Origin of the sequence: Agrococcus pavilionensis RW1, assembly GCF_000400485.1 — a bacterium.
Lineage (GTDB): Bacteria > Actinomycetota > Actinomycetes > Actinomycetales > Microbacteriaceae > Agrococcus > Agrococcus pavilionensis.
On record NZ_ASHR01000024.1, the window covers coordinates 1 to 56,270 of the forward strand.

The window sequence follows — 56,270 nt, forward strand, 5'->3', positions numbered from 1 at the left end:
GCGACGATCTCCGATCGCCGCGTGTGCGCGTTTCCCGCAGCAGGCTCGATGCCGCCCTCGTGAGCGGCTTCAGTAGGCAAGTCATGGCGCGGTCGGCGTCCGCGGCGATTCTGGCGCGCAGACGACTCCGTCGCAGAGGCGGGCGCTGCTACCTCTTGACTCCTCCGTCAGGTTGCGAGCTCCCTGCCGCGGTCGCGGCACGTCGCCGCGACCGGCGTGACCATGACGCAGCGCGGGCGGGCCGTACGGCTCCGTTCGCGTCTCGGCTGCAGACACCGTCGTGGGCATAGTCACCGGCGTACGAGCAGGTCGCTCGCTGCGGGCCGGGCGAGCCGCGCTGGGCCGGCTCGAACCGCTCGCGCCGCCTGAGGACCGAGCTCGGCGCCAAACTCAGAGATTGATCGGCTGACCGAGGACTCCGTGCGCCGCCTCGAGGACGGCCTCGCTCATCGACGGGTGGACATGCACGTTCCGCGCGATCTCCGCAGCCGAGATCTCGTACTGCGCGGCCAGCGTCAGCTCGGGCAACAGCTCCGAGACTTCCGCACCGACAAGATGGGCGCCGAGCAGCTCACCGTGCTGCGGTTCGGCGATCAGCTTGACGAACCCCTCTGGAGCGCCGAGCGCGTGGGCGCGGCCGCTGGCGGCAAGGGGGAAGCGCGAGACAACGATGGCTCCCACCTCGGTTCGGGCCTGCTCCTCCGTGAGCCCGAAGCTCGCCACCTGTGGGGTGCTGAATACTGCGCGCGGCAGTATTCGGTAGTCGGTGATAGGTGTCGTGGGGGCGGACGCGATGGACTCGGCTGCCACCATGCCTTGGGCTTCTGCGACGTGGGCGAGCTGCAGCTTGGCGGTGACGTCGCCGATCGCCCAGACGTTTGACGCGCTCGTTCGCATGGAGTCGTCGATCTCGATCGCGCCGCGCGGCGTGCATTGCACGCCCACGGCGTCGAGACCAAGCGCCGCACTGTTCGGCCGGAAGCCGATCGCCACCAGGACGGTGTCGGCTGCGATGGTCCGGGACAGGCCGTCGTGGTCGACGACGACCGAAGTTCCATCCCGGCCATCCGCGATCTCTTGCACAGTCGCGCCGGTCACGATCGTCACTCCTCGGGCCGACAGGGCCTTCTCGAGCGCGATCGCGACTTCCGCATCCTCATTCGGCAACAGCCGAGGTTGCGCCTCGACAAGGGTGACGGACGTGCCGAACGAGGAGAGGAGGGTCGCGAACTCCACTCCGATGGCACCTCCGCCCACGATGACGATCGATGGCGGCGGAGCGTCGCGCATGATGAGCGCCTCGTAGGTGACGACGCGGTCGGACCGATTGATGCCGGTCAGCATCGCCGGCGTCGCGCCGGTCGCGACGATCGCGTCGCCGAAGCGCAGCGCGCGACGGCCGCCATCGTTGAGCACCACGTCGATCGTCCGTGCGTCGCGAAAGCGGCCCTTGCCGTGCAGTTCCACGATGCCGTGCTTCCGCATCAAGTAGTGGACGCCCTTCACCCGGCCATCCGCGACCTCTCGGCTGCGAGCGAAAGCCACCCCATAGTCAACGGTCATCTCACCGCGCAGGCCGAAGCGATCGCGGTGCACGGTGACGAGATCGGCGATCTCGGCATGGCGGAGCAGCGCCTTCGTCGGGATGCACCCGATGTTGAGACATACCCCTCCCCACATGGAAGGCTCCACGATGGCGACCGAGCGTCCGAGCTGCGCCGCTCGGATCGCCGCTGTGTATCCTCCTGGACCAGCCCCGAGCACCACGACGTCGAAGCGCTCCACGTCAGAGTCCCAGCGCCGAATCCGACGGCACGGCCCAACCGCCGCGGCCGGGCTGCATGACATGACCCGACAGCGGCAGGATGCGCTCGTGCACCGCGTCGAGGATGTCGTCCGCCGTGACGAAGTACTCCCACTCGAGCTCGGCCGGCGGTGCGATCCAGTTGCGAGCACCCAGCACCGTGACGGGGCCGTCCAGGTCGTCGAAGGCCTCGGCTGTGACCGTCGTGGCGACCGTATGCAGCCAGGAACCTCGTAGATTCGCGTCCGAGGCGCACAGCAGCCTGCCCGTCTTTCGGACGGACTCGAGCAGCATGTCGTACTCGAACGGGACCAACGATCGTGCGTCGATGAGCTCCGCCTCGATGCCGTATTGCTCGTGCAGGCGCTTTGCGGCTTCGAGCGCGCGATAGAGCGTTGCGCCAACGGTGAGGATGGTCAGGTCGTCACCGCGACGGACGAGATTCGGGACGCCGATGGGCGTCGGCAGCGCATCAACGGGAACGCCCTCGGGATGCACGACTTCAGGCTGGTCGTAGAGCCGCTGGCTCTCGAAGAAGAGCACTGGATCGTTCCCCCGCAGCGCGGAGATCAGCAAGCCCTTCGCGTCCCTGGCAGTCGCCGGGAAGAGCACCTTCAGTCCGGGCACGGTCGTCGCCATCGACGACCAGTCTTGGGAGTGCTGCGCACCGTACTTCGCGCCAACCGAGATGCGCACGACCATCGGCAGTTGCACGAGTCCCCCCGACATCGGTTGCCACTTCGCCATCTGGTTGAAGAGCTCGTCTCCCGCGCGACCGATGAAGTCGGCATACATCAACTCGACGAGTGGTCGCCCTCCGGCCAGCGCGAACCCGACGCCCGCTCCGATGATGGCGGCTTCCGAGATCGGACTGTTGAACAGGCGGTGGCGGGGCAGGAACTCGGTCAGCCCGCGGTAGACCCCGAAGGAGCCGCCCCAATCCCGGTTCTCCTCGCCCCAGAGCGCGATGCGATCGTCCGCCGCGGTGGTGTGGACGATCGCCTCGAAGATGGCGTCGCGGAAGGTGACCGCCTTGGATCCCGGCATCGGCGCACCGTCCGCCACGCCGATGCGAGACTTCTTGCGGATCGCCTGCAGGTGCGGAAGGTCGGCCTCCGCAACCGAGGTCTCCCCTGCGGATGCCTCCGCAGGATCGGCGGACGTGCTGTTGAACGTCAGTCCTGCCATGACCTCGGGTTCATCTCGCAGTCGCATACGAGGCGAGACGCGGTCGTCGATGGCGACCTCGAGCGCAGCTCGCACCGTCTGCTCGGCCCAGGCCTTCAGCGCGCTCTGCCGATCGCCGTCCACGACGCCCTCGTCGACGAGCCTGCCGAAGTATCGCTCGATGGGGTCTGCGGCTGCCCAGCGGTCGAGCTCTTCCTTGGTGCGGTACGAGCTCGCGTCGCTGGGTGAGTGTCCCGAGAGCCGGTATGTCTGGCAGTCGATCAGTACGGGTCCTGTGCCGGCCTCGATATGCTCGCGAGCCTGACGCATGGCGTCGATCACGGCAAACGGGTCGTTGCCGTCGATGGATTGCGCGTGCATCCGCTCGGGATTGACGCCGGCGCCGATCCTCGCGACGCGCTCGAATCCCATCGTCTCGCCGATGGGTTGGCCGCCCATCCCGTAGAAGTTGTTGACGATGAAGAAGATCACCGGCAACCCGCCGCTGTGCGCTTCGTCCATCAGCCCCCGCAACTGCCCCATGGAAGCGAAGTTGAACGACTCCCAGACCGGTCCGGTTCCCGTGGATGCATCCCCGATGCTGGCAACCACGAGCCCGTCCTCGTTGCGGAGGCGGTTGTAGAGGGCGGCTCCCGTTGCGAGCGGTGCCGATCCACCGACGATTGCATTGTTCGGGTAGATGCCGAGCGGCGGGAAGAATGCGTGCATGCTGCCGCCCAGACCTCGGTTGAAGCCGGTTCGGCGCCCGAAGGTTTCGGCCGCCATGCCGTACATGAGGTAGTTGATCGCGAGCTGCTGCGGATCATCGTCCTCTAGGAGATCGCGGACCACTCGCCATGTCTCGCCACCGGCCCAACGGGTGAGGTCCTCGCGGAGCGCGTTGGGCTCCGCCTTCGCGATCGCGGAGAGTCCCTTGGCGACCACCTCACCGTGGCTGCGGTGGCTGCCGAACACCTTGTCGCGGGGGTCGAGCGTGAAGGCCTGCCCGACCGCTTGCGCCTCCTGTCCGATCGAGAGGTGCGCCGGACCGAGGTGGTTGTAGGCCACGCCCAGGTACGCGCCCTCGCGCTTGATCGAGTTCAGCATGAGCTCGAACTCACGCACCAGCAGCATGTCTCGACCGATCCGCTCGAGCGCGGCATCGCCATACCGCCGCCGCTCCTCTGCGAGAGGCGCTTCGTATGCGTTGACCGGTATCGATCCCAGCTTGAGCTCCCCGGACCGCCGGATGTCGTCGGGATCGATTGGCAGTTCCTTGACCATGGTGTCCTCGTCTCGGGTCGGCTCAGAAGGCGTCGAGCACGTCGACGTGCTCGATCGCGGTTGCGATGTCGGCGAGCGCGCGAGCGGCGGCGCCGCCGTCGAGCGCACGATGATCGAAGGTGAGAGACAGCGGCAGCAGCATGCGACCGTCGCCGTCCCGATGTGCGGCCCCGATCCCGAGGATGCCGTTCTGCGGCGCATTCAGGACGGGCGTGAACCAGTGCACGCCGAGCCCTCCGAGGTTCGAAACGGTGAAGGTGCCCTCGGCCATCTCGTCGGGCTGCAACCGGCCTCCGCGTGCTCGCTCGATCGCCGCGTGCACCTGGCTCGCTAGCTCACCGAGCTTGAGTCGATGCGCGTCGCGGATCACCGGCACGAAGAGGCCCCGCTCCGTGTCGACCGCGAAGCCGAGGTTCACCCGGTCGAATTGCCGAATGCCATCCCAGTCGAACCGCGAGTTCAGCACGGGGTGCCCGACGACGGCGCGCGCGGTGGCGTAGAGCAGGAGATCGTTGAGGGTCACCCGCGGAGCGGATGCGGCCCCAGGACTCGTTCGAATCCGATCCAGCCACTGCAACATCGAGTCAGCGTTCGCGTAGCGGGTCAGCGTGACCTGCGCCGCCTCCGAAAGCGATGCGTGCATGCGCTGGGCTGTGACCTTGCGAACGCCTCTCACCGGGACGACGGCACTCGGCTGGATGACCACACTCTGCACCGGTGGAGCGTCGGTCGCGGTCGTCGCGTCGACCGCTGCCCGCTCGACGTCTCCGGCAAGGATTCTCCCGAGCGGTCCGCTGCCGTCGACCTCTGTCAGGTCGACGCCGAGCGCACTCGCGACGCGCCTCGCGCGGGGTGATGCGGCGATCCGCGCGGGCCGCGCGGCGTCCGGTGCCGGTACGGGCGGCTCCGGTGAAGGCTCCGCCGGTTCCTCGCCGCCCATGGTCGACTCAGGGGGGAGCGACCGCCCATGGGCTCGAGCTTCCGCGGACAGTTCGTGCGTGTGGGTCTCGGCGGGGTGAGTCGCCTCCCCCGGTTCCCCGATAAGCCCCACAACCGAGAACTCCGCGACGTCATCGCCGGGCTTCGCGCGCTGCTCGAGGACGGTGCCGTCCACAGGCGCCACAACCTCGAGCGTCGACTTCGCCGTCTCGATCGTCAGCACGGGCTCGCCCTCGCGGGTCGAGCCGCCCACATCGACGTGCCACTCGACGAGCACCGCGTCTTCGCCCGCGTTCCCCGTAGTAGGTATGCGTATCTCCGTGGCCATGTGGCTCCCCCGCCCAGCTCTCTTTGCGCTACGCTCATTTGAGCACCGTGAGCACCAATGAGCGCCCCGGGAGCATACACATCGGCGCAAAGCCGGTAAAGGCGAGGAGAGCTGATGGCAGACCGGGCTCGGTCGTTGCGACTCCAGGGCACGTTGGTGGAGGCCGCCCGAGTAGCGCGCCGGTTCTACCTACACGACAAGACCAAGAGCGAGATCGCGGACGAGCTCGGCCTCTCGCGCTTCAAGGTCGCGCGCCTGCTCGACCTCGCTCGGGCGGAAGGACTCGTACACATCTCCATCCAGCTCCCGACCGCAGATGACCTCGAGCTCGCGGATCGGCTCGCGGCACGCTGGAACCTGCGACGAGCGGTCGTCGTCCGCAGCGACGATCTCGATGCGGAATCGATTGCGGCGGCGATCGGACAGTCGGCCGCGGAGCACCTCGCGGCGATCCTCGGACCGGAGGACCTGCTCGGCATCGCATGGGGTGCGAGCTTGACCGCGATGACGGCCGCGTTCCGCGCGGAAGCCACCGGCGCAGACGTCGTGCAGATCGTCGGGGGTACCCGGTCGGCGGACCGCATGCTCAGCGGCGCCGAGATCGTGCGCCGAGTGGCCCTGCGGACAGGCGGCCGAGCGTATCCGCTCCACGCCCCATTCGTCGTCGGCAGCGCCGAGATGGCCAGCGACCTGCGCAACGACGCTTCACTCGCCGAGGTGGTGAGCAGATTCCCCCGGGTGACGATCGCGATGTTCGGCATCGGTGCCTGGGACCCGGCTAACTCCGCCCTCTTCAACGAGCTGCCCCACCACGATCGGGCGGCCCTGCGTGAGGCCGGCGTCGCCGCCGACGTCTGCGGGATCCCGGTCGACGCGCATGGCGAAGTCATCCGCCCCGAGATCGCGCAACGCGTCGTCGGCATGTCGCTCGATGAGTTGCGCGGCGTCCCCGAGACGGTCGCGGTCGCCGCGGGGTCCGGCAAGGTCGGGGCAATCCGCGCCGCGTTGCGAACGAACGCAATCTCCACGTTGATCACTGATTCCGAGACGGCTGATCAGCTGCTCAAATGAGCACCATGTTGCGCTTTGAGCGCTTCGCCGTGCATCATCTGAGCCACGCGGGCTTGCGCCCGACCGACCGGCACCGATGGAGGTGACCAGTGACCGTGCACCTCGGCATCGACCTGGGCACGTCCAGCGTGAAGTGCGTCCTTCTGAGTGAGTCGGGCGAGGTCACCGCCGCCTCGCAGGTCGCCTACGGGATCGACCGGCCGCATCCCGGCTGGGCAGAGCAGGACCCGGAGCTGTGGTGGAGCGCAACCGTCGATGCCGTGCGCGAAGTGCTCGTACGGGGTGGCGCGCTCCCCTCGAGCATCGGCCTGAGCGGCCAGATGCACGGGATCGTGCTCCTGGACGAGCGCGGCCTCCCGGTCCGGCCAGCCATCATCTGGCCGGACGCGCGCACGCGTGCCGAGGCCGAGCTCTGGCGAACCGCAGTGGGCGACGCGCAAGTCACCTCGCGGTGCGGGATGCCGATTGCCTCGGGCCTGGCTGGTCTGAGTCTCACATGGCTCTCGAAGCATGAGCCCGCCGCCCTCGCCGCCGCCTCAAGCGTCCTGCAGCCGAAGGACTGGATCCGCTTCCGATTGACCGGCGCCCTCGCCCTCGAGCCGACCGATGCGTGCGCCACCCTGCTCTTCTCGATTGTGGACGAGCAGCCGGTGCCCGAACTGCTCGCGCTAGCCGGCGTGAGCCGCGAGCAGCTGCCTCCGATGATGGCGACGCAAAGCGTCGCGGGCGAGGTAACCCGACGCGCGGCTGACGCCACTGGCCTGCGCCCAGGGACGCCAGTCGCCGCCGGCGGCGGCGATCAGGCGATGGCCGCGATAGCGCTCGGACTCGACCGCCCCGAGCGAGCGGCGATATCCATCAGCTCGAGCGGCACGGCAGTCGTGCCGTTGGAGTTAGGAACGCGCAGCATCGCCACGCTCAGCCGCACACATCACGTGATCGCCGGAGCTCATCCCGGGAGCCGCATGGCGATGGGCGTGGTGCTCGCTGCGGGCCTCGCGACGAGGTGGCTAGCTGAAGACCTGTTACAGGGCCTGGCGTCTGAGGGCGAGCTGCTCGAGGCCGCAGACGCGATCCTGCCGGGCTCAGAAGGCTTGACCGCGAACCCTCACCTGGGAGGTCTCCGGACCCCGGTGGTGGACGGCCGCCCGCAGGGCGCATTCCTAGGGCTGGGTTTCCATCACCGACCTGCGCACCTGATGCGGGCCGTCGTCGATGGCGTGGCACTCTCTCTGGCTCAATCGGTGCTGGCCACGCCAGCGCGTTCGCCCGTGAAGGAGATCGTCCTCTCAGGCGGCGGTAGCAGATTCGCCGTCTGGCATCGCGCGATCGCCGACGCATCGGGGCTGCCCGTCGTGCTCTCTGCCGACGTTGATCACTCACCGCTCGGGGCGGCGCTCGTCGGTGCCATCGCTGCAGGGCAACCCGTCGATTTCGACAGTGGCGCACGGATCCGAGGTCGAGTCGAGCCTGATCCCGTCCGCGCGGCTGCCTACCGCAGGGTTGCGGCGACCGCCGCCGGTTGCGGTGCTCAACCCATGGTGTCGCTCGACACCCCGCCAATCTCGGAGGTGACGTCCGCGTGACGACCATTGACCCGTCGACCGCGGACGTAGTGCTTCGCGTCACCGGCGTCACCAAGCACTACGGCCACGTCCAGGCGCTGCGAGGCGTCGACATGGAGGTGCGACGCGGCGAAGTGGTCGGCCTCGTCGGCGACAACGGAGCCGGCAAGTCGACGCTGATCGGAGTGCTCTCGGGAGCGACGACCCCCACGGAAGGCGCGGTGGAGTTTGAAGGCGAGCCCGTCTCGCTCTCCAGCCCGTCGCACGCGCGAGATCTCGGCATCGAGACCGTGTACCAGGATCTAGCGCTCGCCCTCGACCTGCCCATCTGGGCGAACCTGCACCTCGGCCGAGAGCAGCGCAGGCCGGGGCTGCTCGGCGCACTGGGATTCCTCGACAAGAAAGCGATGATCGCGAGCGCCGAAGAAGAGTTGCGGACGACGCGGATACGGATCGGTTCCGTCGACGCCCGGACGAGCGCTCTCTCGGGTGGGCAACGTCAGGCGATCGCCGTTGCTCGCGCCACCGCGCGCGGATCGAAGCTCGTCCTGATGGACGAGCCGACCGCCGCACTGGGCGTTGAGCAGCAGCACCGCGTGGGCGAGCTCGTGCGGCACGTCGCGGATCGTGACGTGCCGGTCATCCTCATCAGCCACAACCTCCCGCAGGTGAGAGAACTGTGCGATCGCGTGCTCGTCATGTACCGCGGCCGCATCGTCGCGGAACTCGATCCAGCGATCGAGGGTGTCGAGTCGATGATCCGGTGGATCACCGGCGCAGCACTGGAGAGCGAGCGATGAGCGCAAAGCGCCTATTGATGGGACGTAAGCAGCCCGTCGAGACCACCATGATGACGACGTTGGACGACGCGGAGCTCGATCGAACCCGACGTCCCAGGACTCCGCTGCAAGGCTTCGGAGCGTTTCTCGGAAAAGGTGACGGCGACGTAGCCCGAGTACTCGTCCTGCTCCTCATCGTGGTCGTCATCGGCCTGGTCGCCCCGAACTTCATCTCCAAAGCGAGTTGGATGGCGCTGTCGCAGACCGCCACCGTGGTCGCGCTCCTGGCCATCGGGCAGACCTTCGTGATCATCACCGGAGGCATCGACCTCTCGGTCGGGGCGGTGATGGCGTGCTCCGCGGTCATCGGCGCGGTGGTCATGCGGGAGCTGGCTGCTGGAGGCGCTGACCCATCGATCGCGATCCTCGTCGGCCTCGTGACGTCGCTGGGGATCGGCTCGCTCGCAGGTCTCATCAACGGGCTCATCATCACCAAGCTGCGGATCACTCCCTTCATCGTGACGCTGGGCATGCTGAGCGTCGCGACAGGAAGCATGAACTTGATCTCCGGCGGCGCAGAAATCGTCGGGCTGCCCCCGCAGCTCGGCTCGATCGGCAATACCCCGCTGGGCGGATGGTTCACCGTCCCCGTGCTCGTCACGATCCTGGTTGCGGTCGTCGCAGGAGTCGCGCTCTCTCAGACCCGCTTCGGCCTACGAACGTTCGCCGTAGGCAGCAACCAAGGCGCCGCTCGGCGCGTAGGCATCGGGGTCGACTGGCACATCGTCCGCGTGTACGTGTTTGCGGGGTTCCTCGCGGCGGTGGCTGGGTTCCTACTCACCTCCAGATTCGTGAGCGCGAGCACCATGGCAGGGACCGGCATGGAGCTGTCCTCGATCGCTGCGGCGGTCATCGGCGGCGCCAGCCTGATGGGTGGGCGCGGCTCGATCCTCGGCACGATGGTCGGCGCGCTCATCATGGCCGCCTTGCAGATCGGACTCATCATTGCGGGCGTCGCCTCGTTCTGGCAGACGATCGCCATCGGCATCATCACCGTCGCGGCCGTCTACGGCGACCAAATCCGGATCAAGTACTCGGGCGAGCGCTCCTAGCGATCACCCGCATCGGCCACGGAGCGACGGCGCTCCAAGGGAAGGGAACAACCATGCTGAAGAAGCACAATTCGAGGACGGCGATCGGCCTGGCATCGTCGGCCTTCGTCCTCCTTGCAACCGTCGCCTGCTCGGGCGCGACTGCAACCGAACCCTCCGAGGGCGCGGACGCGCCAGCAACAGGCGAGGACTTCACAATTGCTCTCGTGCCGGGCATGACCACACATCCGGCGTACCAGACGATGTATTGCGGGGCACTGCAGGCGGCGGAGGAGCTCGGTGTCACGGTCGATTTCCAAGGCGCGAACGCATGGGATCCCGCGCAGCAGCTGCCCGTGGTGCAGTCGCTGCTTGCCACCTCGCCGGATGCGCTGCTGCTCGTGCCGTCGGATTCGTCAGCGCTGCGCCCCGCAGTCGATCAGTTCCTCTCGGCCGATATCCCGGTCATCACCGTCGACACGGGGCTCGAGGACACGAGTGGTCTCACGGCCGAGATCATGTCGGACAACGAGCAGGGCGGAGGCGCGGCTGCCCAGGCGCTCGGAGAGGCGATCGGCGGCGAGGGCACGGTCGCCATCATCTCGGGCGTCCCTGGCGCGACGACCGACATCGCACGCGTGGACGGCTTCCGCGCGGTGATGGAGGAGCAGTTCCCGAACGTGACCCTGCTCGAGCCGGAGTACTCCCGCTCGGTCGTCGCTACCGCTGAGAGCCAGGTCCAGTCGCTCATGCTCGCCCACGACGACTTGGCCGGCGTCTTCGGAGTGAACGGCAACTCAGCGACGGGCGCGGCCAACGCCGTCGCGAACGCCGGCGCCGACATCGTCGTGGCGGGCTACGACGCGGAGCCGGGCACCGTCGAGCAGCTGCGCTCGGGAAACATCAACATCCTCGTGGTCCAGGACTTCATCCAGGAGGGACAGCTCGCGGTGCAGTACGCATACGCTGCGCTGACCGGAGATGAGTCCGCTATCGAGACACCGCGGGTGCTCGAGAACATCATCGCCACGACGGAGAACGCCGACGACCCGGAGGTCTCGAAGTACTTCTACATCCCGGAGTGCCAGGCGTAGAGACTGGGAGCCCGTGGGGCCGGCCCAGCTGCAGCTGTGCCGGCCCCATCACTTCTTCCGCGCCGGCTACGCTCCAGCGTTGGGTCAGAGCGCAAGCGGCTCGCCGCAGTCGCGGCAGGTCGGTGCGACCGGCACCACCATGAAGCAGTGCGGGCAGGTGGTCTCGCGCATGCCGCTCGGCGCGGATGCTGCCTTCGGCGCGGCCGCGCGCGTGCGAGCCGGACGCTCGGCGCGCGCAGGGCGAGCGGTGCTCGCCGGCAGTGGAGCGAGCAGCGTCGGGGCGCCGCCGTCGTCCGGCATGGTCGCGCCGAAGGCGCGGTAGCACTCGAGCCGATCGGCAGCGGCGACGCGTTCGCGCGTGGGCGCATCGGTCCCGGCCGGCACTCCGGCGTAGTCCTCCGCGACGCGGCGCTCGGCCGTGACGCACAGCGACGTGAGCCGGGGCTCTCCGCGCCGCTCCGCATCCGTCGCCACCGCGCCGAGCACGCGCGGGATCCACTCCTCCGGCGGCTGGTTCGTCGTGATGCCGGTGCGGGCCTGCACACGACCGCTCAGCGCCTCGAACGACAGCCACGCCCCGTACTCGCCGGCGGTCTCGATAAGCGCGTCGCGCGCGGCGGGCCACCACTGGCGGATCGCGTCGGCTTGCGAGACGTACTTCCCGTTGGCGAGCTCTGGCATCCCTCAACCGTATCGACGGCGGCTGGGCAGGCGCGCCGCGGCGGAAGCTACCTACCGATGACCGGCGGGGCGACGCGCGGCGCCTCCGCTCGGCGGCGCGCGACGGCGATCATCCACTCGACGACGAGCGCGAGCCAGCCGCCGAGCCAGGCGATCGCGGCGAGCGCGGCGACGCCGTTCGAGATGTCGTTCACGGGCGAGCCGCTCCCCGTCTGGCCGACGACGAGGCCGAGCGTCGATGCGACCGACTCGCTCGTGTCGCCGCCGTCGACCACCGTGAAGCCGACCACCATGACGCCCACCGAGGTGAGCCACGCCCAGATGATCGCGCGCGTACGGTGGCCGGGTGCGCGCAGCGCCCCTAGCCGTCGCAGCATGCTGACCGCGGCGATGATGACGGCCGCGTAGCCGAGCAGCCAGATCGGGAACGAGAAGACCATCCCGACGAGCAGCCAACCGCCGGTCGGAGCCTTGAGCGCGATCGCGACCAGCGGCGCGATGATCGCGACCCAGCCGGCGACGATGAGCGGGACGTCCGAACGGGGTGCAGGGCTGCCGGATGCATGCATGGGGAAAGCGTGCCGCATCCGTGCCGGTCGTGGCGCTTCCGGCACCGACGTGCGCGGGCATCGCTCTAGAGTGCGAAGGGAGAGGCGGCCTCAAGGGCGGTCGGAACGATCGAGGAGGGTCTGCGTGGCACGAGCCGGCATTCGCGAGCAGTGGCGCGACCTGAACGCCGCTCGCCCCGGACCCGGGCCGCTCGCAGTCTGGGCGCTCGCTCTCGGCCTCGGCGCGGCGCTCGGCCTCATCACGGGCGTCGGCAACGGCGCGCTCATCCGCGCCGACGCGCCCGCCCGGTCCGATGTCGCCGCGAGCGCCGCGGCGGTCGCGTGGGCGGAGCGGACCTTCCCGACGTTCGAGCCGGTCACCGTGCACGGACGAGGGGATGCGGCCGTCGAGCTGCCCGCGCACGCCGGGATCATCTCGGCGACCTATCGTGGCGACGACGACTTCAACGTCGTCGTGGTGGATCGCTTCGACCGGATGACCGACGTCGACTACGCGGTGAGCACCGTCGGCGCCTACAGCGGCCACACCGCGTTCGGCTACGACTCGAGCGACGCAGTCGCCCTGCGCGTGACCGCCGACGACGGCGCCTCGTGGAACCTCACCATCTCGCCGATCGCCTCCGCGCCCGGGTTCACGAGCGCAGGCACGGGCGACGCCGTCTTCCTCCACGAGGGCGAGCCCGCGACGATGACCGCGATGCACGGCGGCGATGAACCCATCCTCATCACGGAGCTGACGGGAGACGCGGATGCGACGTCGACGTCGCTGCTCTTCAACGAGTCGGCGGTCTCTGGGGAGCCGGCGCGACTCGGCTCCGGACCATCCCTCGTCGTCGTCGAGGCGGTGGGCGACTGGAGCCTGACGATCGACTGAGCAGTAGGACTCGTGCCGCGCTCACGCGGCGTCCAGGGTTCCGCGGGACGCTGGAGCGCGGACAGCACGTGCACCGCGACCGGAGGCGACCATGAACGACGCAGCGCGACCCGACGCATCCGCCGACGCCCACGGCAACCTCTCGACCTACCTGAACGAGCACCTGCTCGCCTCGGAGGGCGGCGTGAAGGCGTTCCGCGCGGCGGCGAAGACCTTCGAGGGCACGCCGCACGAGCAGGTGCTCGTCGCGCTCGCCGAGGAGGTCGACCGCGACCGGCGGGATCTCGCGAAGATCATCCAGCAGCTCGACTACCGGCCGAAGGGCTGGAAGCGCGCGCTCACGCTGCTGCTGCGCGCGGGCGGGAGCGTCAACCCGGTCAACCTGCTGCGCATGCGGCGCAGCTCGATGACGCAGCTCGAGCTCGACTTCCTCACCGGCGCGGTGCGCGGCAAGCTCTCGATGTGGCAGGCGCTCATCGAGCTGTCGGCCTCGGACTCGCGGTTCGATCGGGCGCTGCTCGACGACCTCGTGCGGCGGGCCGAGCATCAGATCGCCGAGGTGCAGCGGATCAGCCACGAGACGGTGCGGGAGCGGTTCGCGTAGCGCCGGGCTGAGCGCAGCGCCCCGGCGACAGGCCGCGTCGCGTGCGCCGAGCGGTTGGCGCACGTCCATACGATGGCGGGATCGGGCAGCCCCGAGCCTCCCAGCGGCTCGACGGCGCCCTCGAACGGAGACCTCCATGCCGCCAGCACCTCGAGTCGTGCGCTCGCGGTCGGCTCGGGCGCACGTCGGCGCGTTTGCGGCGCTCATCGGGGCGGTGCTCCTGGGCGGGTGCAGCGCGGCTGGCGCGATCACCGGGGAACCGCCGGTTCGAGAGAGCGCGCGGCCCGCTCCCTCGATCGCGCCGGCCCCTGCGGCGTCCCCGACGCCGACGACGCCGGACGCGCAGGGCGAGCTGCGGGCGATCGCCGCGACGCTCGAGGTGATCGACGAACGAGTCGCGATCCCGCCGTACCGGCGCGCCGACTTCGGTGACGGATGGGTCGACGTCGATCGCAACGGATGCTCGACTCGGCAGGACATCCTGCAGCGCGACCTCGAGGGCGAGGCGCTCGCAGCCGACGAGTGCACGGTGCTGACCGGCACGCTCCGCGTCGAGCCGTACACGGGCGCCACGCTCGAGTTCGCGCACGATCGCATCGGCGGCGACAGCCAAGCCGTGCAGATCGACCACATCATCAGCCTCTCGGCCGCGCACCGCGGGGGCGCGTGGGCGTGGAGCTACGAGGAGCGCGTCGTATTCGCGAACGATCCGGCGACGCTGCTCGCGGTCGACGGCCCGACGAACTCGGCCAAGGGCGATCGTGGACCGGGCGACTGGATGCCGGAGGATCCGGGCTTCTGGTGCGAGTACGCGGGTCGCTACACGCAGATCGCGCACGACTACGCGCTGGCGGTCGCGAGCGAGGACAAGCGGATGCTCGTCGACGTGCTGGAGGCGTGCGGCTGAGGCTTGGTCTCGATACGCGCGCTTCGCGGGCTACTCGACCAGCGGTCGGGCCGGGTGGCGGGCTGAGGCGGCATGCGGGTTGCGGGCGTAAGGTGCCCGCGCAAGGCTTGCTGCGTGCCCGGCCGGGCCGACGCATCCGCCCGCCACGATCTCGGGAGGCCGCATGACCAGCGCTGTCGTCGTGGGCGCGGGGCCGAACGGCCTCACCGCCGCCGCCGTGCTCGCGCGCGCGGGACTCGAGGTGACCGTGCTCGAGCGCGCCGAGAGGATCGGCGGCGCCAGCGCGTCGATGCCGGCGTTCGGCGACCAGGCGATCATCGATCCCGGCGCATCGGGGCACCCGTTCGGCGTCACGAGCCCGGCCTTCCGCTCGCTCGGGCTCGAGCAGCACGGGCTCGAGTGGGTGCACGCCGACTACCCGATGGCGCATCCGCTGCCGGGGGGCCGCGCGGCGATCCTGCACCGCGACGCGGAGCAGACCGCGCGCGAGCTCGGCGTCGACGCGAAGGCGTGGCTGCGGATGCACGCCCCGGCGACCGAGGACCCGAACGCGACCGCCGAGGCCATCCTCGGGCCGCTGCTGCGGTGGCCGAAGGACCCGGTGCTGCTCGCGCGCTTCGGGCTGCGCGGCGCGTGGCCGGCGACGCTGCTCGCCCGCACGGTCTTCCGCTCCGGCGCGGCGCAAGCGCTGTTCGCCGGCTCGGTGACGCACGCGACGCTGCCGCTCGGGCATCCGCTCACGAGCGCGTTCGGGGTCGCGTTCGGCGGCGTCGGGCACTCGGCGGGATGGCCGTTCGCGAAGGGCGGGTCGCAGTCGATCGCGGATGCCCTGGGTCGCGTCGTCGAGGCGCACGGCGGCCGGATCGAGACCGGCGTCGACGTGACCGACCTGCGCGAGCTGCCGCCGGCCGACCTCGTGCTGCTCGACCTCACGCCGCGGCAGCTGCTGCGCGTCGCGCACGGCCGGATCGAGGGGCTCTACGCGAAGCGGATGGAGCGCTGGAAGTACGGCCCCGCGGTCTCGAAGCTCGACGTGCTGCTCGACGGACCGGTGCCGTGGGAGGACGAGCGGGTCGGTCGCGCCGGCACCGTGCACCTGAGCGGCACGCTCGCCGAGATCGCGCACGCCGAGCGCGAGGTCGCGCGCGGCCGCATGCCCGAGCGCCCGTTCGTGCTCGCGACGCAGCCGAGCGTCGCCGACCCCGAGCGCGCGCCCGCCGGGCGGCACACGCTGTGGGCCTACGCGCACGTGCCGCACGGGTGGCCGGGTGACGCATCCGACGCCATCGAGGCGCAGATCGAGCGCTTCGCCCCCGGCTTCCGCGACCGGATCCTTGAGCGGCGGCCGATGACGCCCGCGGCGCTCGAGCTGTGGAACCCGAACCTCGTCGGCGGTTCGATCGGCGGTGGCACGCTCGCCGGCACGCAGCAGCTCGCGCGGCCGGTGCTCGCGAACCCCCACCGGGTGCCGATGCCGGGCCGGATCTTCCTGTGCTCGTCGTCGGTGCCGCCGGGCGGCGGCGTGCATGGCATGAGCGGCTGGCACGCGGCGCACGCGGCACTCAAGGAGATGGGCGTGCACGCGAGCTGAGCGACGGGGCGGATGCGTCCCCCACCGTCACTAGATTGACGAGCGTGAACCCGTCCCCCTCTCCCAGCTGGCAGTTCGACCTCTTCGGCTGGCTCGCCGGCGCTGCAGGCTCAGTGTTCGTGGCGCTGCTCATCGGTCTCGGTCTGTCGTTCCTCGGGATGCTCGCCACCTACTGGCTCATCCGCCTCGCCGTGCGCCACGGCACGATGGACACCGCACGCTGGTAGGCCGCGACGATGGCGCATCGCAGCGCCGAGGTCACGCCCGTCGTGGCGAGCGCATCGGCACCCGCACCGCGTGCCCGACCGAGAGCGCGCCGCGATCACGGCGTGCCGGTGCCGCCTCGGAGCACGATGGAGTGGTGACTGGGCTGACTCCCGCGTCGCCAGCGAGACTCTGAGCGGCGGCCACTTGTAGCGGCGCCTCCCGCTCACGACAGTGGTCTCGATACGCCCGGCTGCGCCGGGCTACTCGACCAGCGGAGGGGGTGAACCATGGCGTGGCTCAGCTGGCTCGACGCCCCGCACGCCGAGCTCGCTCGGCAGGTGCTGCAGCGCGGCACCGCCGCGATCTTCGCGATCGCGTTCCTCTCGACGCTGCTCCAGTTCCCCGCGCTGCTCGGGGAGCGCGGCCTCCAGCCCGCCCCGCGCTACATCGCCGCCGGCGGACTCGAGGGCGTCCCCAGCATCTTCCGGTGGCACTACTCCGACCGGATGCTGCGCATCCTCTGCCTCGTCTGCATCGCGATCGCGCTCGCCCTCGTGACCGGCTTCCTGCAGTCGGGGCCGCCGTGGGCGCCGATGCTCGCGTTCCTCGCGCTCTGGATCGTCTACCTCTCGATCCTGCCGATCGGGCAGACGTTCTACGGCTTCGGCTGGGAGCTGCTGCTGTGCGAAGCGGGGTTCCTCGTCGCGTTCCTCGGCTCCGACGACCACGCTCCCCCGGCGCTCGCGCTCCTGCTCATCGTGTGGCTCGTGTTCCGGCTCGAGTTCGGCGCGGGCATGATCAAGCTGCGCGGCGGCAGCGAGTGGCGCGACCTCACCGCGCTCATGTACCACCACGAGACGCAGCCGATGCCGGGCCCGCTCAGCCGCATCGCGCACCTCGCCCCCGCCTGGTGGCACAAGCTCGAGGTGCTCGGCAACCACGTCGCGCAGCTGATCGCGCCGTGGGTGCTCGCGGTCGCGTTCGTCGGCGCCACGGCAGCCGGCGCGATCGGTCGCGAGGGACCGGCGGCGGGCATCTCGCTCGCGTTCGCGGCCGTCGCGACCGCCGCGGCGGCGGTGATGATCCTCACGCAGGGCTGGCTCGTCATCACCGGCAACTTCGCGTGGCTCAACTGGATCACGATCGTGCTCGGCTTCGCGGCCGTCGACGATCGCGTGGTCGCGTGGCTCGTGCCCGCCTGGCCGCCGACGGGCGACTACGAGCCGACGCCCGTGTGGTTCGGCATCCTCACCATCGTCCTCTTCGTCGGCTACGCGTGGCTGTCGATCCCGTCGGTGCGCAACCTCTTCTCGCGCCGCCAGCTCATGAACGCGTCGTTCAACCGATGGCGGCTCGCGAACGCCTACGGCGCCTTCGGCACCGTCACGAAGCACCGCGACGAGATCGTCATCGAGGGCACGCTCGAGGCCGAGCCGCGCGACGACGACTGGGTCGAGTACGCGTTCAAGGGCAAGCCGGGCGACGTGCGGCGCGTGCCCGGCTGGTTCGCGCCGTACCACTTGCGGCTCGACTGGCTCATGTGGTTCCTCGCGCTCGGGGCGCGCGGACCGTGGTTCCGGACGCTGCTGGTGCGCCTGCTGGAAGCCGACCGGCCGACCCTGCGGCTGCTCGCGGGCGACCCCTTCGGCGGGCGTCGCCCCGCGTGGGTGCGGGCGCGCGTCTACCGCTACCGGTTCGCGACGCGGGAGGAGAAGCGCGCGACCGGGCAGGTGTGGATGCGCGAGGGAGGCGCCGTGCTCGTCGCGCCCATGCAAGGCTCGGCGGTCGACGACTAGTGAGCCATCGCTGCGGCGCTGCGCTTCGCCCGCCGCGCCGCTCCGCGACTGCAGGTATAGGGCGAGTCGCTGGAATCGCGGGCGCAGAGGAGCAACACGCGCAATACCTACCTGTTCGTCCGAAGGCGACCAGGTCGCGGGTTACGGGTTCTGCACCTGCGGCCGCGACGCGGCCTCGCGGTCGATGCGGCTGCGGATCGCGCGCAGCGCGAAGACGACGGCGGCGAGGCCCGACTCCGGGCGAGCGCGGGTGACCGCCTCCTCGTAGAGGGCGTCGATCGCCGTGCCCGACGCATCCGACGCCTGCTCGACGCCGTCGAGCTCCTCCCACGCTCGCAGGTGCGCGGCGAGCGCCTCGACCGCGTCGGCCGCGAGGTGCCGCTCGGCCTCGTCGATGCTCACCTCGACCGGCTGCGCCCACGCGGCGCCCGCGAGTGCGTCGAGCACGTCGATCGAGCGGTGCACGACGGCCCGCAGCGCCGCGACGGCCTGCTCGTCGTGCTCGACGTCGTGGGGACGCAGCTTCGCGCGCGGGTTCAGCCGCCTGCTCTCGCGAGCCTCGCGCACGTCGTCGGCCAGGGCATCCACCCATCCCTCGAGCTCGGGACCCCACGCGGCCCAGTCCTCCCGCTCGGGCGGCCAGTCGCCGCGGAGCGTCTCGGCGAGCTCGTCGAAGCGATCGGCGAGATCGAGCACCGCCGAGTTGATGCGCCGGTGCGCCTCGCGATCGCGCAGCGGCGGGCGGGCGAGCGCGTTGATGACGACGCCCACGACGAGGCCGAGCGTGAACTGGCCGACGTAGCCGGTCGCGTAGCCGTCGGGGTCGGCGCCGCCGAACAGGATGACGAGCACCGCGACCACCGGCACGACGCTCGCGCCGATGCCGAGCGTCGCCGCGCCCTGCAGCACGACGCCGACGGCGCCGATGATGCCGATCTTGGCGAGGGCGGGGATGTCGATCCAGAGCATCGCGAGCCCGAGCGCCGCGCCGAGCACGAGCCCGAGCGCCTGCTGCAGCGCCGCCCGCGCGATCGTGAAGAAGGTGGTGCCGACGGTGATGAAGGCGCCGAGCGGAGCCGCGTAGGCGTAGTCCGAGAGCCCGCCGGGCAGCACGGACCCGATGCCGAGCGCGACCATCGCCGCGACCGCCGTGCGCACGGCGATCGCGATGCGGTCGGGCGGCAGCCATCGGTAGAGCGCGCGCTTGGCCTTCGGCGCGACGGATGCCTTGCGGCTCTCGGGCGCGCCGCCGGACGCTGACGACGGCGTGGCCATGCGGTCACGGTAGCCCTGCGGGCTGGAAGTGGCGTACCGGTCGCCCACTACCCACCGCCACCCGTTCGTCGAGTAGCCACCGCCACCCGTTCGCCGAGCCGCCACCGCCCCCGTTCGTCGAGTAGCCACCGCCAACCGTTCGTCGAGTAGCCACCGCAGGTGGCGTATCGAGACGAGCCCCCGCTTCGTAGACTCCCCCACGATGAGCACGACGCATCCGCCACTCACCGACGCCGCGCGCTGGTCGGTGCTCGTGCGCGACGTCGCGACCGGTGAGCTGCTCCTCTCCCGCTCGCCGGACGCCGAGCTGTCGGCCGCCTCCGCGCCGAAACTGCTGCTGCTCGTCGCGTGCGCGATGCTCGCCGAGCGCGGCGAGCTCGACCTCGACGAGGCGCTCGACCGGTCGAGCGCCGAGCCGGTGGGCGACTCTGGGCTGTGGCAGCACCTCGCCCAGTCGACTCTGAGCGCCTGCGACGCCGCGATGCTTGTCGGAGCCGTGAGCGACAACCTCGCGACCAACGTGCTGCTCGAGCGGATCGGGCTGGATGCGGTCGAGCGCGTGCGCGCGGAGCTCGGCATCGAGGGCGTGCGGCTGCACGATCGCGTGCGCGACCGGCGCGGGCTCGAGCATCCCGCTCGCCTCGGGACCGCATCCGCCACCGGCCTCGCCGACCTCATGGCGCGGCTCGCGACCCGCACGCTCAGGTCGGCCGCGGTGAGCGACCGGGTGCTCGGCTGGCTCCGCCACTCGGTCGACCTGAGCATGGTCGCGTCGGCGTTCGGCAAGGATCCGCTCTCGCACGGCCACGGGGCCGACCTGCCGCGGCTCGTCAACAAGACGGGCACCGATGCGGGCGTCCGCGTCGACACCGGGCTCGTAGTGGGCGCGCGACGCACGCTCGCCTACGCGGCGCTTGCGAGCTGGCAGCACGAGGCGGCGGCGACGGATGCGGTGCTGACGTCGATGCGCGTCATCGGCGCGGAGCTGCGCCGGCTGGCAGAGGCATAGCGGCGCAACGGGAAGCGGGGCCGACCCCGAAGGGACGGCCCCGCCGTGGCTGCGGTCATCGCAGCAGGGTGCGCGCGAGCGCGTCGAGGGCGAGCTGCTCACGAGCGGCGAGCGCCGCCTCGTAGGCCTCGGCCTCGCGTCGCTGCTCCTCGCGCTGCTGGGGCTTGAGGGCCCAGCGCTCGAGGTGGCGCGATGCGTTCAGTGCGAGCCGGCGCGGAGCCGGCAGCACCAGCGTCGAATTCGACATGGTGGTTCTGCTTTCTGGCATGGCGATATCGCCCCGTCGATGGGCGCGAGATATCGCACGGTGAATTGCGTAGGAATCGCGCGCTCGATGCACTCGGATGATGAATGCGGATGCGCGGAGTGCGGCGGGAGCAGAGCGGCCGGCAGGTGTCCGGGCGCCGTGCAACCGCCGTGGTCAGCGTGCGGTGAAGAGAGGAGACGCAGGGCTCAGAAGCCTGCTGTGGCCTGGCAAGAGCGAGTCCGTGATGGACTCGGCAGCCGTCGGCCCGTGCGCTCCGCCGCTAGCAGACCCCGCCAGCGAGGAGGGTCCCAGCGGGAATCATGTCGGTGATGAACATCGCGAGCTCCTCCTTTCACCTTGGCGTGGAAGTTCGCGGTCACGAAGGTATAACGGTCGGAGCGAGAAGCGCAAGTCCATTCGCGATGTTTCTTTGGCCGAGTTTGTGTTGGGGGACATAAGCGAGTGCTCGTCGCTCGGGTCGGCTCGTGAGCCTGTGGAGAGCACTGTCGGCGTCCGACGCTGCTCGCGTACTCTGCCCGCATGCTTCAACGCTTCACCGCAACGCTCGCCGTAGCGGTCATGACGGGAGCAGCACTCGCGGGATGCTCGCCGCCGGACGCGACACCGTCGCCTTCACCTACCGCCACGCCTGCGCCGTCGTCGACGCTGAGCGACGAGGAAGCGGTGAGACGCGCTCAAGCATCGTTCGACCGGTTCTTTATCGCCGTGGACCGCCAGTTTGCAGATGGCGCCGCCTCCGCAAGCGCACTTCAGGCGTTCGCCAGCTCGACTCTCGCCGCCTCGTTCGCATCGTCCATCCAGCAATCGCTCGACGAAGGCCGCATCAGCAGGGGCACGCCCACGATCACCAACGTCCGGTTGATCTCATCTGACGAGTCGAGGATCGCGGTTGAGCTCTGCACAGACGGCTCCACGATTGAGACGCTCGACGCGACGGGTGCGCGCGTGCCACCAGCCGGACTGGTCGCATGGTCGGCAACCTTTGCTCCCCCGCACGACGAGGTGCCGTTGATGGAGACGCTAGATGTACTGACGGAGGACCTCTCGGTATGCGATGGCTAGGCGCGATGCTCCTCCTCAGCGGGCTAGTGGTGACGACCGCGGGTGCCCCTCCTCCAGGCTGTGACCAGTGGGAGATGATGGCTGGCGCCTGCTACGTCGACCCAGTCACCGGACAGGTGATCGTTAGCGGCTCCCTCATCCACCCCGGCATCGGCCCGACCGAGCCAGGAGCCGAGGGCTCGACCATCGCCGCGCCGAACGACGAAGCCGAGCGTGCGTGGCGTGCCTATCTCCAGATGCTCCACGACCGATGCGTCGCGATGGGCGAGAACGTGGATGAGTGCCCGCCACCCCCTCCTCCGCCGGGGGAGCCACTGGACGCTGAGTCCTTCGACCCCATCACGATGAGCGACCTCGCTGCTTTCCGCCCGCTCGTCGGTGAGCTCGTGGTTGAGCCTGACGGGTGGGGCGTCGTCGGCACGCCGACCAACTTCTACGCGACGGCCGAGACGCACACCATGAGCGGCGAGCTGTTCGACGTGCCCATCGAGGTGCGGTGGACGCCGACCTCGTACGTCTTCGACTACGGGGACGGGACGTCGGAGACGAGCACCGCATCCGGAAGCCCATGGCTAGGCCCCGAGGAGTCGTGGACCGAGACGACCACGAGCCACACGTATGCGTCCCGCGACGATGTGACCGCATCCCTCACCGTCGTCTTCACCGCCGAGGTCGACGCAGGCGGCGGCTGGTTCCCCGTGCCCGGCACGCTGCCGGTCGCGGCGCCGAGCGTCGGCGTGAAGATCTTCGAGGTCGGCACGGTGCTCACGAACGGTGACTGCATGGCGAACCCGACGGCCGCTGGCTGCGGAGGCTAGTCGCCGCCCCCGCCCCCGGCGCCGCCGTCTCCACTGTCGCCGCCGTCGTCCGGCTGCGCAGCAGCGCCGCCGTCGGAGCCGCGCGAGTCGTCCTGGCTGGCCCCGAAGGCCACGCCGAACGCTATGCCGATGCCCATGCCGATCGCGATGCCGAGCGCGAGGTTGTCCATCGCGACCCCGATCCCCGCTCCGACGGCGAGGCCGATCGCGATGCCAGCGCCGAACATCCCCGCTCGCTTCTCGCTCATGCAGGCCACGCTAGGGAGCGGTATCCGCGAGCGCCTCCCTCCGCCGAGGGAGATCCCACTAGGGTCTCCGCATGACGACCTCCTCCCCCGGTTGGGGCATCCTCGGCGCCGGAGGCATCGCCGGCGCCTTCGCCCGCGATCTCGCGACCGCGGGCATGCGCACCGTCGCGGTCGGGAGCCGCGACGGCGAGCGCGCCCGCGAGTTCGCCGAGCGGCACGGCATCCCGAACGCGCACGCCGGCTACGAGGGGCTCGTCAACGACCCCGAGGTCGACATCATCTACGTCGCCACGCCGCACTCGCACCACCGGGAGCACGCGCTCCTCGCGATCGAGGCCGGCAAGCACGTGCTCGTCGAGAAGGCCTTCACGACGAACGGCGATGACGCGCAGGCCCTCGTCGAGGCTGCGCGGGCGAAGGGCGTCTTCGCGATGGAGGCGATGTGGACGCGCTTCCTGCCGACCATGGTCGCCGTCCGCGAGCGCATCGCCGCGGGCGATCTCGGCGAGGTGCTGAGCGTGCAGGCCGACCACTCGCAGATGCTCGACCTCTCCCCCGGCAGCCGCCTCATCGAAGCGGCGCTCGGCGGCGGCGCACTGCTCGACCTCGGCGTCTACTGCGTCTCGCTCGCGCACGCGATCCTGGGGCCGGTCACCCGCATCAAGGCCTCCGGCGTCGTCGACGGCTTCGGCGTCGACCACCGCGGCTCGGCGATCCTCGAGCACGCGAACGGCGGCATCTCGACGCACACGTTCTCGATGATGACGCTCGGCTCGAACCGCGCGACCATCGCAGGCACCGACGGCGTCATCGAGCTCGACCCCGCGTTCTACGCCTGGACGCGCTACCGCCGACGCCACGCATCCGCGCACTCGACCGCGGTGGAGGAGTTCGAGCCGGAGCTCGTCGGGCGAGGCATGCAGTTCCAGGCCGCCGAGGTCGAGCGCTGCATCGCTGAGGGCCGGCTCGAGAGCGAGCTCATGCCGCTCGACGAGACCGTCGCGATCATGCGCGTCATGGACGGCATCACCGAGCGGATGCGTTCGGGCGCGTAGCGCGGGAGCGCACAGCCGCCGAGCGACTACTCGACGAGCGCCGCCTCTCGCGCCGCGATGCGGGCGCGCACCTCGGGCCGCCGCAGCGGCGGGACGGTCTTGGGCGGCTGCCGCCGGTCGGGCAGGTCGTCGAGCAGGTGCTGCGTGATGTGCGCGACCTCCGCCACCGCCCGCTCGAACGCGTCGCGAGTGCGGTCGGTCGGATGCGTGATGCCCGAGACCTTGCGGACGTACTGACGGGCGGCGGCCTCGATCTCCTCGTCGTTCGCGGCGGGCTCGAGCCCGCGAAGCTCGGTGATGTTCCTGCACATGCAGGCAGGGTAGGTCCGGCCGAAGCGCCGCGCCAGGCACCGGTACGGGTGGGCGCTTCGCTCCCTCTCGAGTTGTCCACAGCTTGCCACGCACCCACCTCGGCATGTGGGCGGCATTCGTTACTCTGTGCGGAACAGGGATTCGAGGAGGCAGCGATGTCGACCACCGAGCAGGCCGCGGAGGCGATCCGCGCCGCCCGCGCCGTGCTCGACGATCTCGCCTCGATCTCGCGCGTCTCGCGCCAGGAGCTGGTCGACCTGCTGCACCAGACGGCCGAGCTGGCGCGCATCGTTGATGCCCAGCGCGTGCGGCTCGCCGGCGAGATCGAGCAGCGCTCGAAGGGTCCGGAGGAGTCGTCGATCTGCGCTCTGATGGGCAAGCGCAGCCCGAAGGAGACCGTCGCCTCGGCGTTCGGCATCCGTGCCGGTCAGGCGGCTGAGCTGCTCTCGATGGCCAGGGCGACGAGTCGATCGGTCGGCATCAGCGGCGGCAGCGTCGAGGCGCCCTTTCCGCTCGTGGCCGCGGCGCTCGACGAGGGCGCGATCTCGCTCGCCCAGGTCCGCACCATCGTCTCCGAGCTCGCACCGGCAGCCCCGAGGGCAGATCTCGAGCGGCTCGCCTGGGCTGAGCGCGAGCTCGTTGAGGCGGCGACCGACGTCGCAGCGCCGCTCGTGCCAGAGCTGCTCGCTGTCCGCGCGAAGGCGTTCGTCACCTACCTCGATCCCGATGGCGTGCTGCCGAACGCCGAGCGGCAGTACGCGCAGCGCGACCTGCGCATCTGGCAGCGGCAGAACGGCATGTGGCACTTCGAGGGCGACGCCCCGGCGGAGCCCGGCTCGCAGCTCAAGGCGATGCTGGATGCGTACACCGCGCCGCGTACGAAGGTGCGGTTCGTCGACGACGACGCTCCGCGCGACGATGGAGCGGAGGCCGACCTCGACAACCGCTCGCTCGGCCAGAAGCGCCACGACGCGCTGATGGCGGTCGTTGCGGCGCACGTGGCGTCCGGCGACGCTCCCATCGCGGGCGGCGAGCCACCGCGCATCGTCCTCAACGGCACGATCGAGGCGTTCGACGCGTACATGCAGAACGCGGAGCACCGCGATCGCACCCTCACGATCGAGCACACCGGCGACCTCGTGCCCATCGAGACCCTCGGCCGGCTGCTGTGCGAGGCAGTCGTGCAGCGCGCGATCGTCGACGAGCGCGGCCACGTGCTCGACCTCGGTCGCGAGCAGCGCCTCTTCACCAAGCCGCAGCGCATCGCGCTCGCCATCAAGTACCAGGGCTGCGCGACGCCCGGCTGCAACGCACCGGTCGCCTGGACCGAGGCGCACCACGTCGTCTGGTGGAGCCGAGGCGGACCGACCGATACCGACAACGGCATCCTGCTGTGCAGCCACTGCCATCACGAGGTGCACGCGGGTCGGCTGCTCATCGAGGGCACCCCGGGCGACTGGCGCGTGGTGCCGCAGCTGCGCCCGAGCGATCCCTACGCCCGCGCGACTCGGAGCGGGGAGCCGCTGCGAGCGCTGACCGTGCCGGCCGCCGCCGCATCCTCGCTCGCGGTGAGGCTGCCCGATCCACCGCGACCCGCCAGGCGGCACTTCGCTCGGCCGAGCGGTCGCGCGCCCGGGATCGAAGGCCATCTCAGACGACGAGTCGGTGCTCGACCGACGGCTCGACCACCGGCGGCTGCGCGCGGCGCAGCACGGTGCTGCGGACATGACGGCGCACGCACGGGCGGGCCGTGCGGCGTCAGCTCTCCTTCGTGATCTCCACCGAGACGAACAGCTCGCTCTTGCCCGCTCCGGCGTAGACGCCGCGCAGCGGCGGCACGTCGTTGTAGTCGCGGCCGAGGCCGACCTTCACATGGCGGTCGCCGATGTCGATGAGGTTCGTCGGGTCCCATGCGTTCCACTCACCGGTGAACCATTCGACCCACGCGTGCGACTCGCCCCGGATCGTCTCGCCGATCACCGGCTCGCGCTTCGGGTGCAGGTAGCCCGAGACGTAGCGCGCCGGGATCCCGACGGAGCGCAGCGCCCCGATCGTGATGTGCGCGATGTCCTGGCACACGCCCTTGCGGTTCTCCCATGCCTCGGAGGCCAGCGTGTGCACGTGCGTGACGCCCGACATGTACTCGATCTGCTCGCCGACCATCCGGGCGATCGCCGCCGCCGCGGCGCCCGGCGTCTCGGACGCATCCGCCATCTCCCGCGCCGACGCGACGAGGTCGGCCGACGGGCGCGTGCGCCGCGTCTGCCCGAGCTGCTCGACGTACTGCGTCGCTCGCGCCGCGACCTTCTCGAGCTGCTCCCACGAGAGCTCGTGCCCGCCGGTGAGCCGCGGCCGCACCTCGACGAGGCTCGTCGCCGTCAGCTGCAGCTCCGTGTGCGGCGCGAGCACGTCGAACGAGACCACCTTCGTGCCCCAGTAGTCGTCGTAGGTGTTGACCGAGGTGCTCGGCCGCACGTCGAGGTTCGAGTAGATGACGAACTGGCCGTCGCTCGTCGACGGCAGCATGCGCGACTCGTTGTAGGAGGCGACGACGGGCCGCTCGTAGCGGTAGCCGGTGGTGTGGCGGATGCGGAGCCGGCTCACGAGGCCTCCCTCGTCCAGGCGGGCATGTTGTGGGTCGGGAAGTAGCGCTCGCGCACCGCGTGCGACACGGCCGTCGTGGTCGACTGCACCTTGTCCATCACCGTCGGCAGGCGCTCGATGATCTCCTGGATCGGCGTGAACTCGAGCTCCGCGCGGATCTGCCCGAGCATCCGCTGAGCCGGGTCGACGTAGCCGACGCGGTCGTGCCTCGGCTCGATGTCGTGCAGGCAGTCCTCCGCTCCCCGGATCGAGAACAGGATCGAGCGCGGGAAGAGGCGATCGAGCAGCAGGAACTCCGCCGCGTTCGTCGACGAGGGCACGCCGCGGTAGGTGCGCAAGTACGCCTCGTAGGCGCCGACCGAGCGGAGGATCGTCGTCCACGACGGACCCGACGCCTCGGTGAGCGCGCGCGTGGCCAGCAGTCGCGCGACCATGTCGGCCCGCTCGATGAAGCGGCCGAGGTTGAGGAAGCTCCACGCATCGTCGCGGCTCGCGGTCGAGTCGGCCATCCCGCCCGCGAGCGCCGCGCGCTCGCGCACCCAGCCGAACATGACGTGCACCTGCTCCGGGCTCACGCGCCGCGGCATGTTCGCGTAGGTGGCGTTGAGCACTTCCCACAGCTCGGTCGAGATGATCTCGCGCGCGCGGCGGGCGTTCTCGCGCGCCGCGTTGACGGAGTAGGCGATCGACGCCGGCTGCGAGCGGTCGGTCGCGAGCGTGTTGACGACGTCGACGCGCGTGAGCTTCCGCTCCGGCGGGGCGTCGTGCCCCATGACGCCGAGCAGGGCGCGGCACGCGGTGTCCTCGTCGACCGCGACGTCCTCGAGCAGCAGCTGGAGGTAGACGTCGAGGATGCGCGCGGTGCCGTCGGCGCGCTCGATGTAGCGGCCGATCCAGAACAGGCTCTCGGCGATGCGGGAGAGCATCATCGGGCGTCACCTCCGTCGGCGGGGCGTCTCGATACGCCGGCTTCGCCGGCTGCTCGACGAGCGGGTGGCTGCGAGCGCGCGGATTGCTGCTGCTGCTCCGCCTGCGTCGACTTCGAGGTCGGCGCATCCTGCGGCGACTGGTCCTGCGGATGCTCCCCGAGCGCCGCCGCGGCCGCCGCGGCGGCCGTCACGATCGGGATGGGCCGCGTCATCGGCTCGCCCGAGGCGCCGAACTCGGCGTCGTGGTCGATGAGCGGCAGCTGCTCGCGCGGCCCCGCGAGCACCCACGTGTCCTTCGAGCCCCCGCCTTGCGAGGAGTTCACGACGAGCTGTCCCTCGGGGAGCGCGACGCGCGTGAGCCCGCCCGGCAGCACCCACACATCCTTCCCGTCGTTGACGGCGAAGGGGCGCAGGTCGACGTGGCGCGGCCGCATGCCGTCGTCGACGAGGGTCGGGATGGTCGAGAGCTGCACGACCGGCTGCGCGATCCAGCCGCGCGGGTCGGCGAGCAGCCGCTGCTTGAGCGCCTCGAGCTCCTCGGGCGACGCGTCGGGGCCGACGACGAGCCCCTTGCCGCCCGAGCCGTCGACGGGCTTGACGACCAGTTCGTGCAGGCGGTCGATGACCTCCTCGAGCGCGCCCGGATCCTCGAGCCGCCACGTGTCGACGTTCTTGAGGATGGGCTCCTCGGAGAGGTAGTAGCGGATGAGGTCGGGCACGTACGTGTAGACGAGCTTGTCGTCGGCGATGCCGTTGCCGACCGCGTTCGCGATCGTGACGTTGCCGAGCCGCGCGGCGAGCATGAGGCCGGGGCTGCCGAGCATCGAATCGGCGCGGAACTGCAGCGGGTCGAGGAAGTCGTCGTCGACGCGGCGGTAGATGACGTCGACGCGCGCGGGCCCCTCGGTCGTGCGCATGTAGACGCGGCCGCCGGAGGTGAACAGGTCGCGGCCCTCGACGAGCTCGACCCCCATGAGGCGCGCGAGCAGCGTGTGCTCGAAGTAGGCGGAGTTGTAGACGCCGGGCGTCAGCACGACGACGCGCGGGTCGTCGACGCCGGCGGGGGCAGCGGCGCGCAGCGCGTGCAGCAGCTTGTCGCAGTAGTCGCCGACCGGCCGCACGCGCATCGACGAGAACATCTCGGGCAGCGTCTGCGCGATCACGCGCCGGTTCGAGATGACGTAGCTGACGCCCGAGGGCACGCGCACGTTGTCCTCGAGCACGCGCCACTCGCCGTGCTCGTCGCGGATGAGGTCGATGCCCGAGACGTGGATGCGCACCCCGTTCGCGCCGACGACGCCGGCGGCCTGGCGGTGGAAGTGGGTGGATGTGCTGATGAGCTTCGCGGGGATGATGCCGTCCTCGACGGCGCGCTGCGGTCCGTACATGTCGGCGAGGAACGCCTCGAGCGCCCGCACCCGCTGCTGCACGCCCGACTCGACGTGCTTCCAGTCCTCCGCGGTGATGATGCGCGGCACGGCGTCGAGCGGGAACGGCCGCTCCTCGCCCGCGAAGTCGAACGTCACGCCCTGCGCGAGGTAGGACGTGGCGAGCGCGTCGGCGCGAGCGCGGAGGTCGTCCTTCGACATCTCCGAGAGCGCGTCGTAGAGCGGCTTGTACGGGCCGCGGGCGCTGCCCTTGCTCTCGAACATCTCGTCCCACGGCGTGCCCTGCCGCTTGCGGGGCACGGCGAAGGGCTTGTCGTAGTCGTCGAAGAGGTCGCCCATGGCGCGAGCCTACCGACGGCGGCCGGGTCGAGCCTGCGAGGCGCGACTAGCCTCGAGAGGTGCCGACGCCATCCCCCGCCCAGCTCACCCGCGCTGAGTCGCTCATCGCGATCACGCCCGACTTCCCGAAGCCCGGGGTGCTGTTCCGCGACATCGGCCCGATGCTGCAGGACGCGGATGCGCTGCGGACGGTCACCGAGGCGCTGACCGCGCCGTTCGAGGGCGGCTTCGACCTCGTCGCGGGCGTCGAGGCGCGCGGCTTCGTGCTCGCGGGCGCCGTCGCCGCGACCGCGGGGACGGGCCTGCTCCCCATCCGGAAGGCCGGCAAGACGCCGCAGCCCACGGCATCCGTCGACTACGCGCTCGAGTACGGCGTCGCGACGATCGAGGCTGCGGGCGACCTCACGGGCCGTCGCGTGCTGCTCGTCGACGACGTGCTCGCGACCGGCGGCACGCTCGTCGCGGCCGCGCGGCTCGTCGAGCAGCTCGGCGGCGAGGTCGCCGGCGTCGCGGTCGTGCTTGAGCTCACGGCGCTCGGCGGCCGCGAGCGCGTGCCGGACGCGCACGCGGTGTTCGCCGCCTGAGCCGACCGGCGGCTCCGCTCAGAGCGCCGCGACCGCCGCGGCCTCGACCGCGAGCCCGGCGCGGTAGCGCTCGAGGTACGCCGCGAAGCCCGCGACGTCGTCGGGGTCGGGCTCGACCGTCGACTGCGCGGCGTCCGCGAAGACGGCCTCGTCGAGGTACGCCGAGAGGCTCCGCGCGTCGCCGCCCGCGGCCGCGCGCGCGAACGCGGCGAGGACCGCGATGCCCCATGCGCCGCCCTCCGACGCCGTCTCCCCCACCGACACGGGCGCGCGGAGCGCCCCGGCGAGGAAGCGCTGCGCGACGCCCGCCGTGCGGAACATGCCCCCGTGCGCGAACATGCGGTCGAGCCGCACGCCCTCCTCGTCGAGCACGCGCATGCCGAGCGCGAGCGTGCCGAAGGCGCCGTAGAGGTGCGCGCGCATGAGGTTCGCGAGCGTCAGCCGGCTCTCGGGCGTGCGCACGACCAGCGGCCGACCCTCGTCGAGGCCCGCGATCGGCTCGCCCGCGACGTGGTTGTAGGCGAGCAGCCCGCCGGCATCGGCCTCCCCCGCGAGCGCCTCGCGGAAGAGCGCGTCGAAGACGGCGTCGTCGTCGATCGGTGCGCCGGCGGCCTCGGCGAAGCGCGCGAACACGTGCGCCCACGCGGCGAGCTCGCTCGCGCCGTTGTTGCAGTGCACCATCGCGACGGGGTCTCCCGCGGGCGTCGCGACGAGGTCGAGCTCTGCGTGCACGCGCTCGAGCGGCCGCTCGAGCACGACCATCGCGAAGATGCTCGTGCCCGCGCTCACGTTGCCCGTGCGGGGCGCGACCGCGTTCGTCGCGACCATGCCGGTACCGGCGTCGCCCTCCGGTGCGCACAGCGGCACACCCGGCTGCAGCGCGCCGCTCGGGTCGAGGAGCAGCGCGCCCTCGGGCGTGAGCTCGCCCGCCGGCTCGCCCGCGCGGAGCACCGTCGGCAGCAGCTCGGCGACGCTCGCGACCGGGAGCCGGCCGCCGACGAGCTCGTCGTAGCGCGCGACGAGCTCCGGGTCGTAGTCGCCGCCCGTAGCGTCGATGGGGAACATGCCGGATGCGTCGCCGACGCCGAGCACGGCACGTCCGGTGAGGGCGCGGTGCACGTAGCCCGCGAGGGTCGTGATCGAGCGGACCCGCGGCACGTGCGGCTCGTCGTCGAGGATCGCCTGGTGGAGGTGCGCGATCGACCAGCGCAGCGGGATGTTGACGCCGAAGGCCTCGGTGAGCTCGGCCGCGGCGCGGCCGGTCGACGTGTTGCGCCAGGTGCGGAAGGGCGCGAGCAGCTCGCCCGCCTCGTCGAAGGCGAGGTAGCCGTGCATCATGCCCGAGACGCCGATCGCGCCGAGCGTGCGCAGCTCGACGCCGTGCCGCGCCAGGACGTCGGCGCGGAGCTCGGCGAACGCCGCCTGCACGCCGGCCCACGCGTCGTCGAGCGCGTAGGTCCAGGTGCGCTCCTCGAAGCGGTTCTCCCACGCGTGGGAGCCGACCGCGAGCACGCGCGCGGGATCGGCCGCGTCGACGATGCACGCCTTGATGCGCGTCGAGCCCAGCTCGATGCCGAGCGCCGTGCGGCCCGCCTCGATCGCCTCGGCGCTCATCGGTCGCCCTGCTGCGTTCCGGGCCGCTGGCCGTAGACGTGCTGGTACCGCTCGTGCAGCCGGTCGATGTCGGTCGGCGCGATGGGGATGAGGGGCCCTGCCTCGCGCGCGAGGTGGACCGTGCGGGCGACGTCCTCGACCATGACCGCCGCCTTCACCGCATCCCTCGCCGTCCTGCCGATCGTGAACGGACCGTGGTTCTGCATGAGCACGGCGCGCGAGCGGTGCTCGCGGAGCGTCTCGACGATGCCGCGGCCGATCGAGTCGTCGCCGATGATCGCGAACGGCCCGACGGGGATCGGCCCGCCGAACTCGTCCGCCATCGCGGTGAGCACGCACGGGATCTCCTCGCCGCGCGCCGCCCACGCGGTCGCGTAGGTCGAGTGCGTGTGCACGACGCCGCCGACCTCGGGCATGTGCCGGTAGACGTAGGCGTGCGCGGCGGTGTCGCTCGAGGGGCTCGCCTCGCTCCCGGCGGTGCCGGGCACGACGGCACCGTCGAGGTCGCACACGATCATCCGCTCGGGCGTCAGCTCGTCGTAGTCGACGCCCGAGGGCTTGATGACGAAGAGGTCGGCGCCCGGCACGCGGCCCGAGACGTTGCCGCCCGTCCACACCACGAGTCCGTAGCGCACGAGCTCGCGGTGGAGCCGCGCGACGTCCTCGCGCACGGCGTCGACGGCCGCGAGCGTCGTCGCGTCGAGCGCAGTCGCGGCCATGCTCAGTGGAGCGCGATCGTCTCGACCGAGCGCAGCTGGTCGCGGATGAAGCGGTTGGCGTGCGCGGCGAGGTCGTCGGAGTCCTCCCACAGGTTGCGCCAGATGCCGAGCGTGTTCGAGAGCGACTCCGAGACGACGGCGCTCGAGAACGACTCGAAGACGATCGGGCCGTCGTAGCCGAGCCGCGCGAGGCCGCGGAAGAAGGAGCCGAAGTCGACCGACCCGGTGCCGAGGTAGCCGCGGTGGCTCTCGCCGATGTGCACGTAGCGCAGCCGCTCGCCCGCGTCGAGGACGGGCTCGAGCATCCCCGACTCCTCGATGTTCATGTGGTACGTGTCGAGGTGCAGGTGCACGTTGTCGTGCCCGATCTCCTCGAGGAAGCGCAGGCCGCCGCGCGCGGTGTTCGCGATGTTCGTCTCGTAGCGGTTGACGATCTCGAGCGAGAGCGTCACCCCTGCCGCGGCCGCGCGGTCGGCGAGGCGGCGGAGCGCCGCGGCGGAGTTCGCGCGGCCCGCCTCGGTCGCCGGGGTCGTGTACTTCTGCATCGCCGAGTAGATGACGCCGCAGAGGTGCGCTCCGCCCGCCTCGGCGACGACGTCGATCGCCCGCTCGAGGAGGGTCTCGCCCTCGCGGCTCACCGCGGCGTCCTCGCTCGAGAGGTCGTGCGCGGCGTCGAGCCCGAGGCTCGACGTCATCGCGACGCCGTGGTCGTCGAGCATGCGGCGCACGAGCGCGCCGTCGATCGCGAACGGATCCATGAGCGGCAGCTCGAGCAGGTCGAACCCCGCCTGCTGGGTGCCGGCGATGGCGGTCTGGAGGCCCGCCTCGTCGAACGTGCCGGTGAAGACGAGGCCGTGGACGCCGATCTGCATGATTGCTCCTTCGCTGGGTGGTCTATCGCGCCGCGTCGAGGATCGCGCGGCGCACGTGCTCGTCGTCCCGACCGTCGATGCGGTCGAGGACGGCGTCGGGGAGGAAGGTCGGCTCGCCCACCGAGAGCGCCCCGACGAGGATGCGCGCGACCTTGTCGGCCATCTCGGTGATGCGGAGGCACTCGGCCGGCGTCGCGCCGATCGCGAAGATGCCGTGGTTCCGCATCCACGCGACCTTCGGGAGCGCGCCGTGCCGGTCGGCGAAGTCGCGCAGCTCGTCGCGCATGAGCCGACCGAGGCTCAGGCCCGGGTCGACGTAGGGCACGAGCAGCGTCTCGGTACCGAGCACGACGATCTGGTCGGGGAAGAGCGCACCGGCGGCGAGCAGCCCTGCCCGGTCGGAGCACAGCACCGAGTTCGCCGCGATGGGGTGCGTGTGGCAGGCGGCGCCCGCGCCGGAGCTCAGCACGACCGCGTGCAGGAGCGCCTCGACGCTCGGCCGCTTCGCGTCCGGGTCGACGCGCGAGGTCATGAGCGCCTCCGCGACGCGCGCGTCTCCCGCACCGCCCTCGAACGCGGCCGGGTCGTCGAGCAGCTCGAGGATCGGCGCGAACCAGCACTCGACGAGGTCGTCGGGCCCCGACGCCGCGAGCGACGAGCCCGTGGCCTTCACGAGCATCCGCTCGTCGTCGAGCCTCGCCGAGACGTTGCCCTCGGCGAGGATGACGAGCTCGCGCTGCGGCTCGCCCACGGCGTGCGCGAGCCGCAGCAGGTCGTCGCGGGGATCGGTCACTTCGGCGCTCCCGGCGCGGTCGCCGGGACCGCGAGGCGCGGTGGTGCTCCCGCCTGCCGCCTGCGGATCGTGGCGTTCGAGAGCAGCGAGGCGCCGAGCAGCACGATGCCGAGCGCGAGCAGCTGCGCCTGCGCGCCCTCGTTGCCGGGCACGACGAGCAGGATCGAGGCGTTGAGCCACACGATGAGCAGCGCCGCGAGCAGGATGCCGCTCAGCTTGCCGATGCCGCCCGTGATGGCGACGCCGCCGAGCACCGCGATCGTGATCGCGGGCAGCGCCATGCCGCTGCCGCTCGTGCCCGCGTCGGGCCGGGCGGAGGCGAACTGCGCGACGGTGTACACGCCGACGAGGCCCGAGATCGCGCCCGCCGTGACGTACGCCATCATGCGCGTGCGGCGCGTGTCGATGCCGGCCCACTGCGCGGCCGTGTCGTTCGTGCCGATCGCGTAGAGCTTGCGGCCGTAGGTCGTGCGGTTGAGCACGAACCACGCGACGATCGCGACCGGGATGAGGAACGTGAAGACTCCGAGCGGCACGAGCGGCAGCGTGCCGCCGATCACCGGGAGCTCGACGGCCTTCGCCGCGTTGTAGAACTCCGAGATCTCGGGGCCCGAGATCGGCCGCTGCTCGCTCACGACGAGCGCGATCGAGCGGTAGGCGTAGAAGGTCGCAAGCGTCGTGATGAGCGCGGGGTAGCCGAGGTAGGCGGTGAGCACGCCGTTGATCGCGCCGAGCAGGGCGCCGAACGCGACCGCGAGCACGACCGCGACGAGCAGCGGCAGCCCGACCTGCTGGTAGAGCATCGCGAAGACGATGCCCGTGAGCGAGACCATCGAGCCGACCGAGAGGTCGATGCCGCCGCGGCCCGACGTGATCACGAACAGCTCCGCGAGCGCGAGCAGCGCGAGGGGCACGTAGGCGATGAGCGTCGAGGCGAGGTAGTCGCTGTTGAACGTGCCGCTCGTGAGCCCGAGGGCGTCGAGGATCGACATCGCGACGAGGAGCACGATGATGAGCGCGAGCAGCAGCACCGCGCGGTCGCGGAGGATGCCCGAGCCGAGCCACTCGCGCACGCGCGAGGTCGGCTCCGCGCGGCGCTCCGGGGCGGGGGTCGTCGTGGTGGCGGTCATGCGCGCGCCCTCCTGGCTCGCTCGCGGATGATGTCGGTGCCGACGGCGATCAGGATGAAGATGCCGACGAAGAGGAAGCCGAGCTGGGTGGGCCAGCCGAGCTGCGTGACGCCCGAGACGACGGTCTGCACGAGGATCGCGCCGAGGAGCGTGCCGACGACGCTGCCGCGACCGCCGAGGATCGACGTGCCGCCGATGACGACGGCCGCGATCACCTGGAGCTCCTTGCCCGAGCCGACCGACTGGTCGAGCGTCGAGGTGCCGGTCGCGATGATCATGCACGCGGCGAGCCCGGCGAGCGCGCCGGTGATGAGGTAGACCCACACGAGCCGCGGCTGCACCTTGATGCCCGCGAGCCGCGCGGCGTTCTGATTGCCGCCGATCGCGTAGAGGTTGCGGCCCGACTTCGCGTAGCGCAGGAACCACCACGCGACGGCGACCGCGAGCACCGCGATCGCGAAGGAGTGCGGCACGCCGAGCGTCGAGCCGGCCGAGCCGCGGCCGAAGAACTCGAGCGTCGAGGGGATGCCGTTGACGGTCGAGGAGTTGAAGACGCGCAGCCCGAGCCACGTGAAGACGTTCGCCGTGCCGAACGTGATGATGATCGGATGCACGCGGCCGTACGCGATCAGGACGCCGTTGAGCGCGCCGAGCGCGGCGCCGATGACGATCGCGAGCGCCACCGCGACGATCGCGGGCACGTCGTAGCTCACGAGCACGCGCGCCGTCACGACGGCGGAGACCATGATCATGCCGGCCACCGAGACGTCGATGCCCGCGGTGATGATGACGAACGTCATGCCGACGCCGATGAGCGCGATCGGGGCGACCTGCACGAGCAGCGGGCCGATCGAGCCGGGCGTGAGGAACGCGGGCGTGAAGATGCCGAGCAGCACCCACAGCACCACGAGCACGACGAGCAGCACGACCTCCTGCCCCGTCACGATCGGGGGCAGGATGCGGCGCATGCTCACCGCCTGCGGCGCGCGGGCTTCGGTCGCGGTGGTCATCGGTCGTCCTCCTGGGTGACGGGCTCGTCCTCGGCGCCGGCCGCCGCCGCGAGGAGCGACGCCTGGCTCGCGCTGGGCGGGAACTCGCGGGCGATGCGCCCGGAGCGGAACACGAGGACGCGGTCGGAGATGCGCTGGACCTCGGCGAGGTCGGTGGTGATCACGAGCACGGCCGTGCCGCGCGCGGCGAGGTCGGCGATGATCCGGTGGATCTCCTCCTTCGCGCCGACGTCGACGCCCTGCGTCGGCTCGGCGAGCACGAGGAGCTTCGGCTGCTCGACGATCTGGCGGGCGAGCACGACCTTCTGCGCGTTGCCGCCCGACATCGCGCCGAGCGGCTGCCGCGAGGTGGGCGTCTTGACCGCGAGCCGGCCGATGAGGTCGTCGGCGATGCGCCGCTCCGCCTTGGGCGACACCCAGCCGGGCAGCTTCCCGAGCAGGCCGAGCGAGCCGACCGTGATGTTGAAGGCGATGCTCTGGAAGGAGAAGGAGCCCTGCGACGAGCGGTTCGCGGGCACCATGCGGATGCCGCGGCGCTTCGCGTCGGCGGGCGTGCCGGGCTGCCTGTCGCTGTCGACGACGCGCATCCGCCCGCCCGTCGCGCGCCGCATGCCGTAGACGACCTCGCCGACCTCGGCCGCGCCGGAGCCGATGAGGCCGTAGAGGCCGAGCACCTCGCCCGCGCGCACCGAGAGCGACACGTCGGCGAAGGCGCCGTCGAGCGTGAGCCCCTCGAGCTCGAGCACGGTCTCGCCGTGCTCCCCGGGGACGTGCTCGCCCTCGTCGATCGCGCCGCCGACCATGCGCTCGGCGATCTCGCGCACCGAGAGCTCGCCGATCGGCTCGGTCGAGACCGTCTCGCCGTCGCGCATGATCGTGACGGCATCGGCGATGCGGAAGAGCTCGTCGAGCCGGTGGCTGATGTAGATGATGGAGACGCCGTCGGCGGCGAGCCGCCGCACGACGCCGAAGAGCACCTCGATCTCGGCGTCGGTGAGGATGGCGCTCGGCTCGTCGAGGATGAGGATGCTCGCCTGCTCGAGCAGCGCCTTCGCGATCGAGACCTGCTGCTGCTGGGCGATCGAGAGGCCGCCGAGCGGCTGCGAGGCGACGCTGCGGTCGAGGCCGACGGTGTCGAGCAGCTCGAGCATGCGCGGCGCCTGTGCGCGCCAGTCGATCATGGGGCCGCGCGTGATCTCGCGGCCGACGAAGAAGTTCTCGGCGACGGTGAGCTCGGGGAAGAGCTGCGGCTCCTGGTAGACGGTCTGCACGCCGAGGCCGATCGCGTCGGTCGTCGAGCCGATCGAGACGGGTGCGCCGTCGATCGCGATCGTGCCGGTGTCGGACTGCTCGGCCCCGGCGAGGATCTTGATGAGCGTCGACTTGCCCGCGCCGTTCTCGCCCACGAGCGCGTGGACCGTGCCGGGCATGACGGTGATGTCGGCGTGGCGGATGGCGCGCACGCCGCCGTAGCGCTTCGAGATGTCGCGCATCTCGAGCCGGGGCGTGGAGTCGTTCCCCGGCGTGGGGCGTGCCCGCTGGGCGGTGTCGGTCATGGTGCTCCTCGTGGTCGCCGGCGCGGAGGCCGGCGGGCTGCCTGCGGGCCGGCCCGCAGGCCGGAGGGGGTGCCGGGGCGCGGCGCGCGCCGCGCCCCGGCGTCAGTCGATCGGGCGATCAGTAGTCGTAGTCGCCCGCGTTCTCGGCGGTGAAGACGGTCGGCGGGCCGAGCAGCAGCACGCCCGTGCTCTCGTCGTACTCGACCTCCGAGAGCGCCTCGTTCGACAGGCTCGACGTGTCGCCGAGGTCGCCGTCGCTCGCGAGCTGCACGCCTGCCCAGCCGGTCAGGTAGCCGAGGCCCTCGACGTCCCACAGGATCGACGCGCTCGAGGCGCCCGACTCGAGGTACGGCAGCATCGACTGCGGCGTGCCGAGGCCGACGGTGAAGACCTCGCCGATGCGGTCGGCGTCCTGCACGGCCTGCGCGACGCCCGGGGCGCTCGAGGTGCACTCGCCCACGAGGCCCGTGAGGTCGGGGTGGCTGTTCATGAGGTCGGTCGCCATCTGCGTCGCCATGGCCTGGTCCTCGCCGGCGTAGACGATGTCGACGATCTCGGCGTCGGGGTACTCCGAAGCCGTGTACGCCTCCTGCACCTCGATCCACGCGTTGAGGTTCGCCGCGGTCTCGCCGCACGAGACGATCGCGTACTTGCCCGAGCCGCCCATCGCCTCGAGGAGCGAGTCGGTGAGCTGCTGGCCGATGCCCTCGACCGACGCCTGGCTCACGAAGACCTCGCGCACCGAGTCGGGCGCGTCGGTGTCGGTCGTGGCGACGTGGATGCCCGCGGCCTGCGCCTCCTGGAGCAGCGGCGCCATCGAGTTCGGGTCGTTCGGGGCGACGAACAGCACGTCGACGCCCTGCTGGATGAACGAGCGCACGATGTCGGCCTGCGCGGCGGCGTCGGCGGTCGTCGGGCCCTGGTAGAGCCACTCGAAGCCGAGCTCCTCCGCGGCCTGCTGGCCGCCCGTGTTCATCGCCTCGAAGTAGGGGATGCCCTGCAGCTTGGGCACGAACGCGATGGTCAGGCCCTCGGCGCTCGCGCCGTCGGTCGCGCCGGGCGCCGCCGACGATCCGGTGTCGGTGTTGCGCGACGTGCAGCCGGCCAGCACGACGGCAGCGGCCGCCGAGAGCGCCAGTGCACCCGCGATCTTGCGTGAGATCTTCATCGATGCTCCTTCAGGGTGAGGCGACGGGAGGCGGTCTCCGCCCGTGCCGTGACCGGCGCCGTGCCGGTCGTCTGCGCGTCGGGGAGCGCCACGCGGGCCACCGGCACGCCGACGGCGCGCCACTCCTCGACGAAGTCGTCGGATGCGTCGGCATCCGTGATGAGGCTCGTCACCTGGTCGGCGCGCGCGAACGAGTGCAGCGCGAAGCCGTCGACCTTGCTCGAGTCGAACAGTCCGTGCACCTCGTCGGTCGCGGCGACCAGCGCTTGCTTCGAGACGGCCTCGTCGGTCGCGAGCTCGAGCAGCCCGCGCTCGGGCGAGAGCCCGACGACGCCGACGAACGCCTTGTGCACGCGGCCGCGGCCGACGAGCGCGTCGGTGATGGGGCCGACGAGGCCCGAGCTCTCGCGCCGCAGCGTGCCGCCGGGCATGATCACGCGCGCGTCGGAGCGCTCCATGAGCACGCTCGCGGTCGGGAGCGACTGGGTGATGACCACGAGGCCCTGCCGGTGCAGCAGCTCGAGCGCGAGGTAGTGCGCGGTGCTCGAGGTGTCGAGCGCGATGACGTCGCCGTCGGCGACGAGCCTCGCGGCCTCGACGGCGATCGCGCGCTTCGCGGCCGAGTCGCGCTGCAGGCGGTCGCGGAAGGCGCCCTCGTCGCCGCGCTCGGGGGGCACGGCGCCGCCGCGCGTGCGGCGCAGCAGCTGTCGGCGCTCGAGCGCGTCGAGGTCCTTGCGGATCGTCACCTCGGAGACGTCGAGGTCGCGGGCAAGCTCGGCGACCTGCACGGAGCCCTGGGCTCCGAGGGTGTCGAGGATGCGCGCCTCACGACTGATCACAGCGTCTCCCTTGTCGGTGATGGTGGTGACAGTACGCATCCGAAAGTCGCTTCGCAAGTCACCGATACCGAATCGCAACCTTTGCGCTTGCGTTCGAAACTCCGACGGGGCATGCTGGCGGGGCGCGACCGGAGCCGAGGCGCCCGATCGCGATCGTCGAGGAGGACAGGAGCGAGCATGGCGAGCACGGCGACGCAGCCCTTGACGCCCGTGTGCTTCCGCTTGCGCGTCCGCCCCGAGCTCGTCGCCGCGTACCGCGAGCGCCACGCGGCGGTGTGGCCCGAGATGCTCGAGGCGCTCCGCGCGACGGGCTGGCTCGACTACCGCATCTTCGTCGCCGACGACGGCACGTGCATCGGCACCTTCCGCACCCGCGACCTCGACGCATCCCTCGCCGGCATGGCCGCGCGCGACGTGAACGCGCGCTGGCAGGCCGAGATGCAGCCCTTCTTCGAGGGGATCGAGCGGCCCGCCGACGAGTCCTTCGAGCTCATCCCGCTCGCCTTCGACCTCGATGCGCAGCTCGAGGCGAGCCGCACCGTACCCCGCCCAGAACCGAGGAGCTGACATGGCCGTCATCCCCACCCCCGAGCAGCTCGACCGGCTGCGCATCGAAGTGCCCAGCTGGGCCTACGGCAACTCGGGCACGCGCTTCCGCGTCTTCTCGACGCCCGGCACGCCGCGCGACCCGTTCGAGAAGCTCGCCGATGCCGCCGAGGTGCACAAGCACACGGGGCTCGCGCCGACCGTCGCGCTGCACTACCCGTGGGACAAGGTGGACGACTGGCAGGCGCTGCGCGCCCGCGCGGAGGAGCTCGGCGTCGCGCTCGGCACGGTCAACTCCAACACCTTCCAGGACGACGACTTCAAGTTCGGCTCGCTCACGCACCCGGATGCGCGCGTGCGCCGGAAGGCGATCGACCACCACTTCGAGTGCATCGACGTCATGCACGAGACGGGCTCGCGCGACCTCAAGGTGTGGCTCGCCGACGGCACGAACTACCCCGGCCAGGACTCGATCCGCGAGCGCCAGGACCGGCTCGCCGAGTCGCTCGCCGAGATCTATGCGCGGCTCGCCGACGACCAGCGCATGGTGCTCGAGTACAAGTTCTTCGAGCCGGCGTTCTACCACACCGACATCCCCGACTGGGGGACGAGCTACGTGCACTGCCTCGCGCTCGGCGACCGCGCGAAGGTCGTGCTCGACACCGGCCACCACGCGCCCGGCACGAACATCGAGTTCATCGTCGCGCAGCTCCTGCGGCTCGGGAAGCTCGGCGCCTTCGACTTCAACTCGCGCTTCTACGGCGACGACGACCTCATCGTCGGCGCCGCCGACCCCTTCCAGCTCTTCCGCATCATCGTCGAGCTCATCGCGGGCGGCGGCTACGGCGACCCCGACGTGCAGCTCGTGCTCGACCAGTGCCACAACATCGAGGAGAAGGTGCCCGGCCAGATCCGCAGCGTGCTCAACGTGCAGGAGGCCGTCGCGAAGGCGCTCTCGCTCGACACCGAGGCGCTCGCCGTCGCGCGCCGCGAGTGCGACGTGCTGCTCGCGAACGACATCCTCATGGACGCGTTCGCGACCGACGTGCGGCCGCTGCTCGCCGACTACCGCGAGGCGAAGGGGCTGCCCGCCGACCCGATGCGCGCCTTCCTCGCCTCCGGCTACCTCGAGCGCATCGCCGCCGAGCGCGTCGGCGGCACCCAGGCCGGCTGGGGCGCGTGACCGCGCCGACCCCCGAGACGACGGAGACGACATGAACCAGGCAGTCAGCGACCTGCTTGCGCGCAGCAACGCGCTCGGCAGCGATCCCCGCAACACGAACTACGCCGGCGGCAACACGTCGGCGAAGGGCACCGGCATCGACCCCGCGACGGGCGAGCCCGTCGAGCTCCTGTGGGTCAAGGGCTCCGGCGGCGACCTCGGCACGCTCACGGAGGCTGGCCTCGCCGTGCTGCGCCTCGACCGCGTGCTCGGCCTCGTCGACGTCTATCCCGGCGTCGAGCGCGAGGACGAGATGGTCGCGGCCTTCGACTACTGCCTCCACGGCCGCGGCGGTGCCGCGCCGTCGATCGACACGTCGATGCACGCGCTCGTCGACCTCCCGCACGTCGACCACCTGCACCCCGACTCCGGCATCGCGATCGCGACGGCCGTCGACGGCGAGGAGCTCACGCGCCGCATCTTCGGCGACAAGGTCGTGTGGGTGCCGTGGCGCCGTCCCGGCTTCCAGCTCGGGCTCGACATCCGCGACATCCAGCGCGCGAACCCGGATGCGGTCGGCTGCATCCTGGGCGGGCACGGCATCACGGCGTGGGGGCGCTCGAGCGAGGAGTCGGAGCAGAACTCGCTCTGGATCATCCGCACCGCAGCCGAGTACATCGAGGAGCACGGCCGGCCAGACCCGTTCGGCGCCGAGCTCGAGGGCTACGGCGCCCTGCCGGAGGACGAGCGGCGAGCGCGCGCGGCGGCGCTCGCCCCGCACATCCGCGCCATCGCCTCGGCCGACCGGCCGATGGTCGGCCACTTCAGCGACGCGGAGGTCGTGACCGACTTCCTCGCCCGCGCCGAGCACCCGCGGCTCGCGGCGCTCGGCACCTCGTGCCCCGACCACTTCCTGCGCACGAAGGTCAAGCCGCTCGTGCTCGACCTGCCCGCCGACGCGCCGCTCGAGCGCGCGATCGAGCGGCTCGGCGAGCTGCACGAGGCGTACCGCGCCGACTACGCCGCGTACTACGAGGCGCACGCGACGACCGAGTCGCCCGCGATGCGCGGCGCCGACCCGGCGATCGTGCTCGTGCCGGGCGTCGGCATGTTCTCGTTCGGCAAGGACAAGCAGACCGCGCGCGTCGCGGGCGAGTTCTACACGAACGCCATCAACGTCATGCGCGGCGCCGAGGCGCTCTCGCGCTACCAGCCCATCTCGGACGCCGAGAAGTTCCGCATCGAGTACTGGTCGCTCGAGGAGGCGAAGCTGCAGCGCATGCCGAAGCCGCGCTCGCACGCCGGCCGCATCGCGCTCGTCACCGGCGCCGCGAGCGGCATCGGCAAGGCGATCGCCACCCGGCTCGCGGCTGAGGGCGCGTGCGTCGTGATCGCCGACCTCGACCTCGAGAAGGCGCAGTCCGCCGCGGCCGAGCTCGGCTCGACCGACGTCGCGATCGGCGTGCAGTGCGACGTCACGCGGGCCGAGGAGGTGCAGGCGGCGGTCGACGCGGCGCTGCTCGCGTTCGGCGGGCTCGACCTCGTCGTCAACAACGCGGGGCTCTCGCTCTCGAAGTCGCTGCTCGAGACGACCGAGGCCGACTGGGACCTGCAGCACGACGTGATGGCGAAGGGCTCGTTCCTCGTCTCGCGCGCCGCGGCGAAGGCGCTCATCGACCAGGGCCTCGGCGGCGACATCATCTACATCTCCTCGAAGAACGCGGTCTTCGCCGGCCCGAACAACATCGCCTACTCGGCGACGAAGGCCGACCAGGCGCACCAGGTGCGGCTGCTCGCGGCCGAACTCGGCCAGCACGGCGTGCGCGTCAACGGCATCAACCCCGACGGCGTCGTGCGCGGCTCGGGCATCTTCGCCTCCGGCTGGGGCGCCTCGCGCGCGAAGGTCTACGGGGTGAAGGAGGAGGAGCTCGGCAAGTACTACGCCGGTCGCACGCTGCTCGGCCGCGAGGTGCTCCCCGAGCACGTCGCGAACGCCGTCGCGGTGCTCACGGGCGACGAGCTCAGCCACACGACCGGCCTGCACGTGCCCGTCGACTCCGGCGTGGCGGCGGCGTTCCTGCGATGACGGCGACGGTCGCGGCGGTCGACCTCGGCGCGACGAGCGGCCGTGTCGTGCGGGCGGAGGTCGGCCCCGCGACGCTGCGGCTCGAGGAGGTCGCGCGCTTCGAGAACCGGCCGGTGCGCATCGCCGATGGGCTGCACTGGAGCGTGCCCTCGCTCTACGACGAGGCGATGCGTGGCGTCGCGACGGCGTCGAGGATGCCCGGGGATGCGTCGCTCGCGTCGGTCGCGGTCGACTCGTGGGCGGTCGACTACGCCCTCCTGCGGCGCGGCAGCCTGCTCGGCATCCCGTTCTCGTACCGCGACGACCGCACGGCGCGCGGGCTCGAGCTCGTCGACCGCGTCATCGCGCAGCCGCAGCTCTACGAGCGCTGCGGCCTGCAGCGCATGCCGTTCACGACGATCAACCAGCTCATGGTCGACCGCGAGCGCGGCCTCCTCGAGGTCGCCGACCGGCTGCTCATGCTCCCCGACCTCTTCGGCTACTGGATGACGGGCCGCATGGTCGCCGAGCGCACGAACGTCTCGACCACCGGGCTCATGCGGCTCGACGAGGAGTGGGACACCGAGCTCATGGCGATGCTCGGCATCCCGGCCTCGCTCCTCGCGGAGGTCGTCGACCCCGGCACGCGCATCGGCCCGATCGACGCGGTGACGCGCTCGCACTACGGGATCGAGGGCGCGCCCGACGTCTTCGCCGTCGGTTCGCACGACACCGCATCCGCCGTCGTCGCCGTGCCGATGGAGCCGGGCGGCGCCTACGTCTCGAGCGGCACGTGGTCGCTCGTCGGCATCGAGACGGCCGCGCCGATCGCGACGCCCGCGGCGCTCGACGCGTCGTTCACGAACGAGGGCGGCGTCGACGGCCGCACGCGGTTCCTCAAGAACGTCATGGGGCTGTGGATCCTGAGCGAGTCGGTGCGCACGTGGCAGGCGGCGGGCGAGCGGCTCGGGTTGCCCGAGCTGCTCGCGGCCGCCGCCGCGGTCGAGTGGGCGGTGCCGGTCTTCGACCCGACCGACGACGCCTTCTACCCGCCCGGCGACATGCCCGCGCGCATCCGCTCGTGGTTCGAGGAGCGCGGGCAGCGGCCGCCGCAGGGCAGGGCGGAGGTCGTGCGCTGCATCCTCGAGTCGCTCGCCGAGGGCTATGCCCGGGCGCTGCGGGACGCGGCCGCGATCAGCGGGCAGGCGATCGAGCGCGTGCACGTCGTGGGCGGCGGAGCGCGGAACGCGCTGCTGTGCCAGCTCACCGCCGACCGCACGGGGCTGCCGGTCGTCGCCGGCCCCGTCGAGGCGTCGGCGATCGGCAACGTGCTCGTGCAGGCGCGCGCGCTCGGCGCCGCGCCCGCGACCCTCGAGGAGCTGCGGGCCCTCGTGCGCGCGACGCACGAGCTCGTCGAGTACCGGCCGCGCGCCCGCTGAGAGGAGCGGCCGCTAGCGTCGAGGGATGGACTCCGCGCGCTTCGACGACTTCACCGACATCGACGGCCTGCTGCGGCTGCCGCGCCTCGCGGGACTCGCGGCCTCGCCGGGCGGCGAGCGGCTCGTGGCGGCGATCGCGCAGGCCGACGAGCACGGCTCGCGCATGGTCTCGTCGCTCTGGGAGCTCGACCCCGCGGGTGAGCGGGACGCGCGTCGGCTGACCTGGTCGGACAAGGGCGAGAGCGCGCCGCGCTTCGCGCCCGACGGCTCGCTGCTCTTCTCCTCGGCGCGGCCCGACCCGACGGGCGGCGCCGACGAGGACGTGCCTGCGATCTGGCGCCTGCCCGAGCGAGGGGAGGCGAGCGTCGTCGCGTCGGCGCTGGGCGGGCTGAGCCTCGTCGCGGTCGCCGACGACGGGTCGCTGCTCGCGACGACCGAGGTGCTCGCGGGCGGCTCGCTCGACGACGACGCCGAGCGCCGGAAGGCCCGCAAGGACGCGAAGCGCACCGGCATCTGGCACACCGGCATGCCCATCCGCTACTGGGACCACGAGGTCGGCGACGTGAGCCCCCGGCTCGTGCTCGTCTCCCCGAGCGGCGAGCTGCGCGACCTCACGCCCGACGCCGACACGGTCGCGCTCGTGAACGCATCCGCCGACCTCGTGCCCGACGGGTCGGCGATCGTCACCACCTGGACCGAGCGCGTCGCGGGCGGTGAGACCCGCTCGTCGATCGCGCTCATCGACACCGCGTCGCTCGAGTGGCGCGAGCTGCTGCCGGCGACGGCCGGCGAGCAGTGGAGCAGCCCGGCCGTCTCGCCCGACGGCACGCGCGTCGCCGTCACGCGCCTGACGACCTCGACGCCGACCGACACGACCTACGACTTCCTCGAGCTGCACCGGCTCGACGGCGGCGACCCCGTGACCGTCGAGGTCGGCGACGTCACGATCACCGACTACGCATGGGCGGATGCGTCGACCCTGATCGTCGTCGGCGACCTGCACTCGCGCGGTGCCGTGCTCGTCGTCGACGGCGCGACGGGCGCCGTGCGCACGCTCGTCGATGACGCGCCGCACGCGGCGCTCGCGCCAGCGGCCGAGGCTGGCGCGGTCTTCGCGCTCCGCACCGACATGGCGACGCCGGCGGCGCCCGTGCGGATCTCGCTCGAGGACGGCAGCTCGGCGAGCATCCCGGCGCCGGGCCGCATCGGCGAGCTGCCCGGAGCGCTCGAGTGGGTCGAGGCCGACGTCGACGGCGTGACGGTCGGCGGCTGGCTCTGCACGCCGCGCGCCGCGAGCGCCGCCGAGCCCGCGCCCGTCATGCTCTGGATCCACGGCGGCCCGCACGGCTCCTACAACGCGTGGAGCTGGCGCTGGAACCCGTGGCTCGCGGTCGCGCGCGGCTACGCCGTGCTGCTGCCCGACCCGGCGATGTCGACCGGCTACGGCCACGCGGGGCTCAACCGCGGCTGGCCGCGGCTCGCCGACGTCGTCTGGCGCGAGTGCGAGACGCTGCTCGACGCCGTGCTCGAGCGGCCGGGCCTCGATAGCGAGCGCACCGCCGTGCTCGGCGGCTCGTTCGGCGGCTACATGACCAACTGGATCGCCGGGCACACCGAGCGGTTCCGCGCGATCGTGACGCACGCGGGGCTGTGGGCGCTCGACCAGCAGCACGCGACGACGGATGCCGCGGCGCAGAAGGTGCGCGTGCACGGCCACGCCGACGAGCTGCCCGATTGGTACCGTGCCTACTCGCCGCACCACCACGCATCCGCCATCACGACCCCGATGCTCGTCACGCAGGGCAACCGCGACTACCGCGTGCCGGTGAGCGAGGCGCTGCGGCTGTGGTGGGACCTCGTGTCGGGCTGGCCGGGCTCCCCAGAGTCGATGCCGCACCGCTTCCTGCAGTTCACCGACGAGAACCACTGGGTGCTGCGGCCCTCGAACGCGCGCACGTGGAACGAGGCGGTGCTCGGCTTCTGCGACCAGCACGTGCTCGGCGCGGAGCCGGTGCCGGACGCGCTGGCCTGAGCGGGAGGACCGGCGCGATGGATCAGGCAGCAGCGGGCACAGCCGAGGGCGGCGTGCTCGTCGTCGGCTCGATCAACGTCGACGTCACGGCCTTCGCGCCCCGCGCACCGCAGCCGGGCGAGACGCTCACAGGCGACTCGTTCGAGCTGCAGCTCGGCGGCAAGGGCGCGAACCAGGCCGTCGCGGCCGCGCGGGCCGGCGCGACGACGCACATGGTCGGATGCGTCGGCGACGACGCGTTCGCCGGGCTCGTGACGTCGAGCCTCGGCGCGGCCGGCGTCGACCTGGAGCACGTGCGCACCGTGCCCGGACACACGGGCGTCGCCCACATCCGCGTCGTCGAGCAGGGCGAGAACGACATCGTCGTGATCCCGGAGGCGAACGCCGCGCTCGATGCGGCGCAGCTCGAGCGCGCGTTCGCCGCGCTCGCCGGCACTGCGCGGGTCATGCTCACGCAGCTCGAGACGCCGTTCGCGATGACGCTCGTCGCCGCGCGGCTCGCGCGCGACGCGGGCATCACGGTTATCCTCGATCCGGCGCCCGCGGTGCCGCTCGACCACGCCATCTGGCCGCTCGTCGACCTCGTCAAGCCGAACGAGACCGAGGCGAGCCTCCTCACCGGCATCCGGGTCGACTCGCGCGAGTCGGCCGAGCGCGCCGGCCGCTGGTTCGTCGACAGGGGCGCCGGCGCCGCGCTCATCACGATGGGCGGCGAGGGCAGCGTGCTCGTGACGGCGGCGTCGGTCTCGCACCACGAGTCGGTGCGCGTCGACGTCGTCGACACGACGGCCGCGGGAGACGCCTTCGCGGGGCACCTCGCCGCATCCATCGCCCGTGGCCTGCCGATCGAGCAGGCGATCCGCCGCGCGGGTGCTGCCGGGGCGATCACCGTCACCCGCCGCGGCAGCTCGTCGAGCGTGCCGACCGCGAGCGAGGTCGACGCGCTGCTGAGCTGAGCCGGCTCAGCCCGAGAGCGCGCCGGGCTCGGCGGCGGCCGCGGCCACGGCCGCGGACTGCCGCTCCCACGGTGCGGGGATCGGGAAGTACGCCTCGAGGAACCCGCGCACCGCAGCGGTGCGCTCCTCGACCGAGATCTCGGGGAACGAGCCGTCGTTGAGGCAGAACATGTCCTGGTCGCGCTTCTTCAGCAGCCGCGCCATCGCCGGCAGCGCCTTCTTGAGCGTCGTCTCGATGTACTGCACCTTCGCGTCGTGCTGCTGCACCGCGCGCCCGGTCATGAGCGCGTAGTAGTGGTAGAGCGAGTTCGTGACCGAGATGTCGGTCGCCGAGCGGAAGCGCGACGCGGCCGTGCGGCGGAAGTCCTCGGGGAACTCGGCCTCGAGCTCGGCCATGACGCTCCGCCGCAGCGGCGCCGCGCAGTGCTCGAGGTGCCGCGTCGTGATGGCACCGAACCGCTCGCGCAGCAGGCGGCGGTTCGTGCGCGCCGCGTTGTCGTGCCCCGAGCGCTTCGCGTGCGTCTCGCCCATGCCGATGCGCGTGGTGGCCTCGACGAACTTCGTGATCCCGCCCGGGGAGAAGAACACATCCGGCTTGAGCGGCCGCCCGAAGAACATGTCGTCGTTCGAGTAGAGGAAGTGCTCGCTGAGGCCCTCGATGTGGTGCAGCTGCGCCTCGACGGCGTGCGAGTTGTGCGTCGGGAGCACCGAGGGGTCGGCGAACATCTCCTCGGCGCGCACGATCGTCACCTTCGGGTGGTCGGCGAGCCACTCGGGCGCGGGCGAGTCGGTCGCGATGAAGATGCGGCGCACCCACGGCGCGTGCATGTGCACCGAGCGCAGCGCGTACTTGAGCTCGTCGATCTGCCGGAAGCGCGCCTCCGAGTCGTCGCCCTCGCCCACGACGTAGGCCTGCATGCGCTTCGCGCGCTCGCGCTGGAACTCGTCGCTCGAGCCGTCGACCCACGAGAAGACCATGTCGATGTCGAACGAGACGTCGCTCGCGAGCGGCTCCCACATGTCGCGGATCGTCTGCCACTCGCGGCCGTAGCGCAGCACCGTGTCGACGACGGCCTCGCTCCGCGGCATCGTCGCGCGCATGAGCGCGTTGGGCAGCGGCGCCTTGAGCGTCTCGTCGCCGAAGCGCCACAGCTCGAGCTGCACCGCCGTCTCGCGGCCGTAGCGGAGCCGGCCGGCGGGGGCGACGCGCGGCCGGTAGACGCGCATCGCGCCGGCCTTCCGGTGCCCCGCGAGGCGGCCGTCGGCGAGCAGCACCGCACCGAAGCCGAGCGCCTTCTCGGGCGCGATCGCCTCGGCGTAGAAGGGCTCCTCGGCGAACGCCTCGGCGAGCGCGGCCGCGAGCTGCTTGCGCAGCGCCCGGTCGACCGCGACGATCGGCCGCCCGTCGTCGTCGCGCACGAGCAGGCACGGGATGTCGGCGGCGTCGAGCGCATCGCGCAGCGCCAAGAGGTCCTCGACCATCGACTCGTGCGGCGTCATGTGGCCGCTCAGCAGCGCGTAGCGCCCCTTCTGCAGCACGACGTCGGCCCGATCGAAGCGGCTGAAGCGGCCGCCGGACGGCAGCACCACGAGCTCGGGAGCCTCCGAGACGCGGATGCGCGAGACCGGTCGGGCGGGCGTGAAGACGCTGTCCGGGTCGTCGACCTTCCGCTCGTGCTCGTCTGCCACTGGGCGCGCCGTTCCTCTCCTCGGGGTACATCCCATGGTACTTCCCCGGAATCCGGTGCCGGAGCGGCGTGTTCTCCCTCGTACACGCCGCGTTCACGTCGCGTTCGGGCGCGTGCGCTGGACTAGCCTCCGAGCAAGTTCGATGAAGAGCCGACACCTTGGAACAGGACGAATCGTGACCACCCGATCCGCCGAGCACCCCCGGCCGGACCACTTCCTCCTCCACATCTCCGACACCCACCTGCTCGCCGGCGGCGGCCGCCTCTACGACCGCGTCGCGAGCGAGGACCACCTCCGCCGCCTCTTCGACGAGTTCGAGGCATCGGGGGCGAGGCCCCAGGCGATCGTCTTCACCGGCGACCTCGCCGACCGCGGTGAGGCGGATGCGTACCGTCGCCTCCGTCGGATCGTCGACCCCGTCGCGGAGGACCTCGACGCGCAGGTCGTCTGGGTGATGGGCAACCACGACGAGCGGCGCGCGTTCCGCACCGAGCTGCTCGGCGAGGCCCCCTCGGATGCGCCGATCGACGCGGTCACGCACGTCGGCGGGCTGCGGATCATCACGCTCGACTCGACCGTGCCGGGCCGCCACCACGGCGAGGTCGGCGACGGGCAGCTCGAGTGGCTGCGCGCCGAGCTCGCGGAGCCCGCGCCGCACGGCACGATCCTCGCGATGCACCACCCGCCCGTGCCGAGCGTGCTCGAGCTCGCGGCGAGCGTCGAGCTGCGCGACCAGCGCAACCTCGAGGAGGCGCTCGTCGGCACCGACGTGCGCTCGATCCTCGCCGGCCACCTGCACTACTCGTCGACCGCGACGTTCGGCGGCATCCCCGTGTCGGTCGCCTCCGCCACCTGCTACACGCAGGACCTCAACGTGCCGGTCGGCGGCACGCGCGGCCGCGACGGCGCGCGCGCCTTCAACCTCGTGCACGTCTACCCGACGACGGTGCTCCACTCGGTCGTGCCGCTCGGCGCGTTCCCGCACCTCGACTGGATCGACGCCGACGAGTCGCGGCGCCGCCTCGAGGCGTCGGGCCTCCGGCTCGCGCCTGAGGCGCTCGTCCCCGCTGGCTGAGCCGCTGCGGGCGCCGAGGGCGCCCGCGGCGTGCCGAAGCCCCGGCTAGACCAGCCGCGCCTCGATCGTCACGGCATCGGTCACGCGCACCTGCACGTCGGCGAGGCTGACGCCGGCCGGCAGCTCGGAGGCGAGGTCGATGCGGCGGCCCTCGTAGGCCTGGATCTTGCCGCGCATCGCGCCGAGCATCGCCGACACGAGCGGGTTGCCGCTGTCGACCTGGATGTCCGACAGCGTCACGCCCATGCGGTCGTCGATCGACGCGCTCGCGGTGCCGCGCACCGAGGCGCCGAGCAGGCACTTGCGCACCTTCGCGTCGACGGCGATGCGCAGGTCGCGCGGCCCGGTCGACTCGACGTCGAGCTCGAGCTTCGAGACCGAGACGCCGTGGTCGAGCAGCGCCGACTCGGCGAGGCCCAGCACCGCCTTGCCGATCCGCGCCTTGGGCACCGACACCATCGCGTGCCCGTGCAGCGGCCGATCGGCGGTCGGGCGCGCGAGGTCGACCGCGAGCTCGCCGAGATCGGTCTCGATCCAGGTGAACGGCACGTCGGTCAGCTGCGCGTCGAGCGTCACGTCGGCCCCCGAGACGTGCATGGGGCACGCGTGCACGCGCAGGTCGCGCAGCACGGCCGACTCCCAGCCCACCGAGGCCCCTTGCGGCTCGAGCCGCGCGCGATCGCGATCGACCTCGCCGGCGAGGATGAAGCCGGTCAGGTCGAGGTGGAGCCTGGCGATGTCGGCGCCGTCGAGCTCGGCGTCGATGATCGACGTGCAGGCGATGCCGGCGGGCTCGGCGGCGATCACGACGGTGCGGATGCGCTTCGCGAGCTGCGCGCCGTCGGTCGGCCTGGGTGCGTGCCCGAGGAGGATGCTTTCAGCCACCCCGCGACCATACTCCCCTTCGCCTATGCATGCGGGCAGGCCCGGCGTCGCGAGCGCTGGGCGGCCGGAGCCCCTGGCGCGAGCGCGACGGGCGGCGTAGCGTCGCGGCATGAGCAGCCTGGTCGTGCACTTCGAGATCCACGCGAGCGAGCCGCAGCGGCTCATCGACTTCTACAGCGAGCTGCTGGACTGGCGGTTCGAGCGCTACGGCGACCTCGAGTACTGGTGGATCTTCACCGGCGAGGGCGCGGCGAGCATGCAGGGGCCGGGCATCGGCATCAACGGTGGGCTCGCGCCGCGGGAGGGCCCGCCACCCGGCCCCGATGCACCCGTCAAGGGCGCCAACATCGTCGTCGGTGTGGACGACGCGGATGCGGTCGTCGCCCGAGCGCTCGAGCTCGGCGGCTCGGTCGTCGTCCCGGCCGCCGACATGGAGGGGCTCGGCAGGTTCGCGACCCTGCTCGATCCCGACGGCAACCTCTTCGGCATCATGGCCGAGGAGCTCGCGGGCGATGGCGCGGGCGAGCGCATCGAGCCGGCCGACGCGGACGGCGTCGCCGAGGCTGCCGACCCGATGGGCGCCACGCCGGAGCCGTGACCCGCTCGGGCGTCAGCGCGATGCGCTGACGGCCTCGCGGAACGCGGCGATGAGCAGGTCGAGGTCGGATTCCTCGATGACGATCGGGGGCGCGAGCCGCACCGTCTGCCCGTGCGTGTCCTTCGCGAGGATGCCGCGCTCGAGCAGCCGCACGCACACGTCGCGCGCGGTGCCGACCGCGGGATCGATGTCGATCCCGGCCCACAGCCCCACGCCGCGCACCTCGGTGACCCCGTGGCCGACGAGCTCCGCGAGGCCCGCGTGCAAGCGCTCGCCGAGCTCGCGAGCGCGAGCCTGCATCGCCCCCTCGGAGAGCATCCGCACGACCTCGAGCCCGACCGCCGCTGCGAGCGGGTTGCCGCCGAACGTCGAGCCGTGCGAGCCGGGCGTCAGCACGCCGAGCACGTCGGCATCGGCGACGACAGCCGACACCGGCACGACGCCGCCGCCGAGCGCCTTGCCGAGCAGGTAGACGTCGGGCACGACGCCCTCGTTGTCGCACTGGAACGTCGCTCCCGTGCGGCCGAGCCCCGACTGGATCTCGTCGGCGATGAAGAGCACGCGCTCGCGCGAGGTGATGTCGCGCACGCGCTGCAGGTAGCCGGCCGGCGGCATCTTGATGCCCGCCTCGCCCTGGATGGGCTCGAGCAGCACCGCCGCGGTGCGCGGGGTGATCGCGGCCTCGAGCGCCGCGGCGTCCCCGAACGGCACGCGCACGAAGCCGGGCGTGAACGGCGCGTAGCCCGTCGTCGCATCCGGGTCGTCCGAGAACGAGACGATCGTCGTCGTGCGGCCGTGGAAGTTGCCCTCCATCACGATGATCTCGGCCTCGCCCGCCGGCACGCCCTTCACCTCGTAGGCCCAGCGGCGCGCGACCTTGATCGCCGACTCCACGGCCTCGGCGCCCGTGTTCATCGGCAGCACCATGTCCTTGCTGGCGAGCGCCGCGAGCGCCTCGACGAACGGGCCGAGCGCGGCGGAGTGGAAGGCGCGGCTCGTGAGCGTCACGCGGTCGAGCTGCGCGTGCGCGACGGCGAGGAGCCGGGGGTGGCCGTGCCCGAAGTTCACCGCCGAGTAGGCGGCGAGGCAGTCGAGGTAGCGGCGGCCGTCGACGTCGGTGACCCACGCGCCCTCCGCCTCGGTCACGACGACCGGCAGCGGGTGGTAGTTGTGCGCCGCGTGCGCCTCGACCTGCTCGATCGCATCGCGCGTGGCCGCGCTCACCGCGTCCGTGCCCACCGCATCCGTCGCCTGGTGCATCGTCGTGCCGGTCATGGTCGCCTCCGTCGTCATCGTCGCAGCTCCAGGGTGCAGCACTTGATGCCGCCGCCGCCCAGCAGCAGCTCGCTCAGGTCGAGCCCCACGGTCTCGTAGCCGCGCTCGCGCAGCTGCCGCTCGAAGCCCGTCGCGCGCTCGGCGATGAGCATCGTGCGGCCGTCGCCGAAGGAGTTGAGGCCGAGCACGGATGCGTCCTGGTCGTCGACGAGGATCGCGTCGGGGTAGCGGCGCTCGAGCTCCGCGCGGCTCGCGTCGTCGAAGGCCTTCGGCAGGTAGGCGATGTTCGACTCGTCGAGGATCGCGACGGCGGTGTCGAGGTGGTAGAACGACGGGTCGACGAGGCGCAGGCTCACGACCTCGCGGTCGAAGATGCGGCGCAGCTCGTCGTGCGACTCGAGCGTCGTGCGGAAGCCGTGGCCCGCGAGGATCGCGCCGTTCGAGAGCAGGAAGTCGCCCTCGCCCTCGTTGATCGCGCGCGGCTCGTGCACCTCGAAGCCGTTCGCCTCGAACCACGACATGTAGGCGGGGCCCTCGGGCACGCGCTCCTCGTAGGTGAACTTCGCGCCGTAGGCGTGCCCATCGAGCGTGAAGCCGCCGTTCGCGGCGTAGACCATGTCGTTGAGGCCGGGGATGGGCTCGATGAGCTCGACGTCGTAGCCGAGCGAGCGGTAGGCGTCGTGGAGCGACTGCCACTGCTCGACCGCGAGCGGCGTGCTCGTCGGGAGCTCGGGGTTCATCCACGGGTTGATGCGGTAGCTCACGGTGAAGTGGTCGGGGCGGCACATGAGCACGGTCTTGTGCACGGCCGCTCGGGCGTCGGGGCCGAGCGGCGCGGTCGCGGTCTGCGTGCTCGCGGTTCGGGGGTTCGCGGCCTCGGGGCGCGCGTCGGTCGTCTGCTGCATGCATCCAGGGTCGCAACGGATCGACGCAAATGCGCCGGTCTGCACGCGAGTTTCGTGCAAGTCAGCCGGTCGGCACTGTAGATTCGTGCGTATGGATCGAATCGACCATGGCATCATCGACCGCTTGCGACTCAATGCGCGAGCCGGCTACGCGGACATCGGTGCCGAGGTCGGCCTCTCCGCCTCTGCCGTGAAGCGGCGGATCGACCGGCTCGTCGCCGACGGAGTGATCCGCGGCTTCACCGTGCAGGTCGATCCCGCGGTCGAGGGCCTCGCCACGGAGGCGTACGTCGAGCTGTTCTGTCGCGGCACCGTCTCCCCCACCGACCTCAAGCGCATCCTCGCCGGAGTGCCAGAGATCGTCGAGGCCGGCACCGTGACGGGCGAGGCCGACGCGATCGTCATCATGCGGGCGCGCGACGTCATCGCGCTCGAGGACGCGCTCGAGAAGGTGCGGGCGGCCGCGACCGTCGACCACACGCGCTCGGCGATCGTGCTCTCGAAGCTCATCACGCGCACGGCGGGCTGAGCTGCCGCGAGCGCCGCGACCGCCGCGGTCATGCGGCAGGTCCGAGCCGCAGCGACTCGGCGAGCCCGACCGCGGGCTCGAGCAGCCGCGCGGCGACGGAGAGGTCGGCGTCGAGCACCTCGATCACGACGATCATGTCGTCGAGCGCGCCGATCACGCGCAGGACCGCGGCCGCGGCGCCGGGCTCGCCGGGGATGGGCCACAGCGCGCTCGTGCACACGAGCGTGCCGAACACCTCGGATGCGCGCGGCTCGGCCCGCTGGAAGAGCGCCCCCTCGTAGCCGTCGGTCGCCCACTCCTCGATGCGCTCGCGCCAATCGGGCTCGAACGGCTCGGCGTAGGCGTGCACGACGCGCGAGACTCCCGGCTCGAGCGGCAGGTGCCAGAACCTCGCGACCGGCCCGGGCAGCGGAGTCGGGCTCGACGCGATGACGAGCGCCATGTGCTCGAGGTCGGCGCGCTGCAGGTCGTCGAGTCGCCAGAACGGCGCGAGATCGGCCGCCGCTCGCGCCGCCCACGCCTGCGGCGTCGGCCAGCGCTCGCTCGGGAATCCGAGCGGCACCGGCACCCACACATCCGGGTCGGCGTCGAAGTGCGCGACCGGGTCGCTCAGCTCCACCGGAACGTCTCCACGATCGCGTCGGCGAGCTCGACGAGCGCATCGGCCATGCGATCGGTCTCGTCGGTGCCGAGGTGCAGGATGCCGGCCGTGAGCAGGATGCCGCGCCGCGCGTCGTCGCCCGGCTCCGGATGGACGTACGAGACCGTGCGCGTCAGCACGCCCTCTCGAGTGGATGCGCCGTCGCGGTCCACGACCCACCGGAGGACGGTGCCGTGCGGCATGTCGATGCGCACGACCTCGGCCCCCGCCCGCGCGCGCACGTCCGCCTCGAGCGGCGTGCCCGCCGGGGCGAGCCAGCGAGAGGCGACGACCGACATCGGCATGCCGCTCTCGGCTGTCGCCTCGGCACCGGGCACGTACATCGCGACGCCCCGGCTCTGGCGCAGCCCATCGAACTGCTCTCGCGCTTTGCGGCGCAGTGCCGCGTCGACATCGGGTCGGCCGACGAGCTTCGCGCGCTCAGCGATGTCGCGCAGGAGCGCGGCGCGGCCGCGATCGTCGACCGGGTAGTGCCGCCAGCCCGGCGGGAACGCGATGCGGAAGCCTCGC

Annotated in this window: 53 protein-coding genes (1 of these 53 running past the window's edge); 26 read left to right on the forward strand and 27 right to left on the reverse strand. The window is 71.7% G+C overall.

Annotated features, from left to right (window positions below; all coding sequences use genetic code 11):
- Positions 1-390 precede the first annotated feature (390 nt).
- The 3 genes from lpdA to L332_RS0115195 are packed head-to-tail and all read right to left on the reverse strand — an operon-like array spanning position 391 to position 5,522.
- Positions 391-1,785 carry a dihydrolipoyl dehydrogenase gene (gene lpdA / locus L332_RS22060; protein WP_021010460.1) on the reverse strand — a complete coding sequence of 465 codons (1,395 nt, stop codon included), beginning with the start codon at positions 1,783-1,785 and terminating at the stop codon, positions 391-393.
- 1 nt (position 1,786) lies between these two features.
- The gene (locus tag L332_RS22065) at positions 1,787-4,255 is read right to left on the reverse strand and encodes an alpha-ketoacid dehydrogenase subunit alpha/beta (RefSeq protein WP_021010461.1); all 2,469 of its coding nucleotides are present in this window, start codon (positions 4,253-4,255) and stop codon (positions 1,787-1,789) included.
- Between the two features lie 22 nt (positions 4,256-4,277).
- A complete protein-coding gene (locus L332_RS0115195) occupies positions 4,278-5,522 on the reverse strand; it encodes a dihydrolipoamide acetyltransferase family protein (protein ID WP_021010462.1) in 1,245 nt (414 codons plus the stop codon).
- A gap of 114 nt (positions 5,523-5,636) precedes the next feature.
- Here L332_RS0115195 and L332_RS22070 point away from each other — a divergent pair, with 114 nt between their 5' ends.
- The 5 genes from L332_RS22070 (at position 5,637) to L332_RS0115200 (ending at position 11,122) form a co-directional block, all read left to right on the forward strand.
- Positions 5,637-6,593 (forward strand): sugar-binding transcriptional regulator, encoded by a 957-nt coding sequence (locus L332_RS22070; RefSeq protein WP_021010463.1) that lies wholly within the window; start codon positions 5,637-5,639, stop codon positions 6,591-6,593.
- 89 nt (positions 6,594-6,682) lie between these two features.
- Positions 6,683-8,179, forward strand: a complete 1,497-nt coding sequence (locus L332_RS22075; RefSeq protein WP_021010464.1) for a xylulokinase — start codon at positions 6,683-6,685, stop codon at positions 8,177-8,179.
- Positions 8,176-8,958 carry an ATP-binding cassette domain-containing protein gene (locus tag L332_RS22080; RefSeq protein WP_021010465.1) on the forward strand — a complete coding sequence of 261 codons (783 nt, stop codon included), beginning with the start codon at positions 8,176-8,178 and terminating at the stop codon, positions 8,956-8,958. Before L332_RS22075 ends, L332_RS22080 begins: the two co-directional genes overlap by 4 nt.
- A 17-nt stretch (positions 8,959-8,975) precedes the next feature.
- On the forward strand, positions 8,976-10,049 hold the full coding sequence (locus tag L332_RS22085; RefSeq protein ID WP_158316709.1) for an ABC transporter permease: 1,074 nt from the start codon (positions 8,976-8,978) through the stop codon (positions 10,047-10,049).
- 53 nt (positions 10,050-10,102) lie between these two features.
- On the forward strand, positions 10,103-11,122 hold the full coding sequence (locus L332_RS0115200; protein ID WP_021010467.1) for an ABC transporter substrate-binding protein: 1,020 nt from the start codon (positions 10,103-10,105) through the stop codon (positions 11,120-11,122).
- Positions 11,123-11,206: 84 nt separating this feature from the next.
- On the opposite strand, the gene L332_RS0115205 is transcribed toward L332_RS0115200, so the two are convergent.
- Entirely contained in the window at positions 11,207-11,803 is a 597-nt protein-coding gene (locus L332_RS0115205; protein ID WP_021010468.1) for a hypothetical protein, read from the reverse strand.
- A gap of 47 nt (positions 11,804-11,850) precedes the next feature.
- Positions 11,851-12,372 (reverse strand): hypothetical protein, encoded by a 522-nt coding sequence (locus tag L332_RS22090; protein ID WP_021010469.1) that lies wholly within the window; start codon positions 12,370-12,372, stop codon positions 11,851-11,853.
- Between the two features lie 124 nt (positions 12,373-12,496).
- Between L332_RS22090 and L332_RS0115210 the strand changes: the two genes are divergently transcribed.
- The 6 genes from L332_RS0115210 to L332_RS22115 all read left to right on the forward strand — a co-directional run bounded on the left by L332_RS0115210 (position 12,497) and on the right by L332_RS22115 (position 18,351).
- On the forward strand, positions 12,497-13,246 hold the full coding sequence (locus L332_RS0115210) for a hypothetical protein (protein WP_021010470.1): 750 nt from the start codon (positions 12,497-12,499) through the stop codon (positions 13,244-13,246).
- Positions 13,247-13,337: 91 nt separating this feature from the next.
- Positions 13,338-13,850, forward strand: a complete 513-nt coding sequence (locus tag L332_RS22095; protein WP_021010471.1) for a hypothetical protein — start codon at positions 13,338-13,340, stop codon at positions 13,848-13,850.
- A 379-nt stretch (positions 13,851-14,229) separates the two neighbouring features.
- Positions 14,230-14,757: an HNH endonuclease family protein gene (locus tag L332_RS22100; RefSeq protein WP_158316711.1), complete on the forward strand. Its 528-nt coding sequence runs from the start codon at positions 14,230-14,232 to the stop codon at positions 14,755-14,757.
- A 163-nt stretch (positions 14,758-14,920) separates the two neighbouring features.
- Positions 14,921-16,348, forward strand: a complete 1,428-nt coding sequence (locus L332_RS22105) for a phytoene desaturase family protein (RefSeq protein ID WP_021064989.1) — start codon at positions 14,921-14,923, stop codon at positions 16,346-16,348.
- Between the two features lie 44 nt (positions 16,349-16,392).
- Positions 16,393-16,575 (forward strand): hypothetical protein, encoded by a 183-nt coding sequence (locus L332_RS22110; protein ID WP_021010474.1) that lies wholly within the window; start codon positions 16,393-16,395, stop codon positions 16,573-16,575.
- A gap of 267 nt (positions 16,576-16,842) precedes the next feature.
- Positions 16,843-18,351, forward strand: a complete 1,509-nt coding sequence (locus L332_RS22115; RefSeq protein ID WP_021010475.1) for a lipase maturation factor family protein — start codon at positions 16,843-16,845, stop codon at positions 18,349-18,351.
- 141 nt (positions 18,352-18,492) lie between these two features.
- Here the strand turns inward: L332_RS22115 and L332_RS22120 are convergent, their stop codons facing one another.
- Positions 18,493-19,626 carry an FUSC family protein gene (locus L332_RS22120; protein ID WP_021010476.1) on the reverse strand — a complete coding sequence of 378 codons (1,134 nt, stop codon included), beginning with the start codon at positions 19,624-19,626 and terminating at the stop codon, positions 18,493-18,495.
- 202 nt (positions 19,627-19,828) lie between these two features.
- Here L332_RS22120 and L332_RS22125 point away from each other — a divergent pair, with 202 nt between their 5' ends.
- A complete protein-coding gene (locus tag L332_RS22125; protein WP_021010477.1) occupies positions 19,829-20,635 on the forward strand; it encodes a serine hydrolase in 807 nt (268 codons plus the stop codon).
- Between the two features lie 55 nt (positions 20,636-20,690).
- Here the strand turns inward: L332_RS22125 and L332_RS22130 are convergent, their stop codons facing one another.
- A complete protein-coding gene (locus tag L332_RS22130; protein WP_021010478.1) occupies positions 20,691-20,882 on the reverse strand; it encodes a hypothetical protein in 192 nt (63 codons plus the stop codon).
- A 540-nt stretch (positions 20,883-21,422) separates the two neighbouring features.
- Between L332_RS22130 and L332_RS22135 the strand changes: the two genes are divergently transcribed.
- Both L332_RS22135 and L332_RS29425 read left to right on the forward strand, forming a co-directional pair.
- Positions 21,423-21,965 carry a hypothetical protein gene (locus tag L332_RS22135; RefSeq protein WP_144061046.1) on the forward strand — a complete coding sequence of 181 codons (543 nt, stop codon included), beginning with the start codon at positions 21,423-21,425 and terminating at the stop codon, positions 21,963-21,965.
- A gap of 5 nt (positions 21,966-21,970) precedes the next feature.
- Positions 21,971-22,783, forward strand: a complete 813-nt coding sequence (locus L332_RS29425; protein ID WP_021010480.1) for a hypothetical protein — start codon at positions 21,971-21,973, stop codon at positions 22,781-22,783.
- On the opposite strand, the gene L332_RS22140 is transcribed toward L332_RS29425, so the two are convergent.
- Positions 22,780-23,031 (reverse strand): hypothetical protein, encoded by a 252-nt coding sequence (locus L332_RS22140; RefSeq protein ID WP_021010481.1) that lies wholly within the window; start codon positions 23,029-23,031, stop codon positions 22,780-22,782. The genes L332_RS29425 and L332_RS22140 overlap by 4 nt on opposite strands.
- A gap of 71 nt (positions 23,032-23,102) precedes the next feature.
- Between L332_RS22140 and L332_RS22145 the strand changes: the two genes are divergently transcribed.
- A complete protein-coding gene (locus tag L332_RS22145) occupies positions 23,103-24,086 on the forward strand; it encodes a Gfo/Idh/MocA family protein (protein WP_021010482.1) in 984 nt (327 codons plus the stop codon).
- A 26-nt stretch (positions 24,087-24,112) separates the two neighbouring features.
- On the opposite strand, the gene L332_RS22150 is transcribed toward L332_RS22145, so the two are convergent.
- On the reverse strand, positions 24,113-24,397 hold the full coding sequence (locus L332_RS22150; protein ID WP_021010483.1) for a DUF2277 domain-containing protein: 285 nt from the start codon (positions 24,395-24,397) through the stop codon (positions 24,113-24,115).
- A gap of 156 nt (positions 24,398-24,553) precedes the next feature.
- On the opposite strand from L332_RS22150, the gene L332_RS22155 reads away from it, so the two are divergent.
- Complete coding sequence (locus tag L332_RS22155; protein WP_021010484.1) at positions 24,554-26,173, forward strand: HNH endonuclease signature motif containing protein; 1,620 nt, start codon at positions 24,554-24,556, stop codon at positions 26,171-26,173.
- On the opposite strand, the gene L332_RS22160 is transcribed toward L332_RS22155, so the two are convergent.
- Genes L332_RS22160 through L332_RS22170 form a run of 3 tightly spaced genes read right to left on the reverse strand, consistent with a single transcriptional unit; the run spans position 26,157 to position 29,658 of the window.
- Complete coding sequence (locus tag L332_RS22160) at positions 26,157-27,002, reverse strand: transglutaminase family protein (protein WP_021010485.1); 846 nt, start codon at positions 27,000-27,002, stop codon at positions 26,157-26,159. The two genes, L332_RS22155 and L332_RS22160, sit on opposite strands and share 17 nt — an antisense overlap.
- Positions 26,999-27,928, reverse strand: a complete 930-nt coding sequence (locus L332_RS22165; protein WP_031223657.1) for an alpha-E domain-containing protein — start codon at positions 27,926-27,928, stop codon at positions 26,999-27,001. Before L332_RS22165 ends, L332_RS22160 begins: the two co-directional genes overlap by 4 nt.
- Positions 27,928-29,658, reverse strand: coding sequence for a circularly permuted type 2 ATP-grasp protein (locus L332_RS22170; protein WP_021010487.1), 1,731 nt, complete (start codon positions 29,656-29,658; stop codon positions 27,928-27,930). The genes L332_RS22165 and L332_RS22170 overlap by 1 nt, the downstream gene beginning before the upstream one ends.
- Before the next feature lie 59 nt (positions 29,659-29,717).
- Between L332_RS22170 and L332_RS22175 the strand changes: the two genes are divergently transcribed.
- The gene (locus L332_RS22175) at positions 29,718-30,242 is read left to right on the forward strand and encodes an adenine phosphoribosyltransferase (RefSeq protein ID WP_021010488.1); all 525 of its coding nucleotides are present in this window, start codon (positions 29,718-29,720) and stop codon (positions 30,240-30,242) included.
- An 18-nt stretch (positions 30,243-30,260) separates the two neighbouring features.
- On the opposite strand, the gene L332_RS22180 is transcribed toward L332_RS22175, so the two are convergent.
- From L332_RS22180 to L332_RS0115230, 9 genes are all read right to left on the reverse strand, one after another.
- Entirely contained in the window at positions 30,261-31,856 is a 1,596-nt protein-coding gene (locus L332_RS22180; RefSeq protein ID WP_021010489.1) for a xylulokinase, read from the reverse strand.
- A complete protein-coding gene (locus L332_RS22185; RefSeq protein ID WP_021010490.1) occupies positions 31,853-32,575 on the reverse strand; it encodes an L-ribulose-5-phosphate 4-epimerase in 723 nt (240 codons plus the stop codon). The genes L332_RS22180 and L332_RS22185 overlap by 4 nt, the downstream gene beginning before the upstream one ends.
- Before the next feature lie 2 nt (positions 32,576-32,577).
- The gene (locus tag L332_RS22190) at positions 32,578-33,447 is read right to left on the reverse strand and encodes a sugar phosphate isomerase/epimerase family protein (RefSeq protein ID WP_021010491.1); all 870 of its coding nucleotides are present in this window, start codon (positions 33,445-33,447) and stop codon (positions 32,578-32,580) included.
- Positions 33,448-33,469: 22 nt separating this feature from the next.
- Entirely contained in the window at positions 33,470-34,240 is a 771-nt protein-coding gene (locus L332_RS22195) for a class II aldolase/adducin family protein (protein ID WP_021010492.1), read from the reverse strand.
- Positions 34,237-35,370, reverse strand: coding sequence for an ABC transporter permease (locus L332_RS22200; RefSeq protein ID WP_021010493.1), 1,134 nt, complete (start codon positions 35,368-35,370; stop codon positions 34,237-34,239). The genes L332_RS22195 and L332_RS22200 overlap by 4 nt, the downstream gene beginning before the upstream one ends.
- Positions 35,367-36,380 carry an ABC transporter permease gene (locus tag L332_RS22205; protein ID WP_021010494.1) on the reverse strand — a complete coding sequence of 338 codons (1,014 nt, stop codon included), beginning with the start codon at positions 36,378-36,380 and terminating at the stop codon, positions 35,367-35,369. Before L332_RS22205 ends, L332_RS22200 begins: the two co-directional genes overlap by 4 nt.
- Positions 36,377-37,936 carry a sugar ABC transporter ATP-binding protein gene (locus L332_RS22210; RefSeq protein ID WP_021010495.1) on the reverse strand — a complete coding sequence of 520 codons (1,560 nt, stop codon included), beginning with the start codon at positions 37,934-37,936 and terminating at the stop codon, positions 36,377-36,379. Before L332_RS22210 ends, L332_RS22205 begins: the two co-directional genes overlap by 4 nt.
- Before the next feature lie 118 nt (positions 37,937-38,054).
- Positions 38,055-39,104, reverse strand: coding sequence for an autoinducer 2 ABC transporter substrate-binding protein (locus tag L332_RS22215; protein WP_021010496.1), 1,050 nt, complete (start codon positions 39,102-39,104; stop codon positions 38,055-38,057).
- Positions 39,101-39,982 (reverse strand): DeoR/GlpR family DNA-binding transcription regulator, encoded by an 882-nt coding sequence (locus tag L332_RS0115230; protein WP_081646097.1) that lies wholly within the window; start codon positions 39,980-39,982, stop codon positions 39,101-39,103. The genes L332_RS22215 and L332_RS0115230 overlap by 4 nt, the downstream gene beginning before the upstream one ends.
- A 138-nt stretch (positions 39,983-40,120) precedes the next feature.
- Between L332_RS0115230 and L332_RS22220 the strand changes: the two genes are divergently transcribed.
- Genes L332_RS22220 through rbsK form a run of 6 tightly spaced genes read left to right on the forward strand, consistent with a single transcriptional unit; the run spans position 40,121 to position 48,143 of the window.
- On the forward strand, positions 40,121-40,510 hold the full coding sequence (locus L332_RS22220) for an L-rhamnose mutarotase (protein ID WP_021010498.1): 390 nt from the start codon (positions 40,121-40,123) through the stop codon (positions 40,508-40,510).
- Between the two features lies 1 nt (position 40,511).
- Positions 40,512-41,672, forward strand: a complete 1,161-nt coding sequence (gene rhaI, locus L332_RS22225; RefSeq protein ID WP_021010499.1) for an L-rhamnose isomerase — start codon at positions 40,512-40,514, stop codon at positions 41,670-41,672.
- 31 nt (positions 41,673-41,703) lie between these two features.
- Positions 41,704-43,737, forward strand: coding sequence for a bifunctional rhamnulose-1-phosphate aldolase/short-chain dehydrogenase (locus L332_RS22230; RefSeq protein ID WP_021010500.1), 2,034 nt, complete (start codon positions 41,704-41,706; stop codon positions 43,735-43,737).
- Entirely contained in the window at positions 43,734-45,155 is a 1,422-nt protein-coding gene (locus L332_RS22235; RefSeq protein WP_021010501.1) for a rhamnulokinase, read from the forward strand. The genes L332_RS22230 and L332_RS22235 overlap by 4 nt, the downstream gene beginning before the upstream one ends.
- 25 nt (positions 45,156-45,180) lie before the next feature.
- Positions 45,181-47,187 (forward strand): prolyl oligopeptidase family serine peptidase, encoded by a 2,007-nt coding sequence (locus L332_RS22240; protein ID WP_021010502.1) that lies wholly within the window; start codon positions 45,181-45,183, stop codon positions 47,185-47,187.
- Between the two features lie 17 nt (positions 47,188-47,204).
- Positions 47,205-48,143 (forward strand): ribokinase, encoded by a 939-nt coding sequence (gene rbsK, locus L332_RS22245; RefSeq protein ID WP_021010503.1) that lies wholly within the window; start codon positions 47,205-47,207, stop codon positions 48,141-48,143.
- 6 nt (positions 48,144-48,149) lie between these two features.
- Here the strand turns inward: rbsK and L332_RS22250 are convergent, their stop codons facing one another.
- A complete protein-coding gene (locus L332_RS22250) occupies positions 48,150-49,733 on the reverse strand; it encodes a stealth family protein (protein WP_235045077.1) in 1,584 nt (527 codons plus the stop codon).
- Between the two features lie 274 nt (positions 49,734-50,007).
- Between L332_RS22250 and L332_RS22255 the strand changes: the two genes are divergently transcribed.
- A complete protein-coding gene (locus L332_RS22255; RefSeq protein WP_021010505.1) occupies positions 50,008-50,907 on the forward strand; it encodes a phosphodiesterase in 900 nt (299 codons plus the stop codon).
- 45 nt (positions 50,908-50,952) lie between these two features.
- Here the strand turns inward: L332_RS22255 and L332_RS22260 are convergent, their stop codons facing one another.
- On the reverse strand, positions 50,953-51,792 hold the full coding sequence (locus L332_RS22260; protein WP_021010506.1) for a hypothetical protein: 840 nt from the start codon (positions 51,790-51,792) through the stop codon (positions 50,953-50,955).
- Between the two features lie 109 nt (positions 51,793-51,901).
- On the opposite strand from L332_RS22260, the gene L332_RS22265 reads away from it, so the two are divergent.
- The gene (locus L332_RS22265) at positions 51,902-52,390 is read left to right on the forward strand and encodes a VOC family protein (RefSeq protein ID WP_021010507.1); all 489 of its coding nucleotides are present in this window, start codon (positions 51,902-51,904) and stop codon (positions 52,388-52,390) included.
- Between the two features lie 12 nt (positions 52,391-52,402).
- Here the strand turns inward: L332_RS22265 and rocD are convergent, their stop codons facing one another.
- Both rocD and ddaH read right to left on the reverse strand, forming a co-directional pair.
- Entirely contained in the window at positions 52,403-53,665 is a 1,263-nt protein-coding gene (rocD, locus tag L332_RS22270) for an ornithine--oxo-acid transaminase (protein ID WP_031223669.1), read from the reverse strand.
- 14 nt (positions 53,666-53,679) lie between these two features.
- The gene (gene ddaH, locus L332_RS22275; RefSeq protein WP_021010509.1) at positions 53,680-54,570 is read right to left on the reverse strand and encodes a dimethylargininase; all 891 of its coding nucleotides are present in this window, start codon (positions 54,568-54,570) and stop codon (positions 53,680-53,682) included.
- A gap of 91 nt (positions 54,571-54,661) precedes the next feature.
- On the opposite strand from ddaH, the gene L332_RS22280 reads away from it, so the two are divergent.
- Positions 54,662-55,099, forward strand: coding sequence for an Lrp/AsnC family transcriptional regulator (locus L332_RS22280; RefSeq protein WP_021010510.1), 438 nt, complete (start codon positions 54,662-54,664; stop codon positions 55,097-55,099).
- Positions 55,100-55,127: 28 nt separating this feature from the next.
- Here L332_RS22280 and L332_RS22285 read toward each other — a convergent pair whose 3' ends face one another.
- Positions 55,128-55,718 (reverse strand): hypothetical protein, encoded by a 591-nt coding sequence (locus L332_RS22285; RefSeq protein WP_021010511.1) that lies wholly within the window; start codon positions 55,716-55,718, stop codon positions 55,128-55,130.
- Positions 55,709-56,270, reverse strand: partial view of a hypothetical protein gene (locus tag L332_RS22290; protein ID WP_021010512.1) — the 3' portion only. It continues 44 nt past the right edge of the window; 562 of the gene's 606 nt are visible here — the last part of the coding sequence; its start codon lies beyond the right edge, outside the window; the stop codon is at positions 55,709-55,711. Before L332_RS22290 ends, L332_RS22285 begins: the two co-directional genes overlap by 10 nt.

What these genes read in the sequence shown, in the direction of transcription:
- L332_RS22065 (WP_021010461.1), bottom strand. Translation starts at nt 4,255, where the DNA reads ATGGTCAAGGAACTGCCAATCGATCCCGACGACATCCGGCGGTCCGGG.
- L332_RS0115195 (WP_021010462.1), bottom strand. Translation starts at nt 5,522, where the DNA reads ATGGCCACGGAGATACGCATACCTACTACGGGGAACGCGGGCGAAGAC.
- L332_RS22070 (WP_021010463.1), top strand. Translation starts at nt 5,637, where the DNA reads ATGGCAGACCGGGCTCGGTCGTTGCGACTCCAGGGCACGTTGGTGGAG.
- L332_RS22085 (WP_158316709.1), top strand. Translation starts at nt 8,976, where the DNA reads ATGGGACGTAAGCAGCCCGTCGAGACCACCATGATGACGACGTTGGAC.
- L332_RS0115200 (WP_021010467.1), top strand. Translation starts at nt 10,103, where the DNA reads ATGCTGAAGAAGCACAATTCGAGGACGGCGATCGGCCTGGCATCGTCG.
- L332_RS0115205 (WP_021010468.1), bottom strand. Translation starts at nt 11,803, where the DNA reads ATGCCAGAGCTCGCCAACGGGAAGTACGTCTCGCAAGCCGACGCGATC.
- L332_RS22090 (WP_021010469.1), bottom strand. Translation starts at nt 12,372, where the DNA reads ATGCATGCATCCGGCAGCCCTGCACCCCGTTCGGACGTCCCGCTCATC.
- L332_RS22095 (WP_021010471.1), top strand. Translation starts at nt 13,338, where the DNA reads ATGAACGACGCAGCGCGACCCGACGCATCCGCCGACGCCCACGGCAAC.
- L332_RS22105 (WP_021064989.1), top strand. Translation starts at nt 14,921, where the DNA reads ATGACCAGCGCTGTCGTCGTGGGCGCGGGGCCGAACGGCCTCACCGCC.
- L332_RS22115 (WP_021010475.1), top strand. Translation starts at nt 16,843, where the DNA reads ATGGCGTGGCTCAGCTGGCTCGACGCCCCGCACGCCGAGCTCGCTCGG.
- L332_RS22120 (WP_021010476.1), bottom strand. Translation starts at nt 19,626, where the DNA reads ATGGCCACGCCGTCGTCAGCGTCCGGCGGCGCGCCCGAGAGCCGCAAG.
- L332_RS22125 (WP_021010477.1), top strand. Translation starts at nt 19,829, where the DNA reads ATGAGCACGACGCATCCGCCACTCACCGACGCCGCGCGCTGGTCGGTG.
- L332_RS22130 (WP_021010478.1), bottom strand. Translation starts at nt 20,882, where the DNA reads ATGTCGAATTCGACGCTGGTGCTGCCGGCTCCGCGCCGGCTCGCACTG.
- L332_RS22135 (WP_144061046.1), top strand. Translation starts at nt 21,423, where the DNA reads ATGCTTCAACGCTTCACCGCAACGCTCGCCGTAGCGGTCATGACGGGA.
- L332_RS29425 (WP_021010480.1), top strand. Translation starts at nt 21,971, where the DNA reads ATGCTCCTCCTCAGCGGGCTAGTGGTGACGACCGCGGGTGCCCCTCCT.
- L332_RS22140 (WP_021010481.1), bottom strand. Translation starts at nt 23,031, where the DNA reads ATGAGCGAGAAGCGAGCGGGGATGTTCGGCGCTGGCATCGCGATCGGC.
- L332_RS22145 (WP_021010482.1), top strand. Translation starts at nt 23,103, where the DNA reads ATGACGACCTCCTCCCCCGGTTGGGGCATCCTCGGCGCCGGAGGCATC.
- L332_RS22150 (WP_021010483.1), bottom strand. Translation starts at nt 24,397, where the DNA reads ATGTGCAGGAACATCACCGAGCTTCGCGGGCTCGAGCCCGCCGCGAAC.
- L332_RS22155 (WP_021010484.1), top strand. Translation starts at nt 24,554, where the DNA reads ATGTCGACCACCGAGCAGGCCGCGGAGGCGATCCGCGCCGCCCGCGCC.
- L332_RS22165 (WP_031223657.1), bottom strand. Translation starts at nt 27,928, where the DNA reads ATGCTCTCCCGCATCGCCGAGAGCCTGTTCTGGATCGGCCGCTACATC.
- L332_RS22170 (WP_021010487.1), bottom strand. Translation starts at nt 29,658, where the DNA reads ATGGGCGACCTCTTCGACGACTACGACAAGCCCTTCGCCGTGCCCCGC.
- L332_RS22180 (WP_021010489.1), bottom strand. Translation starts at nt 31,856, where the DNA reads ATGAGCGCCGAGGCGATCGAGGCGGGCCGCACGGCGCTCGGCATCGAG.
- L332_RS22185 (WP_021010490.1), bottom strand. Translation starts at nt 32,575, where the DNA reads ATGGCCGCGACTGCGCTCGACGCGACGACGCTCGCGGCCGTCGACGCC.
- L332_RS22190 (WP_021010491.1), bottom strand. Translation starts at nt 33,447, where the DNA reads ATGCAGATCGGCGTCCACGGCCTCGTCTTCACCGGCACGTTCGACGAG.
- L332_RS22200 (WP_021010493.1), bottom strand. Translation starts at nt 35,370, where the DNA reads ATGACCGCCACCACGACGACCCCCGCCCCGGAGCGCCGCGCGGAGCCG.
- L332_RS22205 (WP_021010494.1), bottom strand. Translation starts at nt 36,380, where the DNA reads ATGACCACCGCGACCGAAGCCCGCGCGCCGCAGGCGGTGAGCATGCGC.
- L332_RS22210 (WP_021010495.1), bottom strand. Translation starts at nt 37,936, where the DNA reads ATGACCGACACCGCCCAGCGGGCACGCCCCACGCCGGGGAACGACTCC.
- L332_RS22215 (WP_021010496.1), bottom strand. Translation starts at nt 39,104, where the DNA reads ATGAAGATCTCACGCAAGATCGCGGGTGCACTGGCGCTCTCGGCGGCC.
- L332_RS0115230 (WP_081646097.1), bottom strand. Translation starts at nt 39,982, where the DNA reads ATGCGTACTGTCACCACCATCACCGACAAGGGAGACGCTGTGATCAGT.
- L332_RS22220 (WP_021010498.1), top strand. Translation starts at nt 40,121, where the DNA reads ATGGCGAGCACGGCGACGCAGCCCTTGACGCCCGTGTGCTTCCGCTTG.
- rhaI (WP_021010499.1), top strand. Translation starts at nt 40,512, where the DNA reads ATGGCCGTCATCCCCACCCCCGAGCAGCTCGACCGGCTGCGCATCGAA.
- L332_RS22230 (WP_021010500.1), top strand. Translation starts at nt 41,704, where the DNA reads ATGAACCAGGCAGTCAGCGACCTGCTTGCGCGCAGCAACGCGCTCGGC.
- L332_RS22235 (WP_021010501.1), top strand. Translation starts at nt 43,734, where the DNA reads ATGACGGCGACGGTCGCGGCGGTCGACCTCGGCGCGACGAGCGGCCGT.
- L332_RS22240 (WP_021010502.1), top strand. Translation starts at nt 45,181, where the DNA reads ATGGACTCCGCGCGCTTCGACGACTTCACCGACATCGACGGCCTGCTG.
- rbsK (WP_021010503.1), top strand. Translation starts at nt 47,205, where the DNA reads ATGGATCAGGCAGCAGCGGGCACAGCCGAGGGCGGCGTGCTCGTCGTC.
- L332_RS22265 (WP_021010507.1), top strand. Translation starts at nt 51,902, where the DNA reads ATGAGCAGCCTGGTCGTGCACTTCGAGATCCACGCGAGCGAGCCGCAG.
- rocD (WP_031223669.1), bottom strand. Translation starts at nt 53,665, where the DNA reads ATGACCGGCACGACGATGCACCAGGCGACGGATGCGGTGGGCACGGAC.
- ddaH (WP_021010509.1), bottom strand. Translation starts at nt 54,570, where the DNA reads ATGCAGCAGACGACCGACGCGCGCCCCGAGGCCGCGAACCCCCGAACC.
- L332_RS22280 (WP_021010510.1), top strand. Translation starts at nt 54,662, where the DNA reads ATGGATCGAATCGACCATGGCATCATCGACCGCTTGCGACTCAATGCG.